Raw genomic sequence first — 56,455 nt, 5'->3', positions numbered from 1 at the left:
ATTTATCAGACCTTCGCTTAGGAATTGATTTAGACTTAATCACGAATATCTCAAGGAATGTATTAAATGAATTAATGGTATTAACACAAGTTGGTTTTATTCAACAGTTCTCTGGAGAGGTATTATCACCGGGTGAACGAGATAGTAAACGAGCAACGATTATAAGAGAGCGTTTGAAATTGGAGAAAGAATAAGTTAGGAGGAAACCATTATGATGTTTGGACGATTTACTGAAAGAGCCCAAAAGGTATTAGCACTAGCTCAAGAAGAGGCCATTCGCTTATCTCACTCTAATATTGGAACAGAGCATATATTACTAGGTCTAGTTCGAGAAGGGGAAGGCATAGCGGCTAAAGCTCTGTATGCGCTAGGATTAAGCTCAGAAAAGATTCAAAAAGAAGTAGAAACATTAATTGGTAAAGGAAAAGAAACTACACAAAATATCCATTATACTCCACGTGCCAAGAAGGTTATTGAATTATCAATGGATGAAGCACGAAAGCTTGGTCACTCTTACGTAGGAACAGAGCATATCCTTTTAGGTCTCATTCGTGAAGGAGAAGGTGTAGCAGCTAGAGTATTAAATAACCTTGGAGTTAGCTTAAATAAAGCGAGACAGCAAGTTTTACAGCTACTTGGATCATCTGAGTCTTCTTCTCACCAAGGTGGAGGGAATGCGGGTGCGAATACACCTACTCTAGATAGCCTAGCACGCGATTTAACTGCAATTGCGCGGGAAGGAAGCTTAGACCCTGTCATTGGGCGTAGTAAAGAAATTCAGCGTGTTATTGAAGTGCTGTCACGTCGTACGAAAAACAACCCTGTATTAATTGGAGAACCTGGTGTAGGTAAAACGGCTATTGCAGAAGGCTTAGCACAGCAAATTATTCAAAATGAAGTTCCAGAAATTTTACGCGATAAGCGCGTGATGACACTTGATATGGGCACCGTTGTAGCGGGTACCAAATATCGAGGAGAGTTTGAAGATCGATTAAAAAAGGTAATGGATGAGATTCGTCAAGCGGGGAATATTATTCTATTCATAGATGAGCTTCATACGTTAATTGGTGCTGGTGGAGCAGAGGGTGCCATTGATGCTTCAAATATTTTAAAGCCATCTCTAGCTCGCGGTGAGCTTCAATGTATTGGAGCGACAACATTAGATGAATACCGAAAATACATTGAAAAGGATGCAGCGTTAGAACGCCGTTTCCAACCTATTCAAGTAGATGAACCAACTGTAGATGAATCGATTCAAATTTTACAAGGTCTTCGTGATCGCTACGAGGCTCATCACCGCGTATCAATTACAGATGCAGCCATTCAAGCAGCAGTAAAATTATCTGATCGATACATTTCCGATCGATTTTTACCAGATAAAGCTATTGATTTAATTGACGAAGCGGGTTCAAAAGTACGACTTCGTTCGTATACGACTCCGCCCAATTTAAAAGAGTTAGAGCAACGATTAGAAACGGTTCGTAAAGAAAAGGATGCTGCAGTTCAAAGCCAAGAGTTTGAAAAGGCAGCAAGCTTACGTGATACTGAGCAAAAGCTTAGAGAAGAGTTAGATTCTACGAAAAACACGTGGAAGGAAAAACAAGGGCAAGAAAATACGGAAGTAACCGTAGATGACATTGCTCATGTTGTATCTGTTTGGACGGGAGTACCTGTATCAAAAATCGCTCAAACCGAAACAGATAAATTATTAAATCTTGAATCCATCTTGCATTCTCGTGTTATTGGGCAAGAGGAAGCAGTTAAGGCTGTGTCAAAAGCTGTACGACGCGCTAGAGCTGGATTAAAAGATCCAAAGCGTCCAATTGGATCATTTATCTTCCTTGGTCCAACAGGAGTAGGAAAAACAGAGCTTGCAAGAGCCCTAGCGGAAGCAATGTTTGGTGATGAGGATGCGATGATTCGTATCGATATGTCTGAATACATGGAGAAGCATTCAACTTCACGTCTTGTCGGATCACCTCCAGGCTATGTAGGATACGATGAAGGTGGACAATTAACGGAAAAGGTTCGTCGTAAACCATATTCTGTCATCCTTCTTGACGAAATTGAAAAGGCCCATCCGGATGTGTTTAATATCCTTCTTCAAGTATTAGAAGACGGACGTTTAACAGACAGTAAGGGTCGTACTGTAGATTTTAGAAATACCGTATTAATCATGACGTCAAACGTGGGAGCTTCAACATTACAACGAAATAAAAATGTTGGGTTCAATGTATCTGATTCTGGTGAGGATTATAAAGACATGAAAGGAAAAGTGATGGAGGAGCTTAAGCGCGCTTTCCGTCCTGAATTCCTAAACCGTATCGACGAAACGATCGTGTTCCATTCTCTAGAAAAAGCGCATCTACAAGAAATTGTGACGCTTATGAGTGATCAATTAACAAAACGTCTAATTGAACAGGATATTCATCTATCCTTAACAGATAAAGCAAAAGATAAAATAGCGGATGAAGGCTTTGATCCTGAATACGGAGCAAGACCACTGAGAAGAGCGATTCAAAAGCATATCGAGGACCGCCTATCAGAGGAACTGTTAAAAGGAACCATTATTACAGGACAAAACATAAGCATTGATGTAGAAGAAGGAGAGTTCAAAGTTAACATCCAAGAACCAACAGAATCTACTACATCCAATTCATAATCATACAACATGAATGATCTAAGGGCATTTTTTAACAAGGCCTATCATAAAAGGTACACGTATTCTTCGTATTACGTGTACCTTTCTTGTATGATTAAGCTATTCCTAATTCATATGAGCAACATGGTTTTACATATTATATAAAGAGGGGTTAAGAAAGTGGCAAAGAAGAAGACAAAGTTTATGTGCCAAGAGTGCGGATATGAGTCGCCAAAGTGGATGGGACGATGCCCTAGCTGCCACCAGTGGAATACGATGGTGGAAGAGGTAGAAATCGTTGGAAAGGCGCCTAGAGGTGCATTTCAACACTCAGCCCCGAGTGGCCCTAATAAAGCAGAAAAAATTACAAGTATTGAAACGACCCAAGAACCACGTGTAAAAACAAAACTTCGCGAATTGAACCGCGTATTAGGCGGCGGAGTCGTGCCAGGTTCCCTCGTATTAATAGGAGGAGACCCAGGGATTGGGAAATCTACTTTATTACTTCAAGTATCTTCTCAGTTAGCTTCTATGAAAGAAAGCGTTCTGTATATATCAGGAGAGGAATCCATAAAACAAACAAAGCTACGAGCGACCAGGCTAAATATTAACGAAGATGATCTTTTTGTCTTTGCTGAAACCAATTTAGAAATTATCTCTGGGACTATTGAAGAAATGAACCCCAATTTTGTCATCGTGGATAGTATCCAAACAGTCTATCACCCAAATGTGACCTCTGCACCCGGTAGTGTTTCTCAAGTAAGAGAGTGTACGGCAGAACTGATGAGAATCGCGAAAACGAAAGGTATTGCTATTTTTATCGTAGGTCACGTAACAAAAGAAGGATCGATTGCTGGTCCTAGACTACTTGAGCATATGGTTGATACCGTTTTATATTTCGAAGGAGAACGTCATCATTCCTATCGAATTCTACGTGCGGTTAAAAACCGCTTTGGTTCTACAAATGAGATGGGTATTTTTGAAATGAAGGAAGAAGGATTAGATGAAGTTGAAAATCCTTCTGAAATTTTCTTAGAAGAGCGATCTGGGGGTTCTAGCGGCTCCACTGTCGTTGCATCGATGGAGGGCACAAGACCTGTTCTTGTTGAAATTCAAGCACTTATATCTCCTACAAGTTTTGGGAATCCTAGAAGAATGGCAACGGGTACAGATTATAACCGTGTCAATCTTCTAATGGCCGTTTTAGAAAAGCGTGTGGGAATGTTATTACAGAATCAAGATGCGTATATTAAGGTAGCGGGCGGCTTAAAACTAGATGAGCCAGCGATTGATTTAGCTATTGTCATCAGTATCGCTTCATCGTTTAGAGAAAAGCCGACAAAGGCAACAGATTGTTTTATTGGTGAGGTTGGATTAACAGGCGAAGTCCGTAGAGTAAGCAGAATTGAACAAAGAGTTCAAGAAGCAGCAAAATTAGGGTTTGAACGAGTAATATTGCCGGGAAATAATATCGGGGGATGGAAAATTCCAGATGGGATACAGGTCATTGGTGTAAAGAATGTCGGTGAAGCACTTCAATATGCTTTAGGAGGCTAATACATCATGGAAGAAAAGACGAGGGTAGAGCAACACGTGGCGGATATCCTAAAGTTTGTAGCTCCAGGTACACCAATTAGAGAGGGAATTGATAATGTTCTGAGAGCCAATACGGGTGGACTGATTGTGCTAGGGTATAATGACCAGGTCAAAGCCATTGTAGACGGAGGATTTAAAATCAACTGTTCTTTTTCACCGAGTTATTTATACGAACTCGCTAAAATGGACGGGGCCATTATATTAAATAATACAGGAACTGAAATTATTCTTGCGAATGCCCAGCTTATACCAGATGCGTTTATCCCTTCGTCCGAAACTGGAATGAGACACCGCACGGCTGAACGAGTGGCAAAACAGACAAAAGCAATAGTGATGGCCATTTCTCAGCGACGAAATGTCATTACGTTATATCAAGGTGAATTCCGCTATTCATTAAAAGACATATCCGTTATCTTAACGAAAGCCAACCAAGGAATTCAAACGCTGGAGAAATACAAAGTGGTGCTTGATCAGAGTATATCGAATCTGTCACTCCTGGAATTTGAAGAGTTTGTCACGTACAACGATTTGTTAAAGGTGCTCCACCGTTTTGAAATGGTCCTTCGCATTAAGCATGAAATCTGCTCTTATTTAAATGAACTTGGTGTAGAAGGAAGATTGATTAGACTTCAAATGAATGAGCTTTTGACAGATATTGAAGAAGAAGCGATTTATATTTTTCGAGACTATGCCGCCCATCAAAATGTGAATCCATATGAAACTTTAGATCAACTACAACGTAAAGTATCTAAGGAAGTTCTCGATGATGCCATTCTACTAAAGCTTTTAGGGTATCAGGGTTATGTTGCTTTGGACCAGTTTGTATGTACTAGAGGCTATAGAATCTTAAGCAAAATCCCACGTCTACCCCTTATGATTATTGATAATCTAGTAGCTAAATTTCAACACCTAGGTGAAATATCGAAGGCTACGATTCAAGAGTTAGATGAGGTTGATGGGATTGGAGAAGTAAGAGCTAGAAAGATAAAGGAAGGGTTAAAGCTATTTAAAGAACAGACTTATGCAGAGAGACAGCTTTGACATTCATAGTCGGAATAGGATAGAATATGGAATAATTTTATGTACCATGGTATCAATAATTATCTTGATATAACATTTTGTTTTCTGTTCTATGACATTTATTAAAAATGAGGTTTAAATCCCACTAATTTAGCTAAAATGTTTATAATAATGAAAAGGAGGTGGGGAGATGTTAAAACGAATTGTACAAGGTTGTTTCCTATTGATAGGGGGAACACTCGGTGTCTTTCTTCTTGATGATCTCCTTAAGTTAACAAGTTTAAATGATGTAGCATTAATTAATAACTCATATACAACGGCCATTGTAGGAGCTATTATTTTCTTTCTATTAACATTCTGGGCAGTTGGATATGTAGTCAATTTTGTGAAATGGTTAGAAGATACGTTAATGAATCTACCGGCAATCGAAATTATTTTTGGAAGTATTGGTTTGATGCTGGGTCTTCTATTAGCCTTTCTATTTGGATTACCGATAAGTATGGTGGAAATCCCTGTACTTGACACGCTTATTCCGATTCTACTCAGTCTATTTTTAGGATATATGGGATTTCAAGTTGGGATTAAAAAGCGTGAAGAAATCATCTCACTGTTTACCATTCAATCACGTCAAAAAGAAAAAATCTGTAGAAGAAGAAGCGGATGTACCGTCTACATCCTTTAAAATCTTAGATACTAGTGTCATTATTGACGGTCGTATTGCAGACATTTGCCAAACGGGATTTTTAGACGGTGTCATTGTCATTCCTCAATTTGTTTTAGAAGAGCTCCAACATATTGCAGATTCATCTGATGCTCTAAAGCGTAATCGTGGACGACGTGGATTAGATATTTTAAATCGTATCCAAAAAGAGTTGCCCATTGAGGTTCAAATTTATGAAGGTGACTTTGAGGATATTCAAGAAGTAGATAGCAAGCTTGTAAAGCTAGCAAAAATTATGCAGGGAATCGTTGTGACGAACGATTTTAATTTAAACAAAGTTTGTGACCTTCAAGGTGTACAAGTCCTAAATATTAATGACTTGGCTAATGCAGTGAAGCCGGTTGTGTTACCTGGGGAAGAAATGCATGTTCAGGTAATCAAAGACGGGAAAGAACATAACCAAGGGATTGCTTATTTAGATGACGGAACGATGATTGTCGTAGAAGAAGGTAAAAATTATATTGGTAGATATATCGATGTGCTTGTGACGTCTGTATTACAGACAAGCGCAGGTCGGATGATTTTTGCTAAGCCTAAATTGTTAGAAAAAGCTTTATAAAAGAGGAGAAGGATTCATGATGTATGATGTCGTGCTACTGGCTGCGGGTAAAGGGAAACGAATGGGCGCTAATCAAAATAAAATGCTATTGCTTTTACAAGGCTCTCCCATTCTTATTCACTCTTTACACCTATTTGAACAAGATCCAGCTTGTAAGGGAATCATACTCGTCATCCATCCAGATGAACAAATGATTATGGAGGAGCTTTTACGTCAACACAAGGTCAAGAAGATTAAAGCCATCGTACATGGTGGGAATGAGCGTCAAGATAGTGTATACAATGGACTTCAGGCTGTTACAGAGGACATTGTGTTAATTCATGACGGTGCTAGACCATTTGTAACAGGTGAAATTGTCTCTACCCTTGTGAACGTATCACGACAAACAGGAGCGGCGATTCCAGCTGTTCCTGTAAAAGATACAATCAAAAAAGTTCTCCATCATCAGGTTCAACAAACAATAGAACGTTCTAGCTTGTGGTCGGTGCAAACCCCACAAGCTTTTCGTGTTTCTGTGATTCAAACAGCACATGAAAAAGCGCGTGAATATGGATGGATGGGTACAGATGATGCCAGCTTACTTGAATACTTGGATGTTCAGGTGGACATAGTGGAAAGTGATTATGATAATATTAAAATAACAACACCTGAAGATCTCTACTTTGCAGAAGCTATTTTGAAAAAGAGAGAATCGTTAAGTTAAAGGAGAAAAGAGTATGTTTCGAATTGGACAAGGCTTTGATGTTCATCAATTAGTAGAAGGACGCCCTCTTATTCTTGGAGGCATTACCATTCCATACGAAAAAGGGTTGCTTGGACATTCTGACGCAGATGTACTTTTACATGTGGTAGCAGATGCGGCTCTTGGGGCCGTGGCAAAAGGGGATATCGGCCACCACTTTCCAGATACAGATGCTGCTTTTAAAGACGCAGATTCAAGTGTCCTACTAGAAAGAGTATGGGAAGTTGTTAAGGAGGAGGGGTACGAGCTCTGTAATATCGATTGCACGATCATTGCCCAAAAACCGAAGATGGCTCCTTATGTGGGGCAAATGAGAGAACGTATTGCCCAAATCTTAGAAGCGGATGCTTCTCAAGTGAATGTGAAGGCGACTACAACTGAAAAATTAGGCTTTACAGGAAGAGGAGAAGGAATCGCTGCCCAGTGTACGATTTTATTAACGAAAAAAGGATAAAGCTACTTTCTATGAAGAGAAAGTGATGATACACTATCTTAGATATATAGAAGTAAAGAGAGAACAGTGATATCACATGTTCAGTGATGATTAAATAATCTATTTGGAGGAATGGTCATGTCAGAAGTTCGCGTTCGTTATGCGCCAAGTCCAACAGGACATTTACATATAGGTAATGCTAGAACCGCATTATTCAACTATCTTTATGCACGTCATCATGATGGGAAGTTTATTATCCGTATTGAAGATACAGATAAGAAGCGTAACATCGAAGGTGGGGAAGAGAGTCAATTACAGTACTTACAGTGGTTAGGAATTGACTGGGATGAGAGTGTTGATAAAGATGGTGGATTTGGACCTTATCGTCAATCAGAGCGTAACCATATTTATAAAGAGCTTTATGAGCAATTAGTACGTGAAGGAAAAGCCTACTACTGCTATTGCACAGAGGAAGAATTAGAAGCAGAACGTGAAGCCCAGCAAGCGGCTGGTCAAATGCCTCGATACTCTGGTAAATGCCGTCACTTGACTACAGAGGATAGAGAGCGATTAGAAGCAGAAGGAAGACAACCAAGCATTCGTTTCGCCGTACCAGCAGGAAAAGTCTATCGTTTTGATGACATGGTAAAAGAAGAGGTAGCGTTTGAATCAGATGGTATCGGCGACTTCGTCATTGTAAAAAAAGACGGGACACCTACGTATAACTTTGCTGTGGCTGTTGATGACCATCTCATGAAAATCTCTCATATTTTACGCGGTGATGATCATATCTCGAACACGCCGAAGCAAATGATGATTTACGAAGCGTTCGGATGGCAAGCACCTGTATTCGGTCACATGACGTTAATTGTGAACGAAAGCCGTAAAAAGCTGAGTAAGCGTGATGAGTCGATTATCCAATTTATTGAACAGTACGCAGGATTAGGGTACCTACCAGAAGCATTATTTAATTTTATTGGTCTTCTAGGTTGGTCTCCAAAAGGCGAAGAAGAGATTTTCTCAAAGGATGAATTTATTTCAATCTTTGACGCAGAGCGTCTATCTACTTCTCCTGCGGTATTCGATACAAATAAGCTAGCTTGGATGAACAATCAATACATGAAAAACTTAAGTCTAGATGAAGTAGCTGAACTCTCCCTACCTCATTTAATCAAAGCAGGTAAGCTTGAAGAAAATCCTTCAGAAACTGAGCTTGAGTGGGCGAAGGGTGTGATCTCTTTATACCAAGAACAAATGAGCTACGGTGCTGAAATTGTGGAGCTTTCTGAAATGTTCTTTAAGAATGATATTGAGTACAATGAAGAAGCGAAAGCGGTATTAGCGGAAGAGCAAGTGCCTGAAGTTATGCGTGTATTCAAAGAAAAAGTGGAAGCTCTTACTGAATTAGACCCTGCGGCTATTAAAGCAGCCATTAAAGAAGTTCAAAAAGAAACAGGTCATAAAGGTAAAAAGTTATTCATGCCAATCCGCGTAGCCGTAACTGGACAAACTCACGGACCAGAACTTCCGAATGCCATAGCTTTACTTGGAAAAGAAAAAGTTACCCTTCGTTTATCAAGTGTTTTAAGTTAACAAATTGGAGATACTGTAATATATTATAACTAATCACCAAAAAACGTATCGAAGGGTAAGGTCAGTGGGGAATGTTTTTCCCTGACATTCATCCTTACACTATCATCATAAAAGCGTTGATGAGGAGAAGTACGAAGCAGATGCTCTTAGAGAGAACCACCTTGGCTGAAAGTGGTTTAGCCTCTCTGTTTCCGAAATGCCCCTCGGAGTCCACTGTCGAATAAAGGGAAGTAGACAGGGGCGGTACCCACCGTTAACAGGTTTAAGTTGAAGGTAAGTGAATTACCTTAAACAGAGTGGAACCGCGCCAACTGCGTCTCTGTCATGATGACAGAGGCGTTTTTTTATTTGTAATGAGAAAGGAGGAACACAAAATGTTTAAGCTTTTCAAAGAAGATATCGACGTCATATTCGAGCAAGATCCTGCAGCGAGAAGCTATTTTGAAGTCATCTTAACGTATGCCGGGCTTCATGCTATTTGGTCTCATCGTATCGCTCATTTCTTTTATAAACGAAAATTATATTTCCTCGCTCGCATGATTTCGCAAATTAGTCGATTTTTCACAGGTATAGAAATCCACCCTGGCGCTAAAATTGGCAGAAGATTTTTCATCGATCATGGAATGGGAGTGGTCGTGGGCGAGACCTGTGAAATTGGTGATAACGTCACTCTTTATCAAGGAGTTACTCTAGGTGGTACCGGTAAAGAAAAGGGAAAGCGCCACCCAACGGTTGAAAGTAATGCGTTGATTGCCGCTGGAGCAAAGGTGTTAGGCTCTATAACAGTAGGAGAGAATTCAAAAATAGGGGCAGGGTCCGTTGTGTTAAAGGATGTACCGCCTAATTCTACGGTAGTAGGGATACCGGGCACGGTCGTGATTCAAGACGGCGTGAGAGTGAAGAAGGACTTTAATCACAGTGATTTACCAGACCCTATTGCTGAGCGTTGTTCAGAGATGGAAAGAGAAATACAAGAATTACGACAACAGCTAAAAGAAGCTGAGAAGAAGGGGGATCTCATATGAGTATTCAATTATATAATACGTTGACACGTAAAAAAGAGCCGTTCGTGCCTCTAGAAGAAGGAAAGGTAAAAATGTATGTATGTGGTCCGACCGTATACAATTACATTCACATTGGTAATGCAAGACCAGCGATCGTATATGATACGGTGCGTCGCTATTTAGAATACAGAGGATACGCCGTGAACTTTGTTTCTAATTTTACAGATGTAGACGATAAGCTGATCAAAGCGGCAAATGAATTAGGTGAAGATGTACCGACTATTGCTGAACGCTTTATTGATGCTTACTTTGAAGATACGGCGGCACTTGGATGCAGTAAAGCGGACTTACATCCTCGTGTAACAGAGAATATTGATATCATTATTGAGTTTATTTCAGCTCTAATGGATAAAGGATATGCATACGAATCACAAGGTGATGTGTATTACCGTACAAAGAAATTTGAAGGGTACGGAAAGCTCTCTCACCAACCGATAGAAGATCTTCAATCCGGTGCACGTATTGAAGTAGGGGAGAAAAAAGAAGATCCCCTAGACTTTGTGTTATGGAAGGCAGCGAAAGAAGGAGAAATTTATTGGAGCAGTCCTTTCGGTAAAGGTCGTCCTGGGTGGCATATTGAGTGCTCTGCGATGGTGAGAAAGTATTTAGGTGATACGATTGATATTCATGCTGGTGGGCAAGATTTAACATTCCCTCACCATGAGAATGAAATTGCACAATCAGAGGCCTTAACAGGGAAGCCTTTTGCAAAGTATTGGATGCATAACGGCTATATTAATATAGATAACGAGAAGATGTCAAAGTCGCTTGGAAACTTTGTGTTAGTTCACGATATCATTAAAGAAACTGACCCGCAGGTACTTCGCTTCTTTATGCTATCTGTTCACTATCGTCATCCAATCAACTACAGTGCGGACCTAGTAGAGAATACAAAGACCGCATTAGATCGATTACGAACGACGTACCAAAACATCACGTACCGCAAAGAATCAAGCGTGAACTTAGGAGAAGGTACTGAAAAGTGGGTAGGCCAAATAGCTGAGCTTAAAAAACAATTCATCCAAGCGATGGATGACGATTTTAATACAGCGAATGCTATCTCGGTTCTGTTTGACTTATCCAAACAAGGGAACTATTACTTGATGGAAGAAAATACAGAGGTGCGTGTATTAGACGAATTTACACAGACGTTTGAAGAATTGTTTGACGTTTTGGGGTTAAAGCTTTCGGGAGAAGCAGAGCTTCTTGACGAAGAGATTGAAAAGCTCATTGAAGAACGCATACAAGCGCGTAAGAATTGTGATTTTAAACGCTCAGATGAAATTCGTGACAAATTAAAAGAGATGAACATTGTGCTTGAAGATACGCCTCAAGGTACACGTTGGAAGAGAGGGTCTTAAGTGAGTAGCTCTGAAACAAAGCTTGATGTTAAGCAGCTTAACCCTCTAGTACTAGCGTATATGGGCGATGCGATTTATGAAGTGTATGTACGTCAATACCTCATTGAAAAAGGAAAAGTGAAGCCTCATATTCTACACAAGGAAGCTACTCGTTATGTTTCCGCTAAAGCACAAGCAGAAATTGTGAAGAGCTGGTTAGAGGGAGACGTGTTATCAGAAGAAGAACAATCTGTATTAAGAAGGGGACGGAATGCTAAAAGTGGATCTGTCCCTAAGAATACAGATGTTCAAACGTATCGCTACAGCTCAGCATTTGAAGCGGTTATTGGGTACCTACATCTTCTAGGTAGAGAAGAACGGATAGAGGAATTAATGAAGAAAATTTTGGTGTAAAGGAAAGGGGGCATATAGTATGTCAACCGATTATATTGCTGGAAAAAATCCAGTTATTGAAGCGTTAAAAGCAGGTCGTGATATTAATAAAATCTGGGTTGCAGAAGGTTCTCAAAAGGGTCAAATGCAGCAAGTTTTAGGACTAGCTAAAGAATCCAGTGTACAGGTATTATTCGTTCCAAAGAAAAAAATGGATCAAATGGTATCCAACCACCAAGGGGTTGTTGCGCAAGTCGCAGCGTATCAGTACTCTTCACTTGATGATATGTTTGCATTAGCTGAATCTAGAGGGGAAACTCCCCTTGTATTATTATTAGATGAATTAGAAGACCCTCATAATCTTGGAAGTATCATGAGAACAGCCGACGCTGTGGGAGCGCATGGTATCATTATTCCAAAAAGGCGTGCTGTGGGGCTGACTGCTACCGTAGCGAAAGCATCTACAGGTGCGATTGAGCATATTCCAGTCGCTCGTGTCACCAACCTGTCTCAAACGATAGATGAACTCAAGGAACGTGGAATTTGGGTAACCGGTACAGATGCAAAAGGAAAACAAGACTACAGACAAATGGATGCATCTATGCCACTTTGCTTAGTAATAGGGAGTGAAGGAAAAGGGATGAGTCGTCTCGTTAAAGAAAAGTGTGATTTTCTTGTCCAACTACCTATGAGAGGTCATGTTACGTCCTTAAATGCTTCAGTAGCTGCTAGCCTTCTTCTCTACGAAGTTCATCGAAAACGTTATCCGTTAGAAGGATAACGAAAATGGAGCAGATCCTACTTGTTGATGGCTATAACATGATTGGTGCTTGGCCGGAGCTAAAGCGCTACAAAAACAATGACCTCTCGCAAGCGAGAGACATACTAGTAGAATGGTTGGCAGACTATCAAGGCTATACAGGATTTAAAGTAATCGTTGTTTTTGATGCACATTTCGTACAAGGAATTGGTAAAAAATATCGTAATTATAATGTGGATGTTCTTTATACAAGAGAAAAAGAAACGGCCGATGAGCGGATTGAGAAATTAGCAATAGAACTAACCAACATTCGAACGGAAGTGCATGTTGCGACTTCAGACTTCACAGAGCAGTGGGTCATCTTTGCTCAAGGTGCGTTAAGAAAGTCAGCACGAGAACTTCATACTGAAATAAAATTGATTCAAAATCGCATATCACGTCGAGCTAAAAAGATTTCTGACGAAAAGCCATTGTCGAAAATTGACATACCAACAGAAGTTGCAGAAATTTTTGAAAAATGGCGTCGAGGGGACTCGTGAGAGGTTGTAGATTCCAAAAGCCTACAGTATAATGGACATATCTATTGCTTTTCTGCGTTCGGAGGGATACGTGTTGAGTCTAGACGATAACATGAATGCGATACATTTAGAGGGACTAGAAGATGAAGTGGTAATAGACTTAATTCATAATGGAAATAGTGATGCATTAGATTTCCTGATTCATAAATACAGGAATTTTGTGCGAGCGAAAGCACGTTCTTATTTTTTAATTGGAGCGGATCGGGAAGATATTGTTCAAGAAGGAATGATTGGCTTATACAAGGCAATCAGAGACTATAAAGGGGACAAGCTAGCCTCTTTTAAAGCCTTTGCAGAGCTATGTATTACTCGCCAAATTATTACCGCGATCAAGACGGCGACTAGACAGAAGCATATACCCCTTAATTCCTATGTTTCACTGGATAAGCCTATCTATGACGAAGAATCGGACCGGACATTAATGGATATCATTACCCCTGCAAAAACACTTGATCCACAGGAACTTATTGTTAGTCGGGAAGAGTTTTCTAACATGGAAGATAAGATGGCTGAAATTTTAAGTGATTTAGAGCGAGAAGTATTGGCACTCTATTTAGACGGGCAGTCCTACCAGGAAATTTCAGAGTTATTAGACCGACATGTTAAGTCTATTGATAACGCATTACAACGTGTGAAACGTAAGCTAGAGCGCTATTTAGAAGTGAGAGAAATGACTCATTAATCCTAGTGACGAATTTGATCGGTTATTGACACAGTAGTATTCTCGTGTTATTTTTTTAGAAGATTAAAAGTATTTCATTTTCATTACAGAAGGTGAGCTAAATGTCCCAAAAGCAAACATTAGAATGCTCAACCTGTGGCTCAAGGAATTACTCAACTCCGAAGAAAGAACAGCAGGGTGAACGACTCGAGGTAAAAAAGTACTGCAAACATTGCAATGCTCACACCTTACACAAGCAAACCAAGTAAGCCCCACCTATTTTAAGCTTGGAGGTTACACATATATGGCAAACATCGCTAAGTTTTTCCGTAACGTCTCGTTAGAGATGAAAAAGACGAGCTGGCCTAAAAGAAAAGAGCTAACTCGTTATACGATTACCGTCATTTCCACGGTTGTATTTGTTGCGTTATTTTTCGCAGCAGTAGATTTTGGAATCTCTACACTTATGGATTTGATTCTATAATTGAGAGTTTCAAAAAAGAATTCTGTATAACTCGTCCTCATACATGGTATAATGTTGAGGAAGAAATAGGAATCTCTTTAAAGGACCCGTTTAACGGGTTTTTTAATTTGCCAAAAAATTGAATTTGTAACTAGAGGAGGGAAGGACTTTAGGTCCTTAAGATATGGAGAAAAACTGGTATGTTGTTCACACATATTCTGGTTACGAGAACAAGGTAAAGACAAATCTTGAGAAACGCGTCGAAACGATGGGAATGCAAGATAAGATCTTCCGTGTAATTGTACCAGAAGAAGAAGAAACAGATATAAAAAATAGGTAAAAAGAAAGTCGTAAAGCGTAAAGTATTCCCTGGATACGTGCTTGTAGAGATCGTTATGACTGACGATTCTTGGTATGTTGTACGGAATACTCCAGGTGTAACTGGATTCGTAGGTTCTGCAGGCTCTGGTTCTAAGCCAACAGCTCTTTTACCAGAGGAAGTTCAATTTATTCTTAAATCCATGGGCATGGAAGAAAAGCGAGTGGATATTGATTTCGAATTAGGTGAAACGGTTACGGTGAAAGAAGGACCATTCGCAAACTTCACTGGATCAATCGAAGAAATTGATGTGGCTAAATCCAAAATAAAAGTGTTAGTCAATATGTTCGGTCGTGAAACACCGGTAGAACTTGATTTTACACAAATTGAGAAATTATAAGGAAAAACTTGAAATGCACTTTAAAAAGTGGTAGTATTTCTAAAGTCAGTATGTCTAGACGATAAACTGACATCGTTTATTGTTTTTTAAATTGCTTATGCATTTTTCACATTGAGTGGGAGGGGAAAATCCCCTATTACCACATCACGGACTTTAAGGAGGTGTGTCTCGTGGCTAAAAAAGTAATTAAAGTTGTTAAATTACAAATTCCTGCTGGTAAAGCAAACCCAGCGCCACCAGTTGGTCCTGCATTAGGTCAAGCCGGTGTTAACATCATGGGATTCTGTAAGGAGTTCAACGCTCGTACTGCTGACCAAGCTGGTCTTATCATTCCAGTTGAAATTTCGGTTTTTGAAGACCGTTCATTTACATTCATTACGAAAACTCCTCCAGCTGCTGTTCTTCTTAAGAAAGCTGTTGGAATTGAGTCTGGTTCTGGTGAACCAAACCGTAATAAAGTTGCAACAATCAAGCGTGACAAAGTACGTGAGATTGCTGAAACAAAAATGCCGGATCTAAACGCTGCAAACGTTGAGTCTGCAATGCGTATGGTTGAAGGTACTGCACGTAGTATGGGAATCGTAGTAGAAGACTAATTCTTCTGCTATTCGTTGGAAAAGGTTGCGAGTCTTGAGAGAATCTTCTTATCTCGCAACCTTATTTCGTGGGAGGTTATTCCGCTAAAACCACATAAGGAGGAAATATAAAATGGCTAAAAAAGGTAAAAAGTATCTTGAAGCTGCGAAGCTTGTAGATCGCACAGTAGCATACTCAATCGAAGAAGCGATTGAACTTGCTAAAAAAACAAGCACAGTTAAATTTGACGCGACAGTTGAGGCGGCTTTCCGTCTTGGTATCGACGTTCGTAAAAATGACCAACAGGTTCGTGGGGCAGTTGTACTTCCAAACGGAACTGGTAAAACTCAACGTGTATTAGTATTTGCTAAAGGTGAGAAAGCGAAAGAAGCGGAAGCTGCTGGAGCTGACTTCGTTGGAGATGCAGACTTCATCAACAAAATTAACCAAGGTTGGTTCGATTTTGATGTAATCGTTGCGACTCCAGACATGATGGGTGAAGTTGGTAAACTTGGTCGTGTATTAGGGCCTAAAGGTTTAATGCCAAACCCTAAAACGGGTACAGTTACATTTGACGTAACAAAAGCTGTTAACGAAATCAAAGCTGGTAAAGTAGAATACCGCGCTGACAAAGCTGGTATCGTACACGTTCCAGTTGGTAAAGTATCTTTCGAAAACGACAAGCTTGTTGAAAACTTCCAAACTGTATATGATACATTATTAAAAGTTAAACCTTCAGCTGCTAAAGGTACGTACATGAAGTCTGTAACTGTAACTTCAACTATGGGACCTGGCGTTAAAGTTGATCCTTCAACTGTAACAGTTAAGTAATCATTACCATATTGACTTTACGCGCAACAGGTTATATAATAAATTCTGTTGTTTAAATAAATAACATTTGTACCGGAGACAGTAGGTGCCATTTGGCTTAATTTCCTGCCGAGGTCATGCGATATAGATTATCTTGTCATTTGACGTTAATTCTTATTGCCCTCGTGTCTTCCTAAAGTGCGAGGGCATTTTATATGTCTTTGAACGGTATAAATGTTCATCTATCATAACCTAGGAGGTGTAAAGATGAGCAGTGTAATTGAACAAAAGAAAGTTTTAGTTTCTGAGATTGCTGATAAGTTTAAAAGCAGTGTATCTGTAGTAGTAGTTGACTACCGTGGTCTTAAGGTTGCGGAAGTAACAGAGCTTCGTAAACAAATGCGTGAAGCAGGCGTTGAATTCAAAGTTCTTAAAAACTCTATGGTTCGCCGTGCAGCTGAATCAGTTGAGCTTGGTGCATTAAACGAATCTCTTACTGGTCCAAACGCAATTGCGTTCAGTGCAGAAGACGTTATAGCTCCAGCTAAAATTCTTAACGACTTCGCGAAAAAACACGAAGCGCTTGAAATTAAAGCAGGTGTCATCGAAGGTAATGTTGCTTCTGCGGAAGAAGTGAAAGCTCTTGCTGAACTTCCATCACGCGACGGCTTACTGTCTATGCTACTTTCTGTACTTCAAGCTCCAATGCGCAACTTCGCTCTTGCAACTAAAGCAGTTGCTGACCAGAAAGAAGAACAAGGCGCTTAATTATCGGTTAGTCTATTAAAAAATTAAAAACATTTTCTAAGGAGGAAATATACAATGACTAAAGAACAAATCATTGATGCGATTAAAGAAATGACCGTTCTTGAACTGAACGATCTAGTTAAAGCAATTGAAGAAGAATTTGGAGTAACTGCTGCAGCTCCTGTAGCTGTTATGGGTGGAGCTGCTGGTGGAGACGCTGCAGCTGAGCAAACTGAATTTGATCTAGTACTAGAATCTGCGGGTGCTTCTAAGATCAAAGTTATCAAAGTAGTACGTGAAATCACTGGTCTTGGACTAAAAGAAGCGAAAGAACTAGTTGACAACACTCCAAAAGCACTTAAAGAAGGTATCGCGAAAGAAGAAGCTGAAGAACTAAAAGCTAAACTTGAAGAAGTTGGCGCGGTTGTAGAAGTTAAGTAATTCTTCTTTTCCTATAGAAAAAAGCTCGCTTACGTTAGCGAGCTTTTTTTGACTTTTACCTTTTCAAAGGATATTTTAGAGTGGATTGCTTCACCAACCAAACTCCTGGAGGGATGAATTGTGGGAGACCACTATTTTACAAATAATCCGTCAGTCGAGAGCAAACCCACATCGTTCAAGTTTACCTTGCGTGGTCACTCGTTCACATTTAAAACGGATCAAGGTGTGTTTTCAAAATCAGAAATAGATTTTGGTTCTCGTACTCTACTTGAATGTTTTAAACTACCAGCTGTAGATGGTCCGTTCTTAGATGTAGGATGTGGCTACGGCCCTATTGGGTTATCCCTTGCAAAAGAGGATGAAAACCGACAGGTACATATGGTCGATGTGAATGAAAGAGCGCTATCTCTTGCTGAAGAAAACGCCGTTCTAAACAACGTTCAAAATGTATCGATCTATAGAAGTGATACATTACATTCCGTAAAGGAAGAGAGCTTTGCGGCAATCTTAACGAATCCTCCTATTCGAGCTGGGAAAAAGGTTGTTCATGATATTTTTGAGCAAAGCTTTCATAAGCTTCGGAATGGAGGAGAGCTTTGGGTAGTCATTCAAAAGAAGCAAGGAGCTCCTTCAGCAATGGATAAACTAGAAGAATTATTCGGTGAAGTTGAGGTCGTTGGTAAGGAGAAAGGCTACTATATTTTAAAAGCACAAAAATGTTGACGGTATTTTGCTCTTGTGATAGCATTATATAATGCAAAAATATTATTATCCATAATTATGCCTTCATGTATAATTGTTGGATAGAATGGTAAAGATTATAAAATAATAGCTCGTCATGTGAAAATGAGGTTTTAGTTTGAAACCCTTTTTCTTTTTTGTCTTATAGGCTTGTCTATTTTTCTTGTCTATGAGATAGATAGACGCAACCAAAACGCTTGATTTGAGGGGTGAATCAGTTGACAGGTCAACTTGTTCAGTATGGACGGCACCGCCAACGTAGAAGTTTTGCGCGTATCAGTGAAGTTTTAGAATTACCAAATCTAATTGAGATCCAAACCGCTTCTTATCAGTGGTTTCTTGATGAGGGTTTGAGAGAGATGTTCCACGACATTTCTCCTATTGAAGATTTCACTGGTAATCTCTCTTTAGAGTTCATTGATTACAGCTTAGGAGAGCCAAAATATCCGGTGGATGAATCGAAAGAACGAGACGTTACATTTTCTGCACCACTTCGTGTGAAAGTACGTCTTGTAAACAAAGAAACCGGGGAGGTAAAAGACCAAGAAGTCTTTATGGGGGATTTCCCACTAATGACGGAAACTGGTACTTTTGTCATCAATGGAGCTGAGCGCGTTATCGTATCACAGCTAGTTCGATCACCTAGCGTGTATTACAGCGGTAAAGTAGATAAAAATGGTAAAAAAGGCTTTTCTGCCACAGTTATCCCTAACCGTGGAGCTTGGCTAGAATATGAAACAGACGCAAAGGATGTTGTGTATGTGCGTATTGATCGTACGCGTAAGCTTCCAGTAACTGTTTTATTACGTGCTCTTGGTTTCGGCACTGATCAAGAAATCATCGATTTATTAGGGGATAACGAGTATCTTCGTAATACGCTTGAAAAAGATAATACGGAGAGCATTGAAAAAGCACTACTAGAAATTTATGAGCGTCTTCGCCCAGGTGAACCACCTACAGTTGAAAACGCAAAAAGTTTACTAGTCTCTCGTTTCTTCGATCCGAAACGCTATGATTTAGCGAATGTAGGACGTTACAAAATTAACAAAAAGCTTCACATTAAGAACCGTCTGTTCGGTCAAGTGTTAGCTGAAACAATTGCTGACCCTGAAACAGGCGAAATCTTAGCTGAACGCGGTACAACGTTAGATCGACGTAACCTAGATAGAATTATTCCGTATCTAGAAAAGGGTATTGGCTTCAAAACTGTACACCAAGGCGGCGGAGTGATTGAAGACGAAACGGTCGTTCAATCTATTAAAATCTTTGCTCCAAATGAAGATGGAGAGAAAGAGATTAATGTGATTAGCAATGCTTACGTTACAGAAGATGTGAAAAACATTTCGGCTGCTGACATCATTGCGTCTATTAGTTATTTCTTTAACCTTTTACACGGTGTAGGTGACACGGACGACATCGACCACTTAGGTAACCGTCGTTTGCGTTCAGTTGGTGAGCTTTTACAAAACCAATTCCGTATCGGTCTTTCTCGTATGGAGAGAGTAGTTCGTGAAAGAATGTCTATTCAAGATACTGCAACGATTACTCCTCAACAGTTAATTAATATTCGTCCCGTGATTGCGGCGATTAAAGAGTTCTTCGGTAGCTCTCAGCTTTCTCAGTTCATGGACCAAACGAATCCACTTGCTGAGTTAACGCATAAGCGTCGTCTATCGGCATTAGGACCTGGTGGTTTAACGCGTGAGCGTGCTGGATTTGAAGTGCGTGACGTTCACTACTCTCACTATGGTCGTATGTGTCCGATTGAAACGCCAGAGGGTCCAAACATTGGATTGATTAACTCATTATCATCCTTTGCAAAAGTAAACCGTTTTGGTTTTATCGAAACTCCATACCGTCACGTAGATCCTGAAACAGGAAAAGTGACAGACCGTATCGATTATCTAACGGCTGATGAAGAAGATAATTACGTAGTTGCTCAAGCGAACGCACGCTTAGGAGATGACGGCTCATTCTTAGACGAAGAGGTTGTTGTACGTTTCCGTGGTGAAAACACAGTTGCAAAACGTGAACGTGTAGATTACATGGACGTATCTCCTAAACAAGTCGTTTCTGCTGCGACAGCATGTATTCCATTCTTAGAGAACGATGACTCCAACCGTGCCCTAATGGGAGCGAACATGCAACGTCAAGCTGTACCGTTAATGCAACCGGAATCTCCGATTGTTGGTACAGGAATGGAGCACGTATCTGCTCGTGACTCTGGTGCTGCTGTAATCTGTAAGCAACGAGGCATTGTAGAGCGTGTTGAAGCGAAGCAAGTATGGGTTCGTCGTATTGAAGAGATTGACGGTAAGAAAGTTAAAGGCGATATAGATAAATATAAAATGCAAAAATTCATCCGTTCTAACCAAGGAACCTGCTATAACCAACGCCCAATTGTGGCAGAAGGTGATTTAGTAGAAAAAGGTGAAATTCTTGCAGATGGTCCTTCCATGGAAAAAGGAGAGCTTGCTCTTGGCCGTAACGTAATGGTTGGTTTCATGACATGGGACGGGTATAACTATGAGGATGCTATCATCATGAGTGAACGTCTTGTGAAAGATGATGTCTATACTTCTATCCATATTGAAGAATATGAATCTGAATCACGAGATACGAAGCTAGGACCTGAAGAAATCACACGTGATATTCCAAACGTAGGTGAGGATGCTCTTCGCAACCTTGACGAGCGTGGAATTATCCGTGTTGGGGCGGAAGTGAAAGATGGAGACCTTCTAGTTGGTAAAGTGACACCTAAAGGAGTAACAGAGCTTACAGCAGAGGAGCGTTTATTACACGCAATCTTTGGTGAGAAGGCTCGTGAAGTACGTGATACATCTCTACGTGTACCACACGGAGGCGAAGGTATCATCTTAGATGTGAAAGTCTTCAACCGTGAAGATGGAGACGAATTACCACCAGGTGTTAACCAATTAGTTCGCGTTTATATTGTTCAGAAACGTAAGATTTCTGAAGGAGATAAAATGGCCGGACGACATGGTAACAAAGGGGTTATCTCGAAGATCCTTCCAGAAGAAGATATGCCGTACTTACCAGACGGTACACCAATTGATATCATGTTAAACCCTCTTGGGGTACCTTCTCGTATGAATATTGGACAGGTGCTTGAGCTACATTTAGGTATGGCGGCTAGGTACTTAGGTATCCATGTAGCATCTCCAGTATTTGATGGAGCGAACGAGGAAGATGTTTGGTCAACTATTGAAGAAGCTGGTATGGCGCGTGACGCGAAGACCGTTCTTTATGATGGAAGAACTGGTGAGCCATTCGATAACCGTGTATCTGTTGGGATCATGTATATGATCAAACTAGCGCACATGGTTGACGATAAGTTGCATGCTCGTTCAACTGGACCTTACTCTCTTGTTACGCAACAACCACTTGGAGGTAAAGCTCAATTTGGTGGACAACGTTTCGGTGAGATGGAGGTTTGGGCACTTGAAGCATACGGTGCAGCTTACACATTACAAGAGATCTTAACGGTTAAATCCGATGATGTTGTAGGTCGTGTGAAAACATACGAAGCGATCGTAAAAGGTGAAAATGTTCCAGAGCCAGGTGTACCAGAATCGTTTAAAGTTTTAATTAAAGAACTTCAAAGCTTAGGTATGGATGTGAAAATCCTTTCAGGTGATGAAACAGAAATTGAAATGCGTGACCTTGAAGATGAAGAAGAACATCAACAAGCAGATACGTTAAATATTACAGATAACTCAGAATCAGATGCTGCAAAAGTAGGAACTCAAGAATAAGTAAAACCTTACGTTAAGGTTATTACCTAGAAAAAGGGAGGTCGGCCCCTTGCTAGATGTAAACAACTTTGAATACATGAAAATCGGTTTAGCTTCACCAGACAAAATCCGTTCTTGGTCGTTTGGAGAGGTCAAAAAACCAGAAACCATTAACTACAGAACATTGAAACCTGAAAAAGACGGTCTTTTCTGTGAGCGCATCTTTGGTCCAACTAAAGACTGGGAATGTCACTGTGGTAAATATAAGCGTGTTCGTTACAAAGGTGTTGTCTGTGACCGCTGCGGAGTAGAAGTTACTCGTGCAAAGGTTCGTCGAGAGCGTATGGGTCATATTGAACTTGCAGCCCCTGTTTCTCATATCTGGTACTTCAAAGGAATTCCAAGCCGAATGGGACTTGTTTTGGACATGTCCCCTCGCTCCTTGGAGGAAGTTATTTACTTCGCGTCCTATGTTGTAACAGATCCAGGAGATACAGCTCTTGACAAAAAGCAATTACTTTCAGAAAAAGAATACCGTGCATACCGTGAGAAATATGGCGTGAAATTCCAAGCTGCTATGGGTGCTGAAGCAATCAAAAAGCTTTTATCTGATATCGATTTAGATAAAGAAGCAGATATGCTGAAAGAAGACCTAAAAACAGCTCAAGGACAACGCCGTACACGAGCAATTAAAAGATTAGAAGTCGTTGAGTCTTTCCGTAACTCAGGAAATGATCCTTCATGGATGATTTTAGACGTTCTTCCAGTCATTCCACCAGAGCTTCGTCCAATGGTTCAATTAGACGGTGGACGTTTTGCAACGTCTGACTTGAACGATCTATATCGTCGAGTGATTAACCGTAATAATCGTCTAAAACGTTTATTAGACCTAGGAGCTCCTAGCATTATCGTTCAAAACGAAAAGCGTATGCTTCAAGAAGCAGTAGATGCGTTAATCGACAATGGTCGTCGTGGCCGTCCTGTAACAGGTCCTGGTAACCGCCCATTAAAATCCCTTTCTCATATGTTAAAAGGGAAACAAGGTCGATTCCGTCAAAACTTACTTGGTAAACGTGTTGACTATTCTGGTCGTTCCGTTATCGTAGTTGGACCAAACTTAAAGATGTATCAGTGTGGTCTTCCAAAAGAAATGGCGTTAGAATTATTCAAACCATTCGTAATGAAAGAGTTAGTTGAACGTGGATTAGCTCATAATATTAAGAGTGCGAAACGTAAGATTGAACGGGTTCACTATGAAGTATGGGATGTTTTAGAAGAGGTTATTAAAGAGCATCCAGTACTACTTAACCGTGCCCCAACTCTACACAGACTAGGGATTCAGGCGTTTGAACCAACGCTTGTTGAAGGTCGCGCAATTCGTCTTCACCCGCTTGTATGTACTGCTTATAACGCAGACTTCGATGGTGACCAAATGGCGGTTCATGTACCTTTATCAGCAGAGGCTCAAGCAGAAGCTCGTATGTTAATGTTAGCTGCCCAAAACATCCTTAACCCGAAAGATGGTAAACCAGTTGTTACACCATCTCAGGATATGGTATTAGGTAACTACTATCTAACACTAGAGCGTAAAGGTTCTGTTGGAGAAGGTATGATCTTTAAAGATACGAACGAAGCATTACTTGCTTATCAAAATGGTTATGTTCATTTCCATAGTCGTATTGCGATCCATGCCGGAGCATTGAAAAACCAAACGTTCACAGAAGAGCAGAATAAGATGCTTCTTCTAACAACAGTTGGGAAATTAATCTTTAACGAAATCTTGCCAGCAAGCTTCCCTTACATTAACGAACCAACAAGAGAAAATCTCGAAGTGAAAACGCCTGAGAAGTACTTTGTTGATCCTACAGCTAATGTAAAAGAAGTCATTGTAGAACAAGAAATTGTTGCTCCATTTAAAAAGAAAATCCTTGGAAATATCATTGCAGAAGTATTTAAGAAATTCCAAATCACGGAAACTTCTAAAATGCTTGACCGCATGAAGGACTTAGGATTCAAATATTCTACAAAAGCTGGTATTACGGTTGGTGTATCTGATATCGTCGTATTACCAGAGAAGCAAGAAATCCTTGAAGAAGCACAAGCGAAAGTGGATAACGTAACAAAGCAATTCCGTCGTGGTTTAATCACAGAGGAAGAGCGTTACGATCGCGTTATCTCCATTTGGAGTGCAGCGAAGGATACAATCCAAGGTAAATTAATGAAAACGTTAGATACAACAAACCCGATCTTCATGATGAGTGATTCAGGAGCCCGTGGTAACGCATCTAACTTTACGCAGCTTGCTGGTATGCGTGGTCTAATGGCCAACCCGGCAGGTCGTATCATTGAGTTACCAATTAAATCTTCATTCCGTGAAGGTCTGACGGTATTAGAGTACTTCATCTCAACACACGGTGCGCGTAAAGGTCTTGCCGATACAGCACTAAAGACAGCTGACTCAGGTTACTTAACTCGTCGTCTTGTTGACGTAGCGCAGGATGTAATTGTTCGTGACCCTGACTGTGGAACAGATCGTGGTCTAAAGGTAGCTGCTCTTAAAGATGGTACTGAAACAATTGAAGCACTTGAAGAACGTCTACAAGGACGCTATTCACGTAAAACGATTCGTCACCCTGAAACAGGTGAGGTAATGGCGGTTGAAAACCAACTAATTACTCAAGACCTAGCAGAACAAATTGTAAATGCTGGTATTGAAGAAGTTTGGATCCGCTCTGCCTTCACTTGTAACACGCGCCACGGTGTTTGTGAGAAGTGTTATGGTGTAAACTTAGCGACTGGACAAAAGGTAGAAGTAGGAGAAGCAGTAGGTATTATTGCCGCTCAATCTATCGGAGAACCAGGAACTCAGCTTACAATGCGTACATTCCATACAGGTGGGGTAGCAGGAGACGATATCACACAAGGTCTTCCTCGTATCCAAGAGATTTTCGAAGCGCGTAACCCGAAAGGTCAAGCAGCAGTTTCTGAAATTAACGGGGTTGTTACAGCTGTAAACGAAGGAAAAGACCGTCAACAAGAAATTGTTGTTCGTGGTGATGTTGAAACAAGAACCTACACAGTTCCATATACAGCTCGTTTAAAAGTAGTAATAGACTCAGAAATCATCCGTGGTCAAGAACTAACGGAAGGTTCCATCGATCCGAAAGAGCTATTAAAAGTTCGTGACGTTCTAGCTGTTCAAGAGTACTTACTTCGTGAGGTTCAAAAAGTATACCGTATGCAAGGGGTAGAAATTGGAGACAAACACGTAGAGGTAATGGTTCGTCAGATGTTACGCAAAGTACGCGTAATAGATGCCGGTGAAACAGATGTACTACCAGGTACACTTCTTGATATTCACCAATTCACTGATGCGAACGAAAAAGCTTTACTAAGTGGAAGGACACCTGCTACAGGTAGACCCGTCCTACTTGGTATTACAAAAGCTTCTCTTGAAACAGATTCATTCTTATCTGCTGCATCATTCCAAGAAACAACAAGAGTACTTACAGACGCAGCAATCAAAGGTAAGCGCGATGAGTTATTAGGACTGAAAGAAAATGTTATTATCGGTAAACTGGTTCCTGCTGGTACGGGAATGCCACGTTACCGTAAGGCTGTTCCAGTCGTAACACAAGAAGAAACAGTAACAGTAGAGTAAAATAAATGTGTGCGGTGTGGAGTTCCACATCGCACATACAAATTTATTTGAATCTGCGGTTGACAGATAAAATCGTAGATGATAATATATTCAAGGTTGCTCCTATTATTATTCCTGTTACTTTGGAGGATATGAACAATGTCTTATGAAAAAGTATCGCAGGCTAAGCAGTTAGTTGTAGGGACAAAGCAGACAGTGAAAGCTATCAAAGCAGGAGATATCCAACAGGTTGTGATCGCAAAGGATGCTGATTACAAAGTAGTTTCTAAGCTTCTGCAAGCCTCTAAGGATATGAATGTTGAAGTGCTGTACGTTGATTCTATGAAAAAGCTCGGCAAAGCTTGTGGAATAGATGTCGCAGCAGCGACTGTCGGTATTATGAAGTAAATCAGTTTTTGTAGGAGATCTTACAAAAGCTTTGTTTTTACCCATTTATGAACCACCTGGATGTGTGGGCTTAAAAAAATGAAGGGAGGAAAACTCAAATGCCAACTATTAATCAGTTAGTCCGTAAACCTCGTAAGAGTGCGGTGACGAAATCTGACTCACCAGCATTAAACAAAGGTTACAACAGCTTCCAAAAAGCACAAACAAACCAATCTTCTCCACAAAAACGTGGTGTATGTACTCGTGTTGGTACAATGACTCCGAAGAAACCGAACTCTGCATTACGTAAATATGCTCGTGTTCGTTTAACTAACGGTATCGAAGTAACAGCATACATTCCTGGAATTGGTCACAACTTACAAGAACACAGCGTGGTACTTATCCGCGGTGGACGTGTAAAAGACTTACCTGGGGTACGTTATCACATCGTTCGTGGTGCACTTGATACTGCAGGCGTTGATGGTCGTATGCAAGGTCGTTCTAAATACGGAACTAAGAGACCAAAAGCACCTAAAAAATAATACAATTAAACCAACAAGTTTATAAGCTTCGTTGAAAGGAGGAAAAAACATGCCACGTAAAGGTCCTGTAGCAAAAAGAGACGTATTACCAGATCCAATTTACAACTCTAAGCTAGTTACAAAATTAATCAACAGAATCATGGAGGACGGTAAAAGAGGTAAAGCACAAAAAATACTTTACTCTGCTTTTGACCTAGTCCAAGAGCGTTCTGGAAAAGACCCTATGGAAGTATTCGATCAAGCACTTAAGAACATTATGCCAGTTCTTGAAGTTAAAGCACGCCGTGTAGGTGGAGCTAACTACCAAGTACCAGTAGAGGTTCGTCCTGATCGTCGTACAACTCTAGGTCTTCGTTGGTTAGTAAACTACTCTCGCCTTCGCGGAGAAAAAACGATGGAAGAGCGGTTAGCTAACGAAATCCTTGATGCAGCAAACAACGCTGGTGCTTCCGTTAAGAAACGTGAAGACACTCACAAAATGGCTGAAGCTAACAAAGCTTTCGCTCACTACCGTTGGTAAGATTTATTTTACCTATAAATTAAAACTCATTTGAGGAAGGAGATAGAACAGATGACTAGAGAGTTCTCCTTAGAAAAGACACGTAATATCGGTATCATGGCTCACATCGATGCTGGTAAAACAACAACTACTGAGCGTGTTCTTTACTACACTGGTCGTATCCACAAAATTGGTGAAACTCATGAAGGGGCTTCACAAATGGACTGGATGGCGCAGGAGCAAGAGCGTGGAATCACAATCACTTCTGCTGCGACTACAGCTTCTTGGAACGATCACCGTATCAACATCATTGACACACCTGGACACGTAGACTTCACAGTAGAGGTTGAACGTTCATTACGTGTACTTGATGGAGCAGTTGCTGTACTTGATGCACAATCTGGAGTTGAGCCTCAAACTGAAACAGTTTGGCGCCAAGCAACTACTTACGGCGTACCACGTGTCGTATTTGTAAACAAAATGGACAAAATTGGTGCAGACTTCTTATATTCTGTCTCCACTCTTCATGACCGTTTAAATGCTAATGCAGCTGCCATTCAATTACCAATCGGTGCTGAAGACGAGTTCGAAGGTATCATTGACCTAGTTGAAATGAAAGCTACATTCTACGGCAATGACTTAGGAACAGATATCCAAGTTAAAGAAATTCCTGCTGAATTCCTAGACCAAGCAGAAGAATATCGTGAAAAGTTAATTGAAGCTGTTGCTGAATTAGACGAAGAATTAATGGAAAAGTATCTTGGTGGAGAAGAAATCTCTAACGAAGAGCTGAAAATTGCTATTCGTAAAGCTACTTTAACTGTTGAATTCTACCCAGTTCTATGTGGTTCAGCTTTCAAAAACAAAGGTGTTCAAAAAATGCTTGATGCAGTTATTGACTACCTACCAGCTCCTACTGATGTAGCAGCAATCAAAGGTATTATTCCTGATACTGATGAAGAAGTAACTCGTCCTTCTAGCGACGACGCTCCTTTCTCAGCGCTTGCATTCAAAGTTATGACGGATCCTTATGTAGGGAAACTTACATTCTTCCGCGTATACTCTGGTGTACTTAGCTCAGGATCTTACGTGCAAAACTCTACAAAAGGTAAACGTGAGCGTGTAGGACGTATCCTACAAATGCACGCGAACAGCCGTGAAGAGATTTCTCAAGTATTCGCTGGAGATATCGCTGCTGCGGTTGGACTGAAAGATACAACTACTGGAGATACTCTATGTGAGGAAAAGAACTTAGTTATCTTAGAATCTATGGAATTCCCAGAGCCAGTTATCTCTCTATCAGTAGAGCCAAAATCTAAAGCTGACCAAGATAAAATGACAACAGCTTTACAAAAACTACAAGAAGAGGATCCTACATTCCGTGCACATACTGACCAAGAAACTGGTCAAGTAATCATCGCGGGTATGGGTGAGCTTCACTTAGACATCATCGTTGACCGTATGAAACGTGAATTTAAAGTAGAATGTAACGTAGGTGCTCCTCAAGTATCTTACCGTGAAACATTCCGCGCTTCAGCACAAGTTGAAGGTAAATTCGCTCGCCAATCTGGTGGACGTGGACAATTTGGTCACGTTTGGATTGAATTCTCTCCAAACGAAGAAGGTAAAGGATTTGAATTCGAAAATGGAATCGTTGGTGGGGTTGTACCTCGTGAATACATTCCAGCTGTAGAAGCAGGTCTTAAAGACGCGATGGAGAACGGTGTTATCGCTGGTTACCCTCTAATCGATGTTAAAGCTCGTCTATTTGACGGTTCATACCATGATGTTGACTCTTCTGAAATGGCGTTCAAAATTGCCGCTTCAATGGCACTTAAAAACGCAGTTTCAAAATGTAGCCCAGCAATCCTTGAGCCTTTAATGAAGGTTGAAGTTGTTATCCCTGAAGAATATTTAGGAGATATCATGGGAGACATCACTTCTCGTCGTGGACGTGTTGAAGGTATGGAAGCTCGTGGAAACGCACAAGTTGTTAAAGCTTTCGTTCCACTGTCTGAAATGTTCGGATATGCAACTTCTCTACGTTCTAACACTCAAGGTCGTGGAACTTATTCTATGCACTTTGATCACTACGAAGAAGTACCAAAATCAATCTCTGAAGAGATTATACAAAAAAAATAAAGGTGAATAATTGAATTATTCCCTATAATCAAGTATAACTACTATTGTAAGTTATAGATGCATAAGGGGTTTTACTATCCCTTATGTATAAAATATACTTAAATTCTTTTATACAATATAAGGAGGAATTCCGAATGGGTAAGGAAAAATTCGATCGTTCCAAAACGCATGCGAATATTGGTACAATTGGTCACGTTGACCACGGTAAAACAACATTAACAGCTGCAATCACAACTGTTCTAGCTAAAAGATCTGGTAAAGGTCAAGCTATGGCATACGATCAAATCGATGGTGCTCCAGAAGAGCGTGAGCGTGGAATCACAATCTCAACTGCACACGTTGAGTATGAAACTGATGCACGTCACTATGCACACGTAGACTGCCCAGGACATGCTGACTACGTTAAAAACATGATCACTGGTGCTGCACAAATGGACGGCGGTATCCTAGTAGTATCTGCTGCTGACGGCCCAATGCCTCAAACTCGTGAGCACATCCTTCTTTCTCGTCAAGTAGGTGTACCTTACCTAGTTGTATTCTTAAACAAATGTGACATGGTAGACGACGAAGAATTACTTGAACTAGTTGAAATGGAAGTTCGTGACCTTCTTTCTGAGTACGATTTCCCTGGAGACGATGTTCCTGTAATCCAAGGTTCTGCTCTTAAAGCTCTTGAAGGTGAAGCTGATTGGGAAGAAAAAATCATCGAGCTTATGAACGCTGTTGATGAGTACATCCCAACTCCAGAACGTGACACTGAAAAGCCATTCATGATGCCAGTTGAGGACGTATTCTCAATCACTGGTCGTGGTACAGTTGCTACTGGACGTGTTGAGCGTGGAGTAGTTAAAGTTGGAGACGTTATCGATATCATCGGTATCGCTGAAGAGAACAAACAAACGACTGTAACTGGAGTAGAAATGTTCCGTAAGCTTCTTGACTATGCAGAAGCTGGAGACAACATCGGTGCGCTACTTCGTGGTGTATCTCGTGAAGATATCCAACGTGGACAAGTTCTTGCTAAACCAGGAACAATCACTCCACACACTAAATTCCAAGCGGAAGTTTACGTTTTATCTAAAGAAGAAGGTGGACGTCACACTCCATTCTTCTCTAACTACCGCCCACAATTCTATTTCCGTACAACTGACGTAACTGGAATCATCCAATTACCAGAAGGTACTGAAATGGTTATGCCTGGCGACAACATCGAAATGACGGTTGAGCTTATCGCTCCAATCGCGATCGAAGAAGGTACTAAGTTCTCTATCCGTGAGGGTGGACGTACTGTAGGTGCTGGTGTCGTAGCAACTATCACTGAGTAATTTGTAAGGTGAGCAAAAAGTCAGCGAAATTTTCGCTGGCTTTTTTTCTTGGCCTATTCAACTATGCAGCATCGTAAAAGCTTATGAGAATGCAATTCCATTTAGGAAAACAAACCTATAAATTCATTTAAATTTTGGGTTGAATCCTTAGTAGGAAATATGTATAATAGAACAAGTGCGGCTCGGATGTAATAATTTTATTAAGTTCTTGCATTGGGCTCAAGTTTTTAGTATAATAGACAATGTTGGTCTTTGACTGCGATGATATGGAAGGTTGCTGACACACCCGGCCGCTTTGCCATGGCGAGTGTGTGGGAAATTTCCGTGGAGAATGTCTATAATGAAATAGGCGATAAAGGAGGGAAAATAATGGCAAAACAAAAAATTCGTATCCGTTTAAAAGCGTATGATCACAGAATTTTAGATCAATCTGCTGAGAAGATTGTTGAAACAGCTAAGCGTTCTGGGGCGTCAGTGTCTGGTCCGATCCCATTACCGACAGAAAAGTCTGTATACACAATTCTACGTGCGGTTCACAAGTACAAAGATTCTCGTGAGCAGTTCGAAATGCGCACTCATAAACGTCTAATCGATATTGTTAACCCAACACCACAAACTGTTGATGCGTTAATGCGTTTAGATTTACCGTCAGGTGTAGATATTGAAATCAAACTATAATTAATAAACATTATATTTTCAGGAGGTGTGACTTATGACCAAAGGAATCTTAGGTAGAAAAATCGGTATGACTCAAGTTTTCGCAGAAAACGGAGATCTTATCCCGGTTACAGTTATCGAAGCTACTCCAAACGTTGTTCTTCAAAAGAAAACTGCTGACACTGATGGCTATTCAGCAATTCAGTTAGGTTTTGAAGATATGCGCGCGAAGTTAGCTAACAAACCTCGCACAGGCCATGCAGCTAAAGCAGAAACTGCTCCTAAGCGCTTCATTCGCGAAATTCGTGATGCAAACGTGGCTGAGTACGAAGTTGGTCAAGAAGTCAAAGTTGATACATTCGCTGCAGGAGATGTAGTAGACGTAACAGGAGTTTCAAAAGGTAAAGGTTTCCAAGGTGCTATTAAACGCCACGGACAATCTCGCGGACCAATGTCTCACGGTTCTCGTTACCACCGTCGTCCTGGTTCAATGGGACCAGTTGCTCCTAACCGCGTATTCAAAGGTAAATTATTACCTGGACGTATGGGTGGCGACATCGTTACAGTTCAAAACTTAGAAATCGTTAAAGTTGATGTAGAGCGTAACTTACTTCTAGTTAAAGGTAATGTACCTGGAGCTAAGAAAGCACTAGTTAAAGTTCAATCAGCTGTTAAAGCAAACTAATAGAACTTCGTAAGAAAGGAGGAAATTAAGATGCCAAAAGTATCTTTATTGAACCAAACAGGCTCCCAAGTTGGAGATATTGAATTAAATGATTCTATTTTCGGAATCGAACCAAATCAATCTGTAATGTTTGATGCGGTAATCATGCAAAGAGCTTCTTTACGTCAAGGTAACCACAAGGTTAAAGGTCGTTCTGAAGTAGCAGGCGGTGGTCGTAAACCATGGCGCCAAAAAGGTACGGGTCGTGCTCGTCAAGGTTCTATCCGCTCACCTCAATGGCGTGGAGGCGGTATCGTATTCGGTCCTACTCCAAGAAGCTACAGCTACAAGCTACCTAAAAAGGTACGTCGCTTAGCTATTAAATCTGCTCTATCTACTAAAGTAGTAGAAGAGAACATCATCGTTTTAGATCAATTAACTTTTGCAGCACCAAAAACAAAAGAATTTGTTGCAGTTCTTAAAAACCTTTCTTTAGACAACAAAGTACTTGTTGTAACAGATGGTTTAGATGAAAATGTAGCTCTTTCTGCTCGTAACATTCCTGGAGTAACAGTTGTTCCTTCAAACGGAATCAGCGTGCTTGATGTTTTAGGTCACGACAAACTAGTTATGACTAAAGCTGCTGTTGAAAAAGTAGAGGAGGTGCTTGCATAATGGATGCTCGCGATATCATTAAGCGCCCCGTTATCACTGAACGCTCAACTGACTTGATGGCAGACAAAAAGTACACATTCGAAGTGTCTACTACTGCTAACAAAACTCAAGTTAAAGACGCTGTAGAAGAAATCTTCGGTGTTAAAGTTGAGAAAGTAAACATCATGAACTACAAAGGTAAGTTCAAGCGTATGGGACGTCACGCAGGTTACACTAACAAACGTCGTAAAGCTATTGTTAAATTAACTACTGATAGCAAAGAAATCGAATTCTTCGAAGCATAATAAATAACTATTCAAGAAGAGGAGGGAAAATAATGGCGATTAAAAAGTATAAACCTACCTCAAACGGCCGTCGTAACATGACAACTTCTGATTTTGCTGAGATTACAACTAGCACTCCAGAAAAGTCTTTACTTCAACCACTTCCTAAGAAGGCTGGTCGTAACAACCAAGGTAAGTTAACAGTTCGTCATCATGGTGGCGGTCATAAGCGTCAGTACCGTGTTATCGACTTCAAACGCGATAAAGATGGTATACCTGGACGCGTTGCCACTATTGAGTATGATCCAAACCGTTCTGCAAACATTGCATTAATTAACTACGTTGACGGTGAAAAGCGTTACATCATTGCTCCTAAAAACCTAGAAGTAGGTATGGAAATTATGTCAGGTGCAGAGGCTGACATTAAAGTAGGTAACGCATTACCACTTATCAACATCCCTGTGGGTACAGTTATCCACAACATCGAATTAAAGCCTGGTAAAGGTGGACAATTAGTACGTTCTGCAGGTACATCTGCACAAGTACTAGGTAAAGAAGGTAAATACGTTCTTGTACGCCTAAACTCTGGTGAAGTTCGCATGATTCTTTCAGCTTGTCGTGCAACTGTAGGTCAAGTTGGTAACGAGCAACACGAATTGATCAACATCGGTAAAGCAGGTCGTTCTCGTTGGTTAGGTAAGCGCCCAACTGTACGTGGATCTGTAATGAACCCTAACGATCACCCACATGGTGGTGGTGAAGGCCGTACACCAATCGGTCGTAAGTCACCTATGTCACCTTGGGGCAAACCAACTCTTGGTTTCAAAACTCGTAAGAAAACAAACAAATCCGATAAATTTATCGTACGTCGTCGTAAAAAATAACGTGTTTGAACTACGGTTCCACAAAAGAACCGTAGAACAATCACGAAGGGAGGTTCAAACATGGGTCGTAGCTTAAAAAAGGGACCTTTTGTTGATGATCATTTAATCAAAAAGATCGAGAATCTAAATGAAGCTGACAAGAAGCAGGTCGTAAAAACTTGGTCTCGTCGTTCAACAATCTTCCCAGCATTCATCGGTCACACAATCGCAGTATATGATGGTCGTAAACATGTACCTGTATTCGTTACAGAAGATATGGTAGGTCACAAACTTGGTGAATTCGCACCATCTCGTACTTACAAAGGCCACGCTGCTGATGACAAGAAAACAAGACGCTAATTGAGAGGAGGGTATCCTAATGCAAGCAAAAGCTGTTGCAAGAACAGTACGTATTGCTCCTCGTAAAGTACGCCTAGTAGCTGATCTTATCCGAGGTAAGCAAGTTGGAGAAGCAATTGCCATTTTAAAGCACACTCCTAAGGCTGCTTCACCAGTAGTAGAAAAAGTTTTAAACTCTGCTTTAGCAAACGCTGAGCACAACTACAACATGGATCTTGAGAATCTAGTTGTATCTGAAGCTTTCGTAAATGAAGGCCCAACTTTAAAACGCTTCCGCCCTCGTGCAATGGGTCGTGCAAGCCAAATTAACAAACGCACAAGCCACATTACAATCGTGGTATCAGAAAAGAAGGAGGGATAATTCGTGGGTCAAAAAGTACATCCAATAGGTTTGCGTGTCGGAATCATCCGTGACTGGGAGTCAAAATGGTACGCAGGCAAAGATTATGCTGATCTTTTACACGAAGACTTAAAAGTACGTGAATATGTTGCGAAACGTCTTTCTGACGCATCTGTTTCTAAAGTAGAAATCGAGCGTGCAGCAAACCGTATTAACATCTCTATTCACACTGCTAAACCTGGTATGGTAATCGGTAAAGGTGGTACAGAAGTTGAAGCTTTACGTAAAGCATTAACTGAGCTTACTAAAAAGCGTGTACACATCAACATCGTTGAAATTAAAAGAGCAGATCTTGATGCTAAATTAGTAGCAGAAAATATCGCTCGTCAATTAGAAAACCGTGTTTCTTTCCGCCGTGCTCAAAAGCAATCCATTCAACGTGCAATGCGCGCTGGAGCAAAAGGTATTAAAACACAAGTTTCTGGTCGTTTAGGTGGTGCGGATATCGCACGTGCTGAATCTTATTCTGAAGGAACTGTTCCTCTACACACACTTCGCGCTGACATTGACTATGCTCATGAAGAAGCTGACACAACGTATGGTAAGCTAGGCGTTAAAGTATGGATCTATCGCGGGGAAGTCCTTCCTACTAAGAGAAAATCCCAGGAAGGAGGAAAATAATTATGTTATTACCAAAACGCGTTAAATATCGTCGTCAACACCGTGGAAAAATGCGCGGTAATGCTAAAGGTGGTACAGAAGTATCATTTGGTGAATTCGGTCTACAAGCTACAACAGCTGGTTGGATTACGAACCGTCAAATCGAATCTGCACGTATCGCAATGACTCGTTACATGAAACGTGGCGGTAAAGTTTGGATTAAAATTTTCCCTCACAAGCCTTATACAGCTAAACCTCTTGAGGTCCGAATGGGTTCAGGTAAAGGTGCTCCAGAAGGTTGGGTAGCTGTTGTTAAACCTGGTAAAGTAATGTTCGAAATCGCAGGAGTATCTGAGGAGGTTGCACGTGAAGCTCTTCGTCTTGCGTCTCACAAACTACCAGTTCAAACTAAGTTTGTAAAACGAGAAGAAATTGGTGGTGAATCAAATGAAAGCTAATGAAATTCGTGACTTAACCACTGCTGAAATTGAACAAAAAGTTAAATCACTTAAAGAAGAGCTTTTTAACCTACGCTTCCAATTAGCGACAGGGCAACTTGAAAATACAGCTCGCATTCGTGAAGTACGCAAAGCGATCGCTCGTATGAAAACTGTAATTCGTGAAAGAGAGATCGGCGTTAACAATCGATAAATGAGAGGAGGTTTGCACAATGAGTGAACGCAATCAACGTAAGGTTTACACTGGCCGCGTAGTATCTGATAAAATGGATAAAACGATTACGGTTATGGTTGAAACTTACAAAACACACTCACTTTACGGCAAACGCGTAAAATACTCTAAAAAGCTTAAAGCTCATGATGAGCAAAACACAGCTAAAACTGGCGATATCGTTCGCATTATGGAAACTCGTCCACTTTCAGCTACAAAACGCTTCCGTCTAGTAGAAGTTGTAGAAAAAGCGGTTATTATCTAATAACAATACGTTCGGACTGATGTTCATTCCGAAAGGAGGTAACCTAAATGATTCAACAAGAAACTCGTTTAAAAGTTGCTGATAACTCTGGCGCTCGTGAAGTTTTAACAATCAAAGTTCTTGGTGGTTCTGGTCGCAAAACTGCAAACATCGGTGATGTCATCGTATGTACAGTGAAACAAGCAACACCAGGAGGCGTTGTTAAAAAGGGTGACGTTGTAAGAGCAGTTGTAGTTCGCACAAAGAGTGGTGTACGTCGTAAAGATGGTACTTACATCAAATTTGATGAGAATGCTTGCGTTATTATCAAAGACGATAAAACACCTCGTGGAACTCGTATCTTTGGACCTGTTGCACGTGAACTTCGTGATAACAGCTTCATGAAAATTGTATCTTTAGCTCCAGAAGTACTTTAATCGATAAAAAGATTCGACCATTCAAGGAGGTGCAACAAAATGCATGTGAAAAAAGGCGACAAAGTGATGGTCATCACAGGAAAAGACAAAGGTAAGACTGGTACAATTCTTGCTGCTTATCCTAAAAAAGACCGTGTGCTAGTTGAAGGTATTAACGTCGTGAAAAAACACGCAAAGCCTTCTCAAGCAAATCCACAAGGTGGAATCATTAGCCAAGAGGCACCTATTCACGTTTCTAACGTTATGATCCTTGATCCTAAAACGAACGAACCAACTCGCGTAGGATTCAAAGTGGAAGACGGAAAGAAAGTACGTGTTGCAAAAAAATCAGGTGAAATTCTAGATAAATAGTTATGATAAGAAGGGAGGTACAAAAACATGAACCGCCTAAAAGAAAAATATGTTAAAGAAATTACTCCTGCTCTTGTGAGTAAGTTCAATTACAGTTCTGTGATGGAAGTACCTAAAGTTGAAAAAATCGTTGTAAACATGGGTGTAGGTGAAGCAGTAGCTAACTCTAAAGCTTTAGACGTAGCTGTTGAAGAACTACAAACAATCACTGGTCAAAAACCAGTTATCACTCGTGCTAAAAAATCTATCGCTGGTTTCCGTCTTCGTGAAGGTATGCCAATCGGTGCAAAAGTAACTCTACGCGGCGAGCGCATGTATGAGTTCTTAGATAAATTAATTTCTGTATCTTTACCACGTGTACGTGACTTCCGCGGTGTTTCTAAAAAAGCATTCGACGGTCGTGGAAACTACACACTAGGAATTAAAGAACAAATCATTTTCCCAGAAATCGATTATGATAAAGTTTCTAAAATCCGTGGTATGGACATCGTTATTGTTACAACTGCTAACAGTGACGAAGAGTCTCGTGAACTTTTAACACAAATCGGAATGCCATTCCAAAAGTAATCGCTAAATAAGGGAGGCGAAAACGTGGCTAAAAAATCTATGATAGCGAAACAAAAACGCGAGCCTAAGTTTAAAGTTCAAGGATATACACGTTGTGAACGTTGCGGACGTCCACACTCTGTAATCCGTAAATTTAAACTTTGCCGTATCTGTTTCCGTGAATTAGCGTATAAGGGTCAAATTCCTGGCGTTAAAAAAGCTAGCTGGTAAAACCCATTTCTGGGAAGGAGGTAAATTAACATGACAATGACTGATCCTATTGCAGATCTTCTAACTCGCATTCGTAATGCGAACATGGTGCGTCACGAGAAACTAGAGGTTCCTGCTTCTAACATGAAAAAAGAAGTGGCTGAAATCCTTAAGCGTGAAGGTTTCATCCGTGATGTAGAATACATCGAAGATAACAAACAAGGTATCATTCGTATTTTCCTTAAATACGGTTCAAACAACGAGCGCGTTATCACTGGTCTTAAACGTATTTCTAAGCCAGGTCTACGTGTTTATGCAAAATCAACTGAGGTACCAAAAGTACTGAACGGTCTTGGTATTGCAATCGTTTCTACTTCTCAAGGTCTTCTTACTGATAAAGAAGCTCGCGCTAAGCAAGTTGGCGGAGAAGTTCTTGCTTACGTTTGGTAATATTTTATACACGAATGGAGGTGCAAAAGAATGTCTCGTGTAGGTAAAAAACCTATTGAAATTCCATCTGGCGTTACATTAACAATGGATGGTAACACAGTTACAGTTAAAGGTCCGAAAGGCGAACTAACTCGTTCTTTCAGCCCAGAAATTACAATCGCGATCGAAGAGAACGTTATTAACATCTCTCGTCCATCAGATAAAAAAGAACACCGTGCACTTCACGGAACTACTCGTGCCCTTTTAGCTAACATGGTTGAAGGTGTATCTAAAGGTTTCGAAAGAGGTCTTGAGTTAATCGGGGTTGGATACCGTGCTTCAAAGCAGGGTTCTAAGCTTGTACTAAACGTTGGTTACTCTCACCCAGTTGAGATCACACCAGAACAAGGTATCGAAGTTGAGGTTCCTTCTAATACGAAAATTATCGTTAAAGGTATGGATAAAGAGCGCGTTGGTGCTTTAGCAGCAAACATCCGTGATGTTCGTCCACCAGAGCCTTACAAAGGTAAAGGGATCCGTTACGAAGGTGAACACGTTCGTCGTAAAGAAGGTAAAACAGGTAAATAATGCCGCTTAGGTAAAAAGAAAGGAGTGACCGCAGGTGATTACTAAAGCTGACAAGAACAAAACTCGTAAGAAAAGACATGCACGTGTACGTTCTAAGATCACTGGTACTGCAGAACGCCCACGTTTAAACATCTTCCGTTCAAGCAAGCATATTTATGCTCAACTGATTGACGATGTTAATGGCGTGACAGTAGCAAGTGCTTCTACTTTAGATAAAGAATTATCACTAGATTCTACAAGCAACGCTGATGCAGCAACTCAAGTAGGTGCTCTAGTAGCAAAGCGTGCAGTAGAAAAAGGTTTTAAATCAGTAGTATTCGACCGTGGAGGTTACCTATATCATGGCCGAGTTCAAGCATTAGCAGATGCTGCTCGTGAAAATGGTCTAGAATTTTAATCGCAAAAGGAGGGACAAATCAGATGCGTATTGATGCAAACAAACTAGAACTTGAAGAACGCGTAGTTACAGTTAACCGTGTTGCGAAAGTTGTTAAAGGTGGACGTCGTTTCCGCTTCACTGCACTAGTTGTAGTAGGTGACAAAAACGGACACGTAGGCTTCGGTACTGGAAAAGCTCAGGAGGTACCTGATGCAATCCGTAAAGCGATCGAAGACGCGAAAAAGAACTTAATCGAAGTTCCTGTTGTTGGAACTACAATTCCACATGAAATAATCGGAGTATTTGGTGCTGGTAACATCCTTTTAAACCTGCTTCTGCCGGTACAGGAGTTATCGCTGGTGGTCCAGTACGTGCGGTATTAGAGCTTGCTGGTGTAGCTGATATCTTATCAAAATCACTAGGTTCTAACACGCCAATCAATATGGTTCGCGCTACTGTTAAAGGATTAAGCCAATTAAAGCGTGCTGAAGACGTAGCGAAGTTACGTGGAAAAACAGTAGAAGAACTGTTAGGATAAGGAGGGAACATTATGGCAAACAAATTAGCAATCACCCTCACTCGCAGTGTCATTGGTCGTCCACAAGATCAACGCGATACAGTAACAGCTTTAGGTTTGCGTAAAGTAAATCAAACTGTTGAAAAACAAGACAATGCTGCAACTCGCGGGATGATCAATAAGGTTGCCCACTTAGTTACGGTTAAAGAAATTTAAGAACTCATTTTCTTAAGTAAGGAGGTGCCAACATGAAATTACATGAATTAAAACCTGCAGAAGGTTCACGTAAAGAGCGTAACCGCGTTGGTCGTGGTACTGGTTCTGGTAACGGTAAGACTGCTGGTAAAGGTCACAAAGGACAAAATGCTCGTTCTGGTGGTGGCGTACGCCCTGGTTTTGAAGGTGGTCAAACTCCTTTATTCCAACGTTTACCTAAACGTGGTTTCACGAACATCAACCGTAAAGAATTTGCTATCGTGAATTTAGATGCATTAAATCGTTTCGAAGACGGTACAGAAGTAACTCCAGAACTTCTTATCGAAACAGGTGTAGTTAGCAACGAGAAATCGGGTATTAAGATTTTAGCTAAAGGTTCTATCGAGAAGAAGCTTACAGTAAAAGCACACAAATTCTCGTCAGCTGCTAAAGAAGCAATCGAAGCTGCTGGTGGCCAAACCGAGGTGATTTAATGTTTCAGACTATCTCCAATTTCATGCGCGTGGGTGATATAAGAAATAAAATAATCTTTACCCTTTTAATGCTTGTTGTATTCCGTTTAGGAACATTTATTCCTGTACCAGGAGTCGATGCTGATGTGTTAAAACTAGCAGATCAGCCTGGCATATTAGGTTTCTTAAATACTTTTGGTGGTGGGGCATTATCTAACTTCTCTATTTTTGCAATGGGGATTATGCCTTACATTACGGCATCCATTATCGTTCAATTACTTCAAATGGATGTCGTTCCAAAATTCACTGAATGGTCTAAGCAAGGTGAAGTAGGTCGTCGTAAGCTAGCGCAGTTTACACGTTATTTCACAATTGTATTAGGCTTTATTCAAGCCTTAGCGATGAGTTATGGCTTTAACCAGTTTTATGGTGGTGTATTAATCACGAACCCTGGAATCGGTAATTACCTTGTTATCGCGTTAGTGTTAACAGCTGGTACTGCGTTCCTAATGTGGTTAGGTGAACAAATCACTGCTAAAGGTGTAGGAAACGGAATTTCCATCCTGATCTTTGCTGGTATCGTTGCTGCAATTCCTGGTGGAGCTGTACAACTTTACGCTCAACAAATTGAAGGAGCTGGAGAACAACTGTTCATTCGAATTGTTATCCTTGCTTTAATTGTGTTAGCAATCTTAGCAATCGTTGTCGGAGTCATCTTCGTTCAACAAGCACTTCGTAAAATTCCAATCCAATACGCTAAACGTATGATGAATCGTAGTCCTGTTGGTGGTCAATCCACTCACTTACCGTTAAAAGTAAATGCGGCAGGCGTTATTCCAGTAATCTTTGCTGTATCGTTTATCATTACACCACAAACGATCGCATCGTTCGTTGGAAGTAATTCTGTTACAGATACGATCACGTATATATTTGACTACACACAACCAGTAGGAATGCTGATTTATGTAGCTCTTATTATTGCTTTTACTTACTTCTATGCGTTCATTCAAGTGAATCCTGAGCAAGCTGCTGAGAACTTGAAGAATCAAGGTGGGTACATTCCTGGGATTCGTCCTGGTCAAGCAACTCAAGAATATTTAACACGTGTGTTATATCGACTAACGTTCGTTGGAGCTGTATTCTTATCTGTTGTTTCTGTCCTTCCGATTCTCTTCATTAAGTTTGCTGGCTTACCTCAATCTTTACAGATTGGCGGAACTAGCTTACTGATTGTTGTTGGGGTAGCTCTTGAGACAATGAAACAATTAGAAGCTCAATTAGTAAAGCGTCATTATAAAGGCTTTATTAAGTAATTACCTGGTTTTAGAGGCATGCGTCTCTAAAACCAGTAAAGATACTCGAGGGGGAATTAGAGTGAACATCCTTTTAATGGGACCTCCAGGAGCTGGTAAAGGCACACAAGCTGAAAAAATCGTGGAGGAATATGGGATTCCTCATATTTCAACAGGTGATATGTTCCGCGCTGCTATTAAAGCCGGTACAGAGCTTGGTTTAGAAGCAAAATCGTACATGGACAAAGGAGCGCTAGTTCCTGATGAAGTGACGATTGGAATTGTTCGTGAGCGTCTAGCATTAGCTGACTGTGAGAAAGGCTTTCTATTAGACGGCTTCCCTCGTACAGTAGCTCAAGCTGAAGCACTAGAACAAATCTTATCAGACTTAACTAAATCGATTGATTATGTGATAAACATTCAAGTAGATCATGATATTCTGATGAGTCGACTAACTGGACGCAGAATTTGTAAATCCTGCGGTGCCACCTACCATCTTGTTTTTAATCCACCAGCTAACGAAGGTGTTTGTGACCGCTGCGGCGGAGATCTATACCAACGTGCTGATGATAATGAAGAAACAGTTGGTAATCGATTAGCTGTATATACAAATCAAACTCAGCCTCTTCTTGATTTCTATCAAGAAAAAGGGTACTTAAAGAACATCAATGGTCAACAAGATATCTCTGATGTCTATTCTGATATTGATTCTTTAATCGGGAGTCTATAAAGCATGATCATATGCAAAACTCCTCGTGAGCTTGAGATTATGAAGCGTGCTGGTCAGATTGTTGCGTTAACTCATAAAGAGTTACAACCACATATAAAGGCAGGAATCACAACGAAAGAATTGGATAACATTGCTGATAAGTTTATACGCTCATGTGATGCAATTCCATCTTTTAAAGGGTATAATGGATTCCGTGGCAGCATCTGTGCTTCTGTTAACAACGAGTTAGTACACGGTATTCCTGGCAATCGAATGCTTAAGGATGGCGATATAATTAGTATCGATATCGGTGCGAACTATAATGGCTATCACGGCGATTCTGCTTGGACATATCCTGTTGGTCAAATTGATGACGAAACCAAAAAGCTACTTTCTATAACAGAGGAATCTTTATTCCTTGGTTTAGAAGAAGCAAAGCCTGGTGAACGTCTTTCCAACATCTCTCATGCCATTCAGACATTTGTGGAAAAGAATGGATTTTCCATCGTTCGTGAGTATGTCGGACACGGAGTAGGGCAAAACTTACATGAGGATCCTCAAATTCCTCACTATGGTCCGCCTAACAAAGGTCCACGCTTGAAGCCTGGTATGGTATTAGCAATTGAACCGATGGTGAATGCAGGTAGTCGCTATGTCAGAACCCTTGAAGACAACTGGACGGTTGTTACAGTGGATGGTAAAATGTGTGCTCACTTTGAACATACCATAGCCATTACTGAAAATGGATTTGAGATATTAACGAAAGCCTAAGTGAAGGTGATCTAATTGAACGAGTCAGACTCGACTCCCTATATAGGTCAAATTGTATTAATTAAAAAAGGTAGAGACGCTGGTCAACTAGCGATTGTCGTTGATCGACTAGATGATAAATTCTTCCTTCTCGCTGATGGTGAAAAACGAAAGTTTGATCGTCCAAAGAAAAAGAATGCTCAGCACCTACACTTTTATGATTATATTTCTCCAGAAGTTCAAAGCAGTATCCTCGAAACTGGGCGAGTCACAAATGGGAAAATTCGATTCTCGATACGCAAATTTGTGAATGAAGTCCTTGATGAACTGAAGAAGGGAGATGAGCTAGATGGCGAAAGACAATGTAATTGAAATTGAAGGTACAGTTTTAGAAACGTTACCTAATGCTATGTTCAAAGTTGAATTAGAAAATGGTCATACTGTGTTAGCTCACGTTTCTGGTAAAATCCGTATGAACTTTATTCGTATTCTTCCTGGAGACAAAGTAACAGTTGAGCTATCTCCGTATGATTTAACACGCGGACGTATCACGTACCGTTTTAAATAATCTTTGCACTCCGGACTATAAGGAGGTTAGAACAAGATGAAAGTAAGACCATCTGTGAAACCAATCTGTGAAAAATGTAAAGTCATTCGCAGACGCGGTAAAGTTATGGTTATCTGCGAAAACCCTAAACATAAACAAAAACAAGGCTAATTTTAAAGGAGGTGCTCACCTATGGCACGTATTGCTGGTGTAGATATCCCTCGTGAAAAGCGAGTTGTGATTTCTTTAACTTACATCTATGGTGTTGGTAAAAATACGGCACAAAAAATTCTTGCAGAAGCTGGTGTTTCTGAAGATACTCGTGTACGTGATTTAACTGAAGAAGAACTAGGTAAAATCCGTGATATCGTTGACACTTACAAAGTTGAAGGGGATCTTCGTCGTGAAATCTCTCTTAACATTAAGCGTCTAATGGAAATTGGTTCTTTCCGTGGAATCCGCCACCGTCGTGGATTACCTGTTCGTGGACAAAACACGAAAAACAATGCTCGTACTCGTAAAGGTCCTCGTAAGACTGTAGCGAACAAAGAAAAAATAATTAAAGTAAGGAGGTAGTATCTAAATGGCACGTAAAACTAATACTCGTAAGCGTCGTGTGAAAAAGAATATCGAAGCTGGTATTGCTCACATTCGCTCTACATTTAACAATACGATCGTAACGATCACTGACGTTCATGGAAATGCAGTATCTTGGTCAAGTGCTGGTGCTCTTGGATTTAGAGGTTCTCGTAAATCTACTCCATTCGCAGCACAAATGGCAGCTGAAACTGCAGCGAAAACTTCTATGGAACACGGTATGAAAACTCTTGAAGTAACTGTAAAAGGCCCTGGTGCTGGTCGTGAAGCAGCTATCCGTGCTCTTCAAGCAGCTGGTCTTGAAGTAACGGCTATTAAAGACGTTACTCCAGTTCCTCACAACGGTTGCCGTCCACCAAAACGTCGTCGTGTTTAATTTTACTGTATAGTTTTTGTATCATTGTCTATAATGGGATATGATATGATTAACTTACAGACCGTAGCTCCAGTTGTTGTGCACAAACGGGAATGTAAACATGGGGAATTTCGATTAGATGTCTAGTCGGGATTTCGACGTTTTGAAGGAGGGTAAATTAGAATGATCGAAATTGAAAAACCAAAAATCGAAACGGTTGAGGTCAGCGATGATGCTACTTATGGGAAGTTCGTCGTAGAACCACTAGAGCGTGGATATGGTACAACTTTGGGTAACTCCTTACGTCGTATCCTTTTATCTTCACTCCCAGGTGCCGCTGTCACTTCTATTCAAATAGACGGTGTACTGCATGAATTTTCAACAATTGAAGGCGTCGTAGAAGATGTAACATCTATGATCTTAAATATCAAAAAGCTAGCTCTTAAAATCTATTCTGATGAAGAGAAAACGCTAGAGATTGATATTAAAGGGAATGGTGTCGTTACAGCTGCAGATATCACACATGATAGTGATGTTGAAATCTTAAATCCTGATTTACACATTGCAACATTATCCGGTGACAGTCATCTACGTATGCGCTTGAATGCTCAACGTGGTAGAGGTTATACGCCGGCAGATCAAAACAAACGTGAAGATCTACCAATCGGTGTAATTCCAATCGACTCTATTTACACTCCAGTTTCTCGCGTAAACTACCAAGTGGAAAACACTCGTGTTGGACAATTAACGAACTACGACAAGCTTTCACTTGACGTATGGACTGATGGAAGCATTGGACCAAAAGAAGCGATTTCTCTAGGTGCAAAAATTCTAACAGAACATCTTAATATCTTTGTAGGTTTAACAGATGAAGCACAAAATGCTGAAATCATGGTGGAAAAAGAAGAGGACCAGAAAGAAAAAGTTCTTGAAATGACCATCGAGGAATTAGACCTATCTGTTCGTTCATATAACTGCTTAAAGCGTGCTGGTATCAACACGGTTCAAGAGCTTGCGAATAAAACAGAAGAAGATATGATGAAAGTTCGTAACCTGGGACGTAAATCACTTGAAGAAGTGAAAGCGAAACTAGACGAACTTGGCTTAGGTTTACGTAAAGACGATTGATAGATAGATTGTAGCAAATTTAAAGATTCAACAAAGGAGGGAAACTTCATGGGTTACAGAAAGTTAGGACGTACTAGCTCTCAACGTAAAGCAATGCTTCGTGACCTTACGACAGATCTTATTATTTCTGAGCGTATCGAAACAACTGAAGCACGTGCGAAAGAATTACGTTCTGTTGTTGAGAAAATGATTACTTTAGGTAAACGTGGTGACTTGCATGCTCGTCGTCAAGCAGCTGCATACATCCGTAACGAAGTAGCAAACGCTGAAACTGGCGCAGATGCACTTCAAAAGTTATTTGCTGATGTCGCTCCTCGTTATGCTGAGCGTCAAGGTGGATACACTCGTATTATGAAACTTGGGCCTCGTCGTGGTGACGGTGCGCCAATGGTTATCATCGAGTTAGTTTAATAGGATGATTCCAGGGGCAGGATAGTGAGACATAGTCAAACAACCTGCCCTTTCATTCTATATTGGACATATGGGAAAAGCGAGAGCGTTACGATGAGCAAATACGTTTGTCTCGTCTAGCTCTATGCACCTCTATCAACACCCTTAGGGGTACACATGTTGCGTATTAGATCCTGCCGATCTCTTGATAGAGGTGCAGGCTTTTTTTATACTTAAAAGGTGATTTGAAGAGAGAAGTATTTTGAGATCAAAGAATGACATCAATAAGAACCCTTTCTTAAAATCAAATACAGAATAGAGAGAGCTTAGATGAGTTTAGTTTGAGGAGGAATTAGGATGGAACCACTTCTTAAGATAGAGAATGTTTCATTTCGATATAGAGAAAATGCGAAATGGGCTCTAGAAGATATATCCTTTCAATTACAGAAAGGAGAATGGTTAGCCATTGTTGGTCACAACGGTTCAGGCAAGTCAACACTAGCCAAGATGCTTAATGCTTTACACTTTCCAACAGAAGGACAAATTACAGCAAATGGGACAATTCTTTCAGAGGATACGGTCTGGGAAATTCGTGACCAGGTTGGAATGGTGTTTCAACATCCAGATAATCAATTTGTTGGGACAACGGTAGAAGACGATGTGGCTTTTGGTTTAGAAAACCACGGAGTTCCACATGAAGAGATGAAAACTCGTGTTAGAGAAGCTTTATTAGACGTGGGCATGAGTGATTTTCTTACCCAAGAGCCTCACCATTTGTCAGGTGGACAAAAACAGCGTGTCGCCATAGCCAGTGTACTGGCATTACGACCGAATCTAATTATTCTAGATGAAGCGACTTCTATGTTAGACCCTAAAGGGCGCAAGGAAGTCGTAAAAACGGTACATGAAATGAAAGAGCGAGAGGACTTGACGGTCATTTCGATTACTCATGATTTAGAAGAGGCGGCGAAAGCGGACCGAATTGTCATGCTAAACAAAGGCAGAATATTTTTTGAAGGAACTCCCAAAGAGCTTTTCAAAACATGGCGACATGTTAAAAGAATTAGGTCTAGACCTTCCCTTCCCTGTTCGATTAGCTTCAGAGTTAAATAAAAGAGGGCTCACAACCTCTAGTGGTATGTCAGAAAAAGAGTTGGTGGATGAGATATGGAACTTACACTTGAGCAAGTAAGCTATAAATACGGAAAGGGAACACCTTTAGAACGAAAAGCTCTGGACGGTGTATCTTTTACTATTCCAGAAGGCTCCTACACGGCGATTATTGGTCATACGGGTTCAGGTAAATCCACCGTTCTTCAGCATTTAAATGCTTTGTTACAGCCCACAGAAGGTAGAGTAACGATAGGTAACCGCGTCATCACGAGTAAGGTCAAAGCGAAGAATTTAAAGGATGTAAGGCGCCAAGTAGGAATTGTGTTTCAGTTTCCAGAGCATCAGCTATTTGAGGAGTCTGTACTTAAAGATATTATGTACGGCCCTATGAATTTTGGGATAACAGAACAGGAAGCGAAAGAAAGAGCAAAGAAATATGTAAACATGGTAGGACTAGATTATGATGTGCTTTCTTCGTCTCCATTTGATTTATCTGGTGGGCAAATGAGAAGGGTCGCCATAGCTGGTGTACTCGCCATGAATCCAGATGTTATCGTCTTAGACGAGCCTACGGCTGGATTGGATCCAAGAGGAAGAGAAGACATCATGAATATGTTTCAAGCATTACATCGTGAAGAAAAGAAAACGACCGTCCTCGTAACACATAGTATGGAGGATGCTGCTAAATATGCTGACCATCTGATTATATTAAGTAAAGGAAAAGTCATGCTTGAAGGAAGTCCACGAGAAATTTTCACAATGGACGAGGAGCTCAGAAAGCTTCAACTAGACATTCCTGAAACGGTTCGTTTTCAACGAGAACTAAGAAAAAAAGTAATGGACAGCCCTTCGCTAAACTATGCTTAACCGTAGATGAACTTGTTGAGGAAATTCTCTCTGTTAGGAAGAAGGTGAAGTCCTTATGATGGATAAACTGTTAATAGGACGGTATATTCCTGCTGATTCCTTTGTACACAGACTAGACCCACGATCGAAGTTAATTTTTATCTTCCTTTTTATCGCGGTCGTATTTCTAGCGAATAATGCAGTTTCCTACGGCGTATTGATTATTTTTACGTTGGTACTCCTCTTACTAACAAAGTTACCCTTAAGGTTCATAGCAAAAGGATTAACTCCTGTGTGGTGGCTCATTCTGTTTACATTCTTTCTTCATTTCTTTTTCAATACAGAAGGAGAAATTATTTTTTCTTTCGGTTTTATTACAATCCATGAAGAAGGATTAAGGCAAGGGATTTTTATCTCTCTTCGTTTCTTACTATTGGTTGTCGTGACCACATTATTAACCTTAACGACTACACCTATCGCTATTACAGATGGACTCGAGACTCTTTTTAACCCCTTAAAGAAGGTTCATTTCCCTGTCCATGAAATCGCGTTGATGATGAGTATCTCTCTTCGATTCATTCCGACGTTAATGGAAGAGACGGATAAAATTATGAAGGCCCAAATTTCAAGAGGATCAGACCTCGGAAGTAAAGGGATAAAAGGAAAGCTAAAAGCTATTGTTCCGTTATTAATCCCGCTATTTGTGAGCGCATTTAAGCGAGCAGAGGATTTAGCCATCGCGATGGAAGCAAGAGGATACAGAGGCGGAGAAGGACGAACAAAATATCGAAAGCTCCAGTGGAACACAAAAGACACTCTCGCTGTCGGTTCTCTTTTCATCATAGCTGCTCTCCTAGTTATAGTAAGAGGATAGGGTGATAGATATGCGTAGAATTAAATGCACAGTACAGTATGATGGAACTTGGTATGCAGGCTACCAGGTACAGCCGAACAGTAAAACGATACAAGGTGAGATAGAGAAAGTACTAGAAAAGATTCACGGTAAGCCAATTCGAATCTCGGCATCAGGTAGAACCGATGCAGGAGTTCATGCAATTGGTCAAGTCTTTCACTTTGATACGGATACAAAATTTCCTGTTGAAAAATGGCTCCCGATTTTTAATTCACAGCTTCCAAATGATATTGTGGTCATCCATGTAGAAGAAGTAGCAGGCTCGTTTCATTCTAGGTTCGGAAGTATAGAAAAAGAATATCGGTATAAAGTATACAGGGCTCCCCATAAAAGTCCCTTTCTCATTCATCATGCGTATCATGTTCCTCATTCTTTATCTGTTCAAAAAATGGAGGAAGCTTCACGTTATTTACTTGGTACTCATGATTTTACAAGCTTTTGTTCAGCAAAAACAGAAGTAGAAGATAAAGTTCGGACAATATTTACCATTTCTATAGAAGAGGAAGAAAATATGCTAACATTCTCTCTCGTAGGGAACGGATTTCTCTATAATATGGTACGTATTATTATTGGAGTATTAATTGAAGTTGGACAAGGAAAACGCGCCCCTATTGAGGTGAAGGAAATACTTGAAGCGAAAGACCGGAGAGCAGGGGGCAAAACCGCACCAGCACAAGGTTTGTATTTATATCGAGTAAAATATTCTAATGACAACTAATCCAGGTGTAACATTCTCTTGACATTAGGAATAAGAAGTTATATTATAGCATATGGTATGAATTTTAACCCCACGATAAGCCCCGGAACTTATTGTGATGATAATAAAAATTCTGTGATACTGATTTATATAATTATTTAGGAGGGTAACTCAATGCGTACAACGTATATGGCGAAAGCTAACGAAATCGAGCGTAAATGGCTTGTAATTGACGCAGAAGGCAAAACGCTTGGTCGTCTTTCTTCTGAAGTAGCATCAATCTTACGCGGTAAACATAAACCAACTTACACACCTCATGTTGATACAGGTGATCACGTAATCATCCTCAACGCAGAAAAAATCGAGTTAACTGGTAAGAAGTTAACGGACAAAATTTACTACCGTCACAGCCAACACCCAGGCGGTCTTAAATCTCGTACGGCTCTTGAAATGCGTACAAACTACTCTGAGAAAATGCTTGAGCTAGCAATCAAAGGCATGCTTCCAAAAGGTTCTCTTGGACGTCAAATGATCAAAAAATTACACGTATATGCTGGTGCAGAGCACAAACACCAAGCACAACAACCAGAAGTTTACGAACTTCGCGGATAATAATTAGAGGAGGGAATTACCTTGGCACAAGTTCAATATTACGGAACAGGTCGTCGTAAAAGTTCTGTTGCTCGTGTACGTCTAGTACCTGGTGACGGTCAAATCATCATCAATGATCGCGATGTAGAAAACTACATCCCATTCGCAGCACTTCGCGAAGTAATCAAACAACCTTTAGCAGTTACTGAAACTGTAGGAAGCTACAATATCTTAGTTAACGTTAATGGTGGTGGATACACTGGTCAAGCTGGAGCAATTCGTCACGGTATCGCTCGTGCGTTACTACAAGTTGACCCAGAATTCCGCACACCACTTAAGCGTGCGGGTCTATTAACTCGTGATGCACGTATGAAAGAGCGTAAGAAATACGGTCTTAAAGGTGCTCGTCGTGCGCCTCAGTTCTCAAAACGTTAATTTCTTATTACGTTTCCAAAACTCTCAACCATATTGGTTGGGAGTTTTTTTGCACCTGCAAAATTTTTCGATTCAAATATTCATAAAGAATATCTTCATACACTTATAAAATGAGCATGATGTCTTTACGCCTGATGACGAAATGAGCCCCCTTCTAGCGTAAAGGATATATTACTGGCCGGAATGATCAAAGAAGAATAGAGTATGGGCTTAATCGCTACTACATTGGACTGACGATATATCAAAATGTCATAAAAGCAGGTCAAGAAAAGGGAGAATTTAGCAAGCGGTTTGATAGTGAGTTGTTAGCGAGAAGTATCATTGCCTTCATAGATGGCCTTGCCCTTGACCACGCAATACTGCCTAAAGAGGATATCCGGTTAAAAGAGAAATCCGAATTATTTGTAGAGTATTTACGAATGGCTTTACATTAAAATGCGAAGCTAAAATTGGGAAGTTTTATCACCGTCAACTAAAGTATGAGTTCTCTTCATCTGAGGAAAATAGGGGTAAGGGAGGAATCTTGAATGATGGTGATTACAACCTTTGAAGAAAAACGTAAAGATAAACAAATGAAGCTTGAACGCAAGCTATTAAAAGAGCTATCCATAAAAAAACTTACAGAAAGCGTTCAAAGCTATTTCGGCAACATACGGATTCGTTCTGCAAGCTTTTATCAAGAAGGTTTTAACGAAGCCTGCTACGATGTAGCGGTTGAATCCTACCTAATTGGGGGAAAGATTAGCCGACTTGGTCGTTATGGTGAAACAGCCGAACAGTCGAAACTTCGAGTGAATAAAGAATTAAAACATTTCTCTGACACCCTATTTAATTTTTGGCTATATTGGAGTGAAATGGGTGTGGCAGGTCAAATAGATGAAAGCTTATATTATACATGCGAGCAGTTTGTAAATCACTGGTGGCAAGAAGGATACCAAGCAGGTATACAAAGACAAAAGCTTCGTTTGCATTAGGAATTGTTCTAAAAACACTCCTTGTCCCATATTCTTAATTGAGGATGTGGGGAGGGAGAGCGGTGTTTTCGAGATTAAAACTGATTGGGTTTATTACAGCCTTTATTGTTCTGTTGTCTTTTTTTCAGATGACCTGGCTTATTAATGATTCTTGGAAATCGTGGAATTTGCCTTTATCCGGTAAGGTCATCTATTTAGACCCTGGTCACGGTGGGCCAGACGGCGGGGCAGGAGATACAGAGGCACTAGAGAAGGATATTGCCTTAGAGGTTTCGTTAAAGCTACGTGATTACCTACAAGAACAAGGGGCACTCGTGCTCATGACAAGGGAAGAGGACAAAGATTTAGCTGATCCAAATACATCCAGTTATAGCAGAAGAAAGTCAGAGGACTTAACCGAGCGTATCCATCTTATTAATGATTCGAGTGCCGACTTGTTTTTAAGCATACACTTAAACGCTATACCATCTGCGAAATGGAGCGGGGCGCAGACCTTTTACACCCCGTACCTTGAAGAGAATAAGCGGATTGCGACACTAATTCAAGATGAGCTTATCAGAAACTTAGAGAACACAACTCGTGAAGCGAAGATTATAAATAACGTCTACTTAATGAAGCATACGAAGAAACCTGGTGCGTTAGTTGAGATTGGATTTTTATCCAATCCTGAAGAACGAGCCAACTTGCAGGACCCAGGCTATCAAGAATCTGTAGCAGCGTCTATATTCGAAGGGGTTCTCCGTTATTTTTCAGAAGAAGCTGACACGTGATGTTGGCTTCTTTTTTGTGCTTCTCATTATTCTGACAGCTTAGTTTATGTTATACTAGTATAAAATGTAAACGAATACAAAAGGGGATGGGGTCTATTATGTTAACAGAACAAACGGTACAAGCTGTACTGCAAGAAATTAAAGATCCATTTTTACATAAAACGTTAGAAGAAACGAATGGTATTCTTGAGATCAAGGTGAAGGAAGAGAAAAACCATGTGAGCGTGAAGGTAGCGATTGCTAAAACAGGTACAGGGGAACAGCTTCAACTTCAGCAGCTAATAGTGAATGAGTTGAAAAAGCAGGAGCAGATTCAGTTGGTATTCGGTTTGCTGACTTGCCTGAAGAGGAATTAGAGAAGCATCGTGGCAGTGGTCAAGGTGGATCAGGTGATCTTTTATCTCCTACAAGTAAAACTACGTTTATAGCGATTGCTTCTGGAAAGGGCGGCGTGGGGAAATCGACGGTTTCAGTTAATATGGCCGTCTCCTTAGCACGTTTAGGAAAGAAAGTAGGATTAGTGGATGCTGATATTTATGGATTTAGTGTTCCAGATATGATGGGTATCACAAAGCGGCCTGTTGTGAGAGGAGAGAAGATTATTCCAGTTGAACGTTTTGGAGTGAAGGTCATTTCAATGGGCTTCTTTGTGGAAGATAACGCACCGGTGATTTGGAGAGGTCCTATGTTAGGAAAAATGCTTACGAACTTCTTCCAGGATGTTGAATGGGGTGACTTAGATTACCTTCTACTAGACCTTCCGCCAGGAACTGGGGATGTTGCATTAGATGTTCACACGATGCTGCCTTCTTCAAAAGAAATTATTGTCACTACACCTCATCCTACAGCAGCTTTCGTCGCGGCGAGAGCAGGTGCCATGGCGTTAAGTACGGAGCATGAAATTATTGGTGTTGTAGAAAATATGAGTTATTACGAGAGCAAGAAAACGGGTGAAAAAGAATATGTATTTGGTCAAGGTGGGGGAGAGAAGCTTGCCGATGAGCTACGTACAGACCTGTTAGGTAAGGTTCCACTTCGTCAACCTGACTGGGATGAACATGACTTTGCCCCTTCTGTATACGGAGAGGACCATCAAATTGGACAAATTTACTTAGATATGGCCAAAAGAGTTGTGAACAAGTTATCGTAAGTGAAATTTGTGATAAAAGAAAGACCGCTTGGTCGTGACTATTCCAAGTGGTCTTTTTTGTTGTCTTTTACGCTGACTCCCCTTCTGAACCGCCTTCGCTTTCAGAACCTCCACCAGCTTCTCCGCCGGGTTCGGATCCACCGCCACCGGATTCTTCTCCGCTACCTTGCTGCTTAGTACCTGCCCCCATCTCTTCCGCTGCTTTTAATAGCAGTTCTTGAATCTTGGCTTTGAATAGTGGGCTATCAAAGGTCTCTAAAATCACAGTTTGAAGATGCTCTCGGTATTCTTTGCTTTTTAATGCTTCAGAAATTTCTTTTTGCATTTCAGGATCTTTTAGAATATCCATGAACATTCCTTGATATTCAGGGTCTTTCATTAACCCCTTCAGTAACTCTTCATTTTCTTTTTGCATACTTTTTCCCATAGCCTCAGCGAATTTTGGGTCTTCAAAAGACTTTGTCCAAAATTCTGTTCCTTTATCAGAAGTAAGAGTGGTGGAGATGGTGTCTGTTACTAAGCTTTCATTCATCACCAATTGTTGTTTCATTTCGTCGTCACTCATTACTTCCTGTATCGCTTTCTTTCCATCATCGGTTTTTAATATATCAACAACCATTTTTTTTGTTTGTTCATAGTCTACCTGCCCGCCACTCGACTCTCCACCTGAACATGCACTTACAAGTAGGACTAATAGCAGGAAAGGAGAAAGTAATTTTTTCATGTGTGAGCTCCTTTTAAGAATCTTTTTCTATTCTTAATATGGAGTTTTTCGCTAAAAATATTCAGCGCGCGTAGTTAGTGTAGATTTTTACTAAATGGGTTGGTACAATCATAGAAGTATCATACCTTTGGTAGTAAGGAGATAATGATTGTGACATTAAGAAGTTGGAGTAAATTCTTTTTAGCCACACTTCTAGTAGGTGGGATTATTACTATGGTAGGTTCATTCCTTTTAAGATGGGATGAAATAGCACCGTATATAGCAGAACAACAATGGAAGCAAGCGTTAGGCTTTGCCATATTCCACTTAGGAGTTGGCTTTACATTTAGTGTAATTAGTCAAATGGGATTCTTTTCTTATTTATTTATTCATCAATTTGGACTCGGGTTGTTTAGGTCGCTTTCGTTATGGAGCGCTGTGCAAATCGTTATAATCGCCATTGTTCTATTTGATCTGGTGTATTTCCGATTTCAATCCTTCTCAGCAGAAGGAGATTCTCTAGGGAGCTATATTTTACTTTCAATTGTCGTGCTAGTCATAGGAGCGGCAGTAAGCTATGTCAAGACACAGCAAACAAAGAAGAAAATTTTTATATCCACTTTATTCTTTATGACCGTATTTACGATTCTTGAGTGGATACCGGTCCTGATGGCAAATAACGGAACATGGTTATTATTGACACTATTACCCTTAGTTGCGTGTAATGCCTATCAGATTCTTATGCTTCCAAGATACAATGTAAAAGCAAAGTGAAACGAGACGTCCAAAAAGGGCGTCTCGTTTTTTTTAAGGCACTAATTTCGTTTTGACTTTTCCTGCATTGATTAAATCTGAAACGGAAACAAACTCCCCTTTATTTTCTAATCCCTTTAAAATAACAGGTAGAGCATCCTTTGTTTGTTTTGCCGAATCAGACGCGTGGAATAACAGTATATCTCCATTTGCAGCATGCTGCACATTATGGACAATGTTCTCAACGCCTGGGTTCGTCCAATCATGTGAGTTGATACTCCAATGGACAAGTGTAAAACCTAACTGATCAACTGTATCTATCGTCGCTTTATTAAAGTGGCCAGTTGGGGCTCTTACTAATGATATTTCTTTTACCCCTAGCTTCGTAAAGACCTCTTGAGCCTTTCCGATATCTTTGCGAATCTCACCCGTTTCTACTTCACTATAATTCACATAATCGTACCCGAGAATCCCGATTTCAAATCCAAGCTCTTGAATCTTTTTTGTTAAATCAGGGTGTCTTTCTGCCCACGCCCCAGAAAGAAAGAATGTAGCTTCTTTTACATTGTTTTTTTCTAAAAGCTGAATAATAGGCTCAGCCTTTGTATCCCCCCAGCCAATATTAAACGTCAAGGCAATACCATTATTCCCTTTATATACCGCCCTTGGACCATCATCTGTTGAAAATACGGGTAACTCTAAGCGACTTTGGGTAAAAAGTAAAATGGCTGTAAATAAAGATAAGAATACAATCAGAGAAACAAACTTAATTTTTTTACTTATTGATGACATAAAAACGAACCATACTGCCCCTCCTTTTGGACAAACTTATTACATACGTATGCTTAGAAGTAGAAAATAGACGTTTATAATTACGGTTAGAATGGAAAATACTACATTTACATTAATTAAAGGGGACATTAACATGCTTGGATTATTAATAAAAGAAGTAGAAATGAAAGAATTAGAATACCTACTGAAAAGAGAGATGGATGAAATACTATTAGACTTAACGGATTCCCGTATTGATTCTACTGTAAAACGTGCTATGAAAGAGCGATATACCATTCTTTTCTCATTATTTAAGAGAGTGGCGCCTAAGAATGAAATCATGAGCTATATGCTTCAAACACCCTATAATCAAAATAAAAGAAGAAAAAGTAGAAAAATAGTATTGACGCTGATATTGAAAGCTGATATATTAGTAAACGTCGCTGATGCGGCAACAAATTAAGAAGCATTTTAAGTATTACTAGCAAAAAATAATAATACAAAAAGTGTTTGACACTAAATCAACGCTGTGTTATATTAATAAAGTCGCTTTTGAACAGCGA

68 protein-coding genes, 7 pseudogenes and 2 other annotated features (1 of these 77 cut by a window edge) are annotated in these 56,455 nt (G+C 40.4%); of the genes and pseudogenes, 73 read left to right on the top strand and 2 right to left on the bottom strand.

What is annotated here, in order from left to right:
* The 71 genes and pseudogenes from M44_RS01005 to M44_RS19470 all read left to right on the top strand — a co-directional run.
* On the top strand, positions 1–194 hold the final stretch of the coding sequence (locus tag M44_RS01005; protein WP_010170058.1) for a protein-arginine kinase McsB. 865 nt of this gene lie to the left of the window's left edge; 194 of the gene's 1,059 nt are visible here — the last part of the coding sequence; the start codon falls outside the window, past its left edge; it ends in the stop codon at positions 192–194.
* A 17-nt stretch (positions 195–211) separates the two neighbouring features.
* The gene (clpC, locus tag M44_RS01000; RefSeq protein ID WP_010170056.1) at positions 212–2,662 is read left to right on the top strand and encodes an ATP-dependent protease ATP-binding subunit ClpC; all 2,451 of its coding nucleotides are present in this window, start codon (positions 212–214) and stop codon (positions 2,660–2,662) included.
* Positions 2,663–2,821: 159 nt separating this feature from the next.
* Positions 2,822–4,198 carry a DNA repair protein RadA gene (gene radA / locus M44_RS00995; RefSeq protein ID WP_010170055.1) on the top strand — a complete coding sequence of 459 codons (1,377 nt, stop codon included), beginning with the start codon at positions 2,822–2,824 and terminating at the stop codon, positions 4,196–4,198.
* 6 nt (positions 4,199–4,204) lie between these two features.
* Positions 4,205–5,278, top strand: a complete 1,074-nt coding sequence (gene disA, locus M44_RS00990; RefSeq protein ID WP_010170054.1) for a DNA integrity scanning diadenylate cyclase DisA — start codon at positions 4,205–4,207, stop codon at positions 5,276–5,278.
* A 169-nt stretch (positions 5,279–5,447) separates the two neighbouring features.
* A pseudogene (locus tag M44_RS19490) lies at positions 5,448–6,537 on the top strand (PIN/TRAM domain-containing protein).
* 16 nt (positions 6,538–6,553) lie between these two features.
* Entirely contained in the window at positions 6,554–7,240 is a 687-nt protein-coding gene (ispD, locus tag M44_RS00980; protein WP_010170053.1) for a 2-C-methyl-D-erythritol 4-phosphate cytidylyltransferase, read from the top strand.
* Between the two features lie 13 nt (positions 7,241–7,253).
* The gene (ispF, locus tag M44_RS00975; protein ID WP_010170052.1) at positions 7,254–7,733 is read left to right on the top strand and encodes a 2-C-methyl-D-erythritol 2,4-cyclodiphosphate synthase; all 480 of its coding nucleotides are present in this window, start codon (positions 7,254–7,256) and stop codon (positions 7,731–7,733) included.
* Between the two features lie 117 nt (positions 7,734–7,850).
* Positions 7,851–9,305 carry a glutamate--tRNA ligase gene (gltX, locus tag M44_RS00970; protein WP_010170051.1) on the top strand — a complete coding sequence of 485 codons (1,455 nt, stop codon included), beginning with the start codon at positions 7,851–7,853 and terminating at the stop codon, positions 9,303–9,305.
* 107 nt (positions 9,306–9,412) lie between these two features.
* Positions 9,413–9,629 (top strand) — a binding site (T-box leader).
* 29 nt (positions 9,630–9,658) lie between these two features.
* The gene (gene cysE, locus M44_RS00965) at positions 9,659–10,330 is read left to right on the top strand and encodes a serine O-acetyltransferase (RefSeq protein WP_153007719.1); all 672 of its coding nucleotides are present in this window, start codon (positions 9,659–9,661) and stop codon (positions 10,328–10,330) included.
* On the top strand, positions 10,327–11,730 hold the full coding sequence (gene cysS / locus M44_RS00960; RefSeq protein ID WP_010170048.1) for a cysteine--tRNA ligase: 1,404 nt from the start codon (positions 10,327–10,329) through the stop codon (positions 11,728–11,730). The genes cysE and cysS overlap by 4 nt, the downstream gene beginning before the upstream one ends.
* The gene (locus M44_RS00955) at positions 11,731–12,123 is read left to right on the top strand and encodes a Mini-ribonuclease 3 (RefSeq protein ID WP_010170046.1); all 393 of its coding nucleotides are present in this window, start codon (positions 11,731–11,733) and stop codon (positions 12,121–12,123) included.
* Between the two features lie 19 nt (positions 12,124–12,142).
* On the top strand, positions 12,143–12,883 hold the full coding sequence (rlmB, locus tag M44_RS00950; RefSeq protein WP_010170045.1) for a 23S rRNA (guanosine(2251)-2'-O)-methyltransferase RlmB: 741 nt from the start codon (positions 12,143–12,145) through the stop codon (positions 12,881–12,883).
* 5 nt (positions 12,884–12,888) lie between these two features.
* Positions 12,889–13,401 (top strand): NYN domain-containing protein, encoded by a 513-nt coding sequence (locus M44_RS00945; protein ID WP_010170044.1) that lies wholly within the window; start codon positions 12,889–12,891, stop codon positions 13,399–13,401.
* A 91-nt stretch (positions 13,402–13,492) separates the two neighbouring features.
* Positions 13,493–14,122 (top strand): RNA polymerase sporulation sigma factor SigH, encoded by a 630-nt coding sequence (gene sigH, locus M44_RS00940; protein WP_040365281.1) that lies wholly within the window; start codon positions 13,493–13,495, stop codon positions 14,120–14,122.
* A 101-nt stretch (positions 14,123–14,223) separates the two neighbouring features.
* Entirely contained in the window at positions 14,224–14,370 is a 147-nt protein-coding gene (rpmG, locus tag M44_RS25690) for a 50S ribosomal protein L33 (RefSeq protein ID WP_010170039.1), read from the top strand.
* A 35-nt stretch (positions 14,371–14,405) separates the two neighbouring features.
* Complete coding sequence (gene secE / locus M44_RS00935; protein ID WP_010170037.1) at positions 14,406–14,585, top strand: preprotein translocase subunit SecE; 180 nt, start codon at positions 14,406–14,408, stop codon at positions 14,583–14,585.
* Positions 14,586–14,748: 163 nt separating this feature from the next.
* Positions 14,749–15,283: pseudogene (gene nusG / locus M44_RS19485) on the top strand (transcription termination/antitermination protein NusG).
* 170 nt (positions 15,284–15,453) lie between these two features.
* Positions 15,454–15,879, top strand: a complete 426-nt coding sequence (rplK, locus tag M44_RS00925) for a 50S ribosomal protein L11 (RefSeq protein ID WP_010170035.1) — start codon at positions 15,454–15,456, stop codon at positions 15,877–15,879.
* Between the two features lie 112 nt (positions 15,880–15,991).
* Positions 15,992–16,690, top strand: a complete 699-nt coding sequence (gene rplA, locus M44_RS00920) for a 50S ribosomal protein L1 (protein ID WP_010170034.1) — start codon at positions 15,992–15,994, stop codon at positions 16,688–16,690.
* A 54-nt stretch (positions 16,691–16,744) separates the two neighbouring features.
* Positions 16,745–16,892 (top strand) — a sequence feature (ribosomal protein L10 leader region).
* Positions 16,893–16,936: 44 nt separating this feature from the next.
* On the top strand, positions 16,937–17,437 hold the full coding sequence (gene rplJ, locus M44_RS00915; protein WP_010170033.1) for a 50S ribosomal protein L10: 501 nt from the start codon (positions 16,937–16,939) through the stop codon (positions 17,435–17,437).
* A gap of 54 nt (positions 17,438–17,491) precedes the next feature.
* On the top strand, positions 17,492–17,857 hold the full coding sequence (gene rplL, locus M44_RS00910) for a 50S ribosomal protein L7/L12 (RefSeq protein ID WP_010170032.1): 366 nt from the start codon (positions 17,492–17,494) through the stop codon (positions 17,855–17,857).
* A gap of 120 nt (positions 17,858–17,977) precedes the next feature.
* Complete coding sequence (locus tag M44_RS00905) at positions 17,978–18,580, top strand: class I SAM-dependent methyltransferase (protein WP_010170031.1); 603 nt, start codon at positions 17,978–17,980, stop codon at positions 18,578–18,580.
* A 236-nt stretch (positions 18,581–18,816) separates the two neighbouring features.
* Positions 18,817–22,374: a DNA-directed RNA polymerase subunit beta gene (rpoB, locus tag M44_RS00900; protein ID WP_010170030.1), complete on the top strand. Its 3,558-nt coding sequence runs from the start codon at positions 18,817–18,819 to the stop codon at positions 22,372–22,374.
* A 49-nt stretch (positions 22,375–22,423) separates the two neighbouring features.
* The gene (gene rpoC, locus M44_RS00895) at positions 22,424–26,014 is read left to right on the top strand and encodes a DNA-directed RNA polymerase subunit beta' (protein ID WP_010170029.1); all 3,591 of its coding nucleotides are present in this window, start codon (positions 22,424–22,426) and stop codon (positions 26,012–26,014) included.
* A 138-nt stretch (positions 26,015–26,152) separates the two neighbouring features.
* Positions 26,153–26,401: a 50S ribosomal protein L7ae-like protein gene (locus M44_RS00890; protein WP_010170028.1), complete on the top strand. Its 249-nt coding sequence runs from the start codon at positions 26,153–26,155 to the stop codon at positions 26,399–26,401.
* Between the two features lie 98 nt (positions 26,402–26,499).
* Complete coding sequence (gene rpsL, locus M44_RS00885) at positions 26,500–26,922, top strand: 30S ribosomal protein S12 (RefSeq protein ID WP_010170026.1); 423 nt, start codon at positions 26,500–26,502, stop codon at positions 26,920–26,922.
* A 49-nt stretch (positions 26,923–26,971) separates the two neighbouring features.
* Positions 26,972–27,442: a 30S ribosomal protein S7 gene (gene rpsG, locus M44_RS00880; RefSeq protein ID WP_010170024.1), complete on the top strand. Its 471-nt coding sequence runs from the start codon at positions 26,972–26,974 to the stop codon at positions 27,440–27,442.
* A 51-nt stretch (positions 27,443–27,493) separates the two neighbouring features.
* Positions 27,494–29,573, top strand: a pseudogene (fusA, locus tag M44_RS19480) (elongation factor G).
* A gap of 124 nt (positions 29,574–29,697) precedes the next feature.
* On the top strand, positions 29,698–30,888 hold the full coding sequence (tuf, locus tag M44_RS00870) for an elongation factor Tu (protein WP_010170021.1): 1,191 nt from the start codon (positions 29,698–29,700) through the stop codon (positions 30,886–30,888).
* 369 nt (positions 30,889–31,257) lie between these two features.
* Positions 31,258–31,566, top strand: a complete 309-nt coding sequence (gene rpsJ / locus M44_RS00865) for a 30S ribosomal protein S10 (RefSeq protein ID WP_003156464.1) — start codon at positions 31,258–31,260, stop codon at positions 31,564–31,566.
* Positions 31,567–31,600: 34 nt separating this feature from the next.
* Positions 31,601–32,230, top strand: coding sequence for a 50S ribosomal protein L3 (gene rplC / locus M44_RS00860; RefSeq protein WP_010169946.1), 630 nt, complete (start codon positions 31,601–31,603; stop codon positions 32,228–32,230).
* A 30-nt stretch (positions 32,231–32,260) separates the two neighbouring features.
* Positions 32,261–32,884 carry a 50S ribosomal protein L4 gene (gene rplD / locus M44_RS00855; protein WP_010169944.1) on the top strand — a complete coding sequence of 208 codons (624 nt, stop codon included), beginning with the start codon at positions 32,261–32,263 and terminating at the stop codon, positions 32,882–32,884.
* Positions 32,881–33,168, top strand: coding sequence for a 50S ribosomal protein L23 (rplW, locus tag M44_RS00850; RefSeq protein ID WP_029326662.1), 288 nt, complete (start codon positions 32,881–32,883; stop codon positions 33,166–33,168). The genes rplD and rplW overlap by 4 nt, the downstream gene beginning before the upstream one ends.
* Positions 33,169–33,200: 32 nt before the next feature.
* Positions 33,201–34,031, top strand: a complete 831-nt coding sequence (gene rplB, locus M44_RS00845) for a 50S ribosomal protein L2 (protein ID WP_010169940.1) — start codon at positions 33,201–33,203, stop codon at positions 34,029–34,031.
* A gap of 60 nt (positions 34,032–34,091) precedes the next feature.
* Positions 34,092–34,370 (top strand): 30S ribosomal protein S19, encoded by a 279-nt coding sequence (gene rpsS, locus M44_RS00840; protein ID WP_010169937.1) that lies wholly within the window; start codon positions 34,092–34,094, stop codon positions 34,368–34,370.
* 19 nt (positions 34,371–34,389) lie between these two features.
* Positions 34,390–34,731 carry a 50S ribosomal protein L22 gene (gene rplV, locus M44_RS00835; RefSeq protein ID WP_010169935.1) on the top strand — a complete coding sequence of 114 codons (342 nt, stop codon included), beginning with the start codon at positions 34,390–34,392 and terminating at the stop codon, positions 34,729–34,731.
* 3 nt (positions 34,732–34,734) lie between these two features.
* Positions 34,735–35,391 (top strand): 30S ribosomal protein S3, encoded by a 657-nt coding sequence (rpsC, locus tag M44_RS00830; protein WP_010169933.1) that lies wholly within the window; start codon positions 34,735–34,737, stop codon positions 35,389–35,391.
* Between the two features lie 2 nt (positions 35,392–35,393).
* Complete coding sequence (gene rplP / locus M44_RS00825) at positions 35,394–35,828, top strand: 50S ribosomal protein L16 (RefSeq protein ID WP_010169932.1); 435 nt, start codon at positions 35,394–35,396, stop codon at positions 35,826–35,828.
* A complete protein-coding gene (rpmC, locus tag M44_RS00820) occupies positions 35,818–36,021 on the top strand; it encodes a 50S ribosomal protein L29 (protein WP_003351417.1) in 204 nt (67 codons plus the stop codon). Before rplP ends, rpmC begins: the two co-directional genes overlap by 11 nt.
* 19 nt (positions 36,022–36,040) lie before the next feature.
* Complete coding sequence (rpsQ, locus tag M44_RS00815) at positions 36,041–36,304, top strand: 30S ribosomal protein S17 (protein WP_010169926.1); 264 nt, start codon at positions 36,041–36,043, stop codon at positions 36,302–36,304.
* 47 nt (positions 36,305–36,351) lie between these two features.
* Positions 36,352–36,720 (top strand): 50S ribosomal protein L14, encoded by a 369-nt coding sequence (gene rplN / locus M44_RS00810; RefSeq protein WP_010169924.1) that lies wholly within the window; start codon positions 36,352–36,354, stop codon positions 36,718–36,720.
* Between the two features lie 39 nt (positions 36,721–36,759).
* Positions 36,760–37,071, top strand: a complete 312-nt coding sequence (gene rplX, locus M44_RS00805; protein WP_010169922.1) for a 50S ribosomal protein L24 — start codon at positions 36,760–36,762, stop codon at positions 37,069–37,071.
* Between the two features lie 27 nt (positions 37,072–37,098).
* Positions 37,099–37,638, top strand: coding sequence for a 50S ribosomal protein L5 (gene rplE, locus M44_RS00800; RefSeq protein WP_010169921.1), 540 nt, complete (start codon positions 37,099–37,101; stop codon positions 37,636–37,638).
* A gap of 24 nt (positions 37,639–37,662) precedes the next feature.
* Positions 37,663–37,848, top strand: coding sequence for a 30S ribosomal protein S14 (rpsN, locus tag M44_RS00795; protein WP_010169920.1), 186 nt, complete (start codon positions 37,663–37,665; stop codon positions 37,846–37,848).
* Positions 37,849–37,878: 30 nt separating this feature from the next.
* Entirely contained in the window at positions 37,879–38,277 is a 399-nt protein-coding gene (gene rpsH / locus M44_RS00790; RefSeq protein ID WP_010169919.1) for a 30S ribosomal protein S8, read from the top strand.
* 30 nt (positions 38,278–38,307) lie between these two features.
* Positions 38,308–38,844 (top strand): 50S ribosomal protein L6, encoded by a 537-nt coding sequence (gene rplF / locus M44_RS00785; protein ID WP_010169918.1) that lies wholly within the window; start codon positions 38,308–38,310, stop codon positions 38,842–38,844.
* 34 nt (positions 38,845–38,878) lie between these two features.
* Entirely contained in the window at positions 38,879–39,241 is a 363-nt protein-coding gene (rplR, locus tag M44_RS00780) for a 50S ribosomal protein L18 (RefSeq protein WP_010169917.1), read from the top strand.
* Positions 39,242–39,264: 23 nt separating this feature from the next.
* Positions 39,265–39,761 (top strand): annotated as a pseudogene (rpsE, locus tag M44_RS00775) (30S ribosomal protein S5).
* A 12-nt stretch (positions 39,762–39,773) separates the two neighbouring features.
* Positions 39,774–39,956, top strand: a complete 183-nt coding sequence (gene rpmD, locus M44_RS00770; protein WP_010169916.1) for a 50S ribosomal protein L30 — start codon at positions 39,774–39,776, stop codon at positions 39,954–39,956.
* Between the two features lie 32 nt (positions 39,957–39,988).
* Positions 39,989–40,429 (top strand): 50S ribosomal protein L15, encoded by a 441-nt coding sequence (gene rplO / locus M44_RS00765; protein WP_010169915.1) that lies wholly within the window; start codon positions 39,989–39,991, stop codon positions 40,427–40,429.
* Complete coding sequence (secY, locus tag M44_RS00760; RefSeq protein ID WP_010169914.1) at positions 40,429–41,721, top strand: preprotein translocase subunit SecY; 1,293 nt, start codon at positions 40,429–40,431, stop codon at positions 41,719–41,721. Before rplO ends, secY begins: the two co-directional genes overlap by 1 nt.
* Positions 41,722–41,782: 61 nt before the next feature.
* Entirely contained in the window at positions 41,783–42,430 is a 648-nt protein-coding gene (locus M44_RS00755) for an adenylate kinase (protein WP_010169913.1), read from the top strand.
* Positions 42,431–42,433: 3 nt separating this feature from the next.
* Positions 42,434–43,180 (top strand): type I methionyl aminopeptidase, encoded by a 747-nt coding sequence (gene map / locus M44_RS00750; protein WP_010169912.1) that lies wholly within the window; start codon positions 42,434–42,436, stop codon positions 43,178–43,180.
* Between the two features lie 15 nt (positions 43,181–43,195).
* Positions 43,196–43,531 carry a KOW domain-containing RNA-binding protein gene (locus M44_RS00745; RefSeq protein ID WP_010169910.1) on the top strand — a complete coding sequence of 112 codons (336 nt, stop codon included), beginning with the start codon at positions 43,196–43,198 and terminating at the stop codon, positions 43,529–43,531.
* Positions 43,509–43,727, top strand: coding sequence for a translation initiation factor IF-1 (gene infA, locus M44_RS00740; protein WP_010169909.1), 219 nt, complete (start codon positions 43,509–43,511; stop codon positions 43,725–43,727). The genes M44_RS00745 and infA overlap by 23 nt, the downstream gene beginning before the upstream one ends.
* A gap of 36 nt (positions 43,728–43,763) precedes the next feature.
* A complete protein-coding gene (gene rpmJ, locus M44_RS00735; protein WP_000868344.1) occupies positions 43,764–43,877 on the top strand; it encodes a 50S ribosomal protein L36 in 114 nt (37 codons plus the stop codon).
* Between the two features lie 21 nt (positions 43,878–43,898).
* Positions 43,899–44,282 (top strand): 30S ribosomal protein S13, encoded by a 384-nt coding sequence (rpsM, locus tag M44_RS00730; protein WP_010169641.1) that lies wholly within the window; start codon positions 43,899–43,901, stop codon positions 44,280–44,282.
* Positions 44,283–44,289: 7 nt separating this feature from the next.
* Positions 44,290–44,679, top strand: a complete 390-nt coding sequence (rpsK, locus tag M44_RS00725) for a 30S ribosomal protein S11 (RefSeq protein WP_010169639.1) — start codon at positions 44,290–44,292, stop codon at positions 44,677–44,679.
* A gap of 162 nt (positions 44,680–44,841) precedes the next feature.
* Positions 44,842–45,786: a DNA-directed RNA polymerase subunit alpha gene (locus tag M44_RS00720; protein ID WP_010169637.1), complete on the top strand. Its 945-nt coding sequence runs from the start codon at positions 44,842–44,844 to the stop codon at positions 45,784–45,786.
* A gap of 48 nt (positions 45,787–45,834) precedes the next feature.
* Positions 45,835–46,197 (top strand): 50S ribosomal protein L17, encoded by a 363-nt coding sequence (gene rplQ, locus M44_RS00715; protein ID WP_010169635.1) that lies wholly within the window; start codon positions 45,835–45,837, stop codon positions 46,195–46,197.
* A 336-nt stretch (positions 46,198–46,533) separates the two neighbouring features.
* Positions 46,534–47,368: pseudogene (locus tag M44_RS00710) on the top strand (energy-coupling factor ABC transporter ATP-binding protein).
* Positions 47,344–48,215, top strand: a pseudogene (locus M44_RS19475) (energy-coupling factor ABC transporter ATP-binding protein). Before M44_RS00710 ends, M44_RS19475 begins: the two co-directional pseudogenes overlap by 25 nt.
* The gene (locus M44_RS00700; RefSeq protein ID WP_010169628.1) at positions 48,212–49,009 is read left to right on the top strand and encodes an energy-coupling factor transporter transmembrane component T family protein; all 798 of its coding nucleotides are present in this window, start codon (positions 48,212–48,214) and stop codon (positions 49,007–49,009) included. The pseudogene M44_RS19475 and the gene M44_RS00700 overlap by 4 nt, the downstream one beginning before the upstream one ends.
* 10 nt (positions 49,010–49,019) lie before the next feature.
* Positions 49,020–49,766: a tRNA pseudouridine(38-40) synthase TruA gene (truA, locus tag M44_RS00695; protein WP_029326660.1), complete on the top strand. Its 747-nt coding sequence runs from the start codon at positions 49,020–49,022 to the stop codon at positions 49,764–49,766.
* A 153-nt stretch (positions 49,767–49,919) separates the two neighbouring features.
* The gene (rplM, locus tag M44_RS00690) at positions 49,920–50,357 is read left to right on the top strand and encodes a 50S ribosomal protein L13 (protein ID WP_010169626.1); all 438 of its coding nucleotides are present in this window, start codon (positions 49,920–49,922) and stop codon (positions 50,355–50,357) included.
* A gap of 21 nt (positions 50,358–50,378) precedes the next feature.
* Positions 50,379–50,771 carry a 30S ribosomal protein S9 gene (gene rpsI / locus M44_RS00685; protein ID WP_010169624.1) on the top strand — a complete coding sequence of 131 codons (393 nt, stop codon included), beginning with the start codon at positions 50,379–50,381 and terminating at the stop codon, positions 50,769–50,771.
* Positions 50,772–50,941: 170 nt separating this feature from the next.
* A complete protein-coding gene (locus tag M44_RS26620) occupies positions 50,942–51,205 on the top strand; it encodes a TetR family transcriptional regulator C-terminal domain-containing protein (RefSeq protein WP_155814858.1) in 264 nt (87 codons plus the stop codon).
* 93 nt (positions 51,206–51,298) lie between these two features.
* Positions 51,299–51,745, top strand: a complete 447-nt coding sequence (locus M44_RS00680; RefSeq protein WP_010169622.1) for a DUF2521 family protein — start codon at positions 51,299–51,301, stop codon at positions 51,743–51,745.
* Positions 51,746–51,807: 62 nt separating this feature from the next.
* Positions 51,808–52,515: an N-acetylmuramoyl-L-alanine amidase CwlD gene (gene cwlD / locus M44_RS00675; RefSeq protein WP_010169621.1), complete on the top strand. Its 708-nt coding sequence runs from the start codon at positions 51,808–51,810 to the stop codon at positions 52,513–52,515.
* A gap of 98 nt (positions 52,516–52,613) precedes the next feature.
* Positions 52,614–52,871: an iron-sulfur cluster assembly protein gene (locus tag M44_RS29705; protein ID WP_420167082.1), complete on the top strand. Its 258-nt coding sequence runs from the start codon at positions 52,614–52,616 to the stop codon at positions 52,869–52,871.
* A 65-nt stretch (positions 52,872–52,936) separates the two neighbouring features.
* Positions 52,937–53,665, top strand: a pseudogene (locus M44_RS19470) (Mrp/NBP35 family ATP-binding protein); the annotation flags it as partial.
* Between the two features lie 67 nt (positions 53,666–53,732).
* Here M44_RS19470 and gerD read toward each other — a convergent pair.
* Positions 53,733–54,389, bottom strand: a complete 657-nt coding sequence (gene gerD / locus M44_RS00665) for a spore germination lipoprotein GerD (RefSeq protein WP_010169620.1) — start codon at positions 54,387–54,389, stop codon at positions 53,733–53,735.
* Positions 54,390–54,533: 144 nt separating this feature from the next.
* Between gerD and M44_RS00660 the strand changes: the two genes are divergently transcribed.
* Positions 54,534–55,142 (top strand): KinB-signaling pathway activation protein, encoded by a 609-nt coding sequence (locus M44_RS00660; RefSeq protein ID WP_040365277.1) that lies wholly within the window; start codon positions 54,534–54,536, stop codon positions 55,140–55,142.
* A 33-nt stretch (positions 55,143–55,175) separates the two neighbouring features.
* Here M44_RS00660 and pdaB read toward each other — a convergent pair whose 3' ends face one another.
* A complete protein-coding gene (gene pdaB, locus M44_RS00655; RefSeq protein WP_010169618.1) occupies positions 55,176–55,913 on the bottom strand; it encodes a polysaccharide deacetylase family sporulation protein PdaB in 738 nt (245 codons plus the stop codon).
* Positions 55,914–56,046: 133 nt separating this feature from the next.
* On the opposite strand from pdaB, the gene M44_RS29700 reads away from it, so the two are divergent.
* Positions 56,047–56,355 (top strand): hypothetical protein, encoded by a 309-nt coding sequence (locus M44_RS29700; protein ID WP_010169617.1) that lies wholly within the window; start codon positions 56,047–56,049, stop codon positions 56,353–56,355.
* The last annotated feature ends 100 nt before the right edge of the window (positions 56,356–56,455 follow it).

Origin of the sequence: Bacillus coahuilensis m4-4 (assembly GCF_000171615.1) — a bacterium.
GTDB lineage: Bacteria > Bacillota > Bacilli > Bacillales > Bacillaceae_K > Bacillus_T > Bacillus_T coahuilensis.
Note: the sequence above shows the minus strand (reverse complement) of the source record. Positions and strands in the feature narration are given on the sequence as shown.

Excerpts from the sequence above, each read along its gene's own strand:
- rpsL (WP_010170026.1), top strand. The coding sequence starts at position 26,500 with ATGCCAACTATTAATCAGTTAGTCCGTAAACCTCGTAAGAGTGCGGTG.
- rpsG (WP_010170024.1), top strand. The coding sequence starts at position 26,972 with ATGCCACGTAAAGGTCCTGTAGCAAAAAGAGACGTATTACCAGATCCA.
- rplC (WP_010169946.1), top strand. The coding sequence starts at position 31,601 with ATGACCAAAGGAATCTTAGGTAGAAAAATCGGTATGACTCAAGTTTTC.
- rpsJ (WP_003156464.1), top strand. The coding sequence starts at position 31,258 with ATGGCAAAACAAAAAATTCGTATCCGTTTAAAAGCGTATGATCACAGA.
- rlmB (WP_010170045.1), top strand. The coding sequence starts at position 12,143 with ATGTCAACCGATTATATTGCTGGAAAAAATCCAGTTATTGAAGCGTTA.
- rpmD (WP_010169916.1), top strand. The coding sequence starts at position 39,774 with ATGGCAAACAAATTAGCAATCACCCTCACTCGCAGTGTCATTGGTCGT.
- pdaB (WP_010169618.1), bottom strand. The coding sequence starts at position 55,913 with ATGTCATCAATAAGTAAAAAAATTAAGTTTGTTTCTCTGATTGTATTC.
- M44_RS29705 (WP_420167082.1), top strand. The coding sequence starts at position 52,614 with ATGTTAACAGAACAAACGGTACAAGCTGTACTGCAAGAAATTAAAGAT.
- rpmG (WP_010170039.1), top strand. The coding sequence starts at position 14,224 with ATGTCCCAAAAGCAAACATTAGAATGCTCAACCTGTGGCTCAAGGAAT.
- rplE (WP_010169921.1), top strand. The coding sequence starts at position 37,099 with ATGAACCGCCTAAAAGAAAAATATGTTAAAGAAATTACTCCTGCTCTT.
- rpsK (WP_010169639.1), top strand. The coding sequence starts at position 44,290 with ATGGCACGTAAAACTAATACTCGTAAGCGTCGTGTGAAAAAGAATATC.
- rplQ (WP_010169635.1), top strand. The coding sequence starts at position 45,835 with ATGGGTTACAGAAAGTTAGGACGTACTAGCTCTCAACGTAAAGCAATG.
- rpmC (WP_003351417.1), top strand. The coding sequence starts at position 35,818 with ATGAAAGCTAATGAAATTCGTGACTTAACCACTGCTGAAATTGAACAA.
- clpC (WP_010170056.1), top strand. The coding sequence starts at position 212 with ATGATGTTTGGACGATTTACTGAAAGAGCCCAAAAGGTATTAGCACTA.
- rplA (WP_010170034.1), top strand. The coding sequence starts at position 15,992 with ATGGCTAAAAAAGGTAAAAAGTATCTTGAAGCTGCGAAGCTTGTAGAT.
- M44_RS00700 (WP_010169628.1), top strand. The coding sequence starts at position 48,212 with ATGATGGATAAACTGTTAATAGGACGGTATATTCCTGCTGATTCCTTT.
- M44_RS00945 (WP_010170044.1), top strand. The coding sequence starts at position 12,889 with ATGGAGCAGATCCTACTTGTTGATGGCTATAACATGATTGGTGCTTGG.
- M44_RS29700 (WP_010169617.1), top strand. The coding sequence starts at position 56,047 with ATGCTTGGATTATTAATAAAAGAAGTAGAAATGAAAGAATTAGAATAC.
- gerD (WP_010169620.1), bottom strand. The coding sequence starts at position 54,389 with ATGAAAAAATTACTTTCTCCTTTCCTGCTATTAGTCCTACTTGTAAGT.
- secE (WP_010170037.1), top strand. The coding sequence starts at position 14,406 with ATGGCAAACATCGCTAAGTTTTTCCGTAACGTCTCGTTAGAGATGAAA.
- gltX (WP_010170051.1), top strand. The coding sequence starts at position 7,851 with ATGTCAGAAGTTCGCGTTCGTTATGCGCCAAGTCCAACAGGACATTTA.
- tuf (WP_010170021.1), top strand. The coding sequence starts at position 29,698 with ATGGGTAAGGAAAAATTCGATCGTTCCAAAACGCATGCGAATATTGGT.
- rplN (WP_010169924.1), top strand. The coding sequence starts at position 36,352 with ATGATTCAACAAGAAACTCGTTTAAAAGTTGCTGATAACTCTGGCGCT.
- disA (WP_010170054.1), top strand. The coding sequence starts at position 4,205 with ATGGAAGAAAAGACGAGGGTAGAGCAACACGTGGCGGATATCCTAAAG.
- rplP (WP_010169932.1), top strand. The coding sequence starts at position 35,394 with ATGTTATTACCAAAACGCGTTAAATATCGTCGTCAACACCGTGGAAAA.
- rpsQ (WP_010169926.1), top strand. The coding sequence starts at position 36,041 with ATGAGTGAACGCAATCAACGTAAGGTTTACACTGGCCGCGTAGTATCT.
- map (WP_010169912.1), top strand. The coding sequence starts at position 42,434 with ATGATCATATGCAAAACTCCTCGTGAGCTTGAGATTATGAAGCGTGCT.
- rplB (WP_010169940.1), top strand. The coding sequence starts at position 33,201 with ATGGCGATTAAAAAGTATAAACCTACCTCAAACGGCCGTCGTAACATG.
- M44_RS00680 (WP_010169622.1), top strand. The coding sequence starts at position 51,299 with ATGATGGTGATTACAACCTTTGAAGAAAAACGTAAAGATAAACAAATG.
- rpmJ (WP_000868344.1), top strand. The coding sequence starts at position 43,764 with ATGAAAGTAAGACCATCTGTGAAACCAATCTGTGAAAAATGTAAAGTC.
- rpsM (WP_010169641.1), top strand. The coding sequence starts at position 43,899 with ATGGCACGTATTGCTGGTGTAGATATCCCTCGTGAAAAGCGAGTTGTG.
- truA (WP_029326660.1), top strand. The coding sequence starts at position 49,020 with ATGCGTAGAATTAAATGCACAGTACAGTATGATGGAACTTGGTATGCA.
- M44_RS00890 (WP_010170028.1), top strand. The coding sequence starts at position 26,153 with ATGTCTTATGAAAAAGTATCGCAGGCTAAGCAGTTAGTTGTAGGGACA.
- sigH (WP_040365281.1), top strand. The coding sequence starts at position 13,493 with ATGAATGCGATACATTTAGAGGGACTAGAAGATGAAGTGGTAATAGAC.
- rplJ (WP_010170033.1), top strand. The coding sequence starts at position 16,937 with ATGAGCAGTGTAATTGAACAAAAGAAAGTTTTAGTTTCTGAGATTGCT.
- ispF (WP_010170052.1), top strand. The coding sequence starts at position 7,254 with ATGTTTCGAATTGGACAAGGCTTTGATGTTCATCAATTAGTAGAAGGA.
- rplX (WP_010169922.1), top strand. The coding sequence starts at position 36,760 with ATGCATGTGAAAAAAGGCGACAAAGTGATGGTCATCACAGGAAAAGAC.
- rpsH (WP_010169919.1), top strand. The coding sequence starts at position 37,879 with ATGACAATGACTGATCCTATTGCAGATCTTCTAACTCGCATTCGTAAT.
- rplV (WP_010169935.1), top strand. The coding sequence starts at position 34,390 with ATGCAAGCAAAAGCTGTTGCAAGAACAGTACGTATTGCTCCTCGTAAA.
- infA (WP_010169909.1), top strand. The coding sequence starts at position 43,509 with ATGGCGAAAGACAATGTAATTGAAATTGAAGGTACAGTTTTAGAAACG.
- rpsS (WP_010169937.1), top strand. The coding sequence starts at position 34,092 with ATGGGTCGTAGCTTAAAAAAGGGACCTTTTGTTGATGATCATTTAATC.
- rplD (WP_010169944.1), top strand. The coding sequence starts at position 32,261 with ATGCCAAAAGTATCTTTATTGAACCAAACAGGCTCCCAAGTTGGAGAT.
- rplL (WP_010170032.1), top strand. The coding sequence starts at position 17,492 with ATGACTAAAGAACAAATCATTGATGCGATTAAAGAAATGACCGTTCTT.
- cysE (WP_153007719.1), top strand. The coding sequence starts at position 9,659 with ATGAGAAAGGAGGAACACAAAATGTTTAAGCTTTTCAAAGAAGATATC.
- rplM (WP_010169626.1), top strand. The coding sequence starts at position 49,920 with ATGCGTACAACGTATATGGCGAAAGCTAACGAAATCGAGCGTAAATGG.
- cysS (WP_010170048.1), top strand. The coding sequence starts at position 10,327 with ATGAGTATTCAATTATATAATACGTTGACACGTAAAAAAGAGCCGTTC.
- secY (WP_010169914.1), top strand. The coding sequence starts at position 40,429 with ATGTTTCAGACTATCTCCAATTTCATGCGCGTGGGTGATATAAGAAAT.
- ispD (WP_010170053.1), top strand. The coding sequence starts at position 6,554 with ATGATGTATGATGTCGTGCTACTGGCTGCGGGTAAAGGGAAACGAATG.
- rplO (WP_010169915.1), top strand. The coding sequence starts at position 39,989 with ATGAAATTACATGAATTAAAACCTGCAGAAGGTTCACGTAAAGAGCGT.
- M44_RS00720 (WP_010169637.1), top strand. The coding sequence starts at position 44,842 with ATGATCGAAATTGAAAAACCAAAAATCGAAACGGTTGAGGTCAGCGAT.
- M44_RS00660 (WP_040365277.1), top strand. The coding sequence starts at position 54,534 with ATGATTGTGACATTAAGAAGTTGGAGTAAATTCTTTTTAGCCACACTT.
- rplF (WP_010169918.1), top strand. The coding sequence starts at position 38,308 with ATGTCTCGTGTAGGTAAAAAACCTATTGAAATTCCATCTGGCGTTACA.